The sequence below is a fragment of the Streptomyces sp. NPDC058683 genome (genome assembly GCF_042716195.1).
Taxonomy (GTDB): domain Bacteria; phylum Actinomycetota; class Actinomycetes; order Streptomycetales; family Streptomycetaceae; genus Streptomyces.
Genome location: NZ_JBHXSK010000031.1, coordinates 1 through 57,671, shown reverse-complemented (window position 1 = coordinate 57,671; position 57,671 = coordinate 1). Strand labels below are relative to the sequence as shown.

Sequence of the window (57,671 nt, the reverse complement as noted above, 5' to 3'; positions counted from 1 at the left end):
CTCCGGCATGGCCACCCGGCATCCAGACCACAGTGGGCCTCGGTCCGGCGTCTCCCTCGGCCAGGACATGCATGCGGTAGCTGCCCACGTCGACCATTCGTCCGGGCGGCGGATACCTCACCCGTATCCGGCCCACATGCACCAGATGGCGGAACGACCCGAGACCGAGTGCGAGGGCCACGGCCCACAGCACACCGCCGAGAATCCGCCGGCCGGTCCCCCTGGACACACACCGCGCACCCGCGGCCGCCGGCAGCAGAGCGATGCCCAGCCCGGCCCAGTCCCGGCTGAGCAGCCGGAGTATCGCGTCGGCGGCACGTGTTCCCGGTCGCATGGTCCCTTCTCCGTCCCTGCCTTCGCGGCCGCTGCCGGGGACACCGCACGTCTCAGCGACCGGTAGGACCATCGTCCCCTGGGAACCCCGCGGGCGCCATGCGCGGTGCCGGGCCCCGCCTGTCACGGCCTGGCGGGCGGCCGTCGATGCCGCTCGGCCCCTGCCTGCCAGGAACCGACGACGCACAGTCCGGGACCTGTGGGTGTGCGCAGCGGACCTCCAGGTTCTCGATACGGGCACCAGCCGTCAGGCCTGACCGGCGCCTCACGCGCGCGCAAGGCGTGCTGCCACGTCCGCGACCACTTCGGCCTCCCGGGCTGCGAGGTAGAAGTGATCCCCGGGGAACGGGCACAGCTCGAAGGAGCCCGGGGCGACGAGGCCGGACCAGGCGAGGACCCCGTCGAGCACGCAACTCGGATCGTCCTGGCCGACGTACGCGGTGATCGGCGCCTTGACCGGAGCCGGATTCGGCGGGTGGTAGCCCTCGATCAGCCGGTAGTCCGAACGGAGGGCGGGCAGCAGCAGGTCACGCAGCTCCGGGATGTCGTAGGCCTCCGAGTGCAGGTCTCCGAGGTGCCGGACGTGGGTGATCAGGGTTTCGTCGTCGGCGTCGTGCAGCGCAACGTGTGCGGCCCACTGGGGGGCTTCGTGTGCGGAGACCAGCAAGTGCTCGGGGACGATGCCGCGGGCCTCCAGGCGCAGGGCCACCTCGTAGGCGACGCAGGCTCCCATGCTGTGCCCGAAGAGTGCCAGCGGCCGGTCGAGCCAGGGCCGCAGTGCGTCCTCGATCGTGTCGGCCAGGGTGGCCATGTCCTCGATGCAGGCTTCCGCGAGCCGGTCCTGGCGGCCGGGGTACCGCACGGCGAGCACCTCGACGTCCGCCGGCAGCAGCGCGGGCCAGCCGTGGAACAACTGTGCCGTGCCGCCGGCGTGCGGGAAACACACCAGTCGGAGCCTGGGGTCCGCCGTACGCCGGTGAACACGGAACCACTTCTTCGCGTCGGTCGCCGTCATCGCCGACGGATCCCGCGCAGGTGCAGGGAGTCGAGCTTGGCGAGAAAAGCCGGAAGCTGCTCGGCCGCCCTCGTGGACACGTATGCGGGCTGCACGGTGTGGCGGTGACGATCGGTCACGACGATTTTGCAGGCGCCGCCTTCCTGGATGAATTCCGCGGAGTACAAGGGGGTTCCGGTCGCAGACATCCGACCTGCCTCCATCAGGGTGTCGTGATGGCCGATACGGCGCAGGCCACCATGTCGCCGGTGGCGCGGCGGTCGCATGCGAGAAGCCGGGCTGACGAACAGCCGCCGTGGCCGGGACTTGGCAGTCTCGACCGTTTACGCCGACGAAAACATGGCCGTGACATTGGGACGAGCCAGAATCACACAGAAAGTCGGCGGGCAGACTCAGCGCGCCTTGGCAGCGGCCGAACCGGCGCTACGGGCCTTGCCGACGGGCTTGTCCTGACCGCCGGTCCGTCCCTCGGGGGCCTCCACCGCTGCGGGCGCCGGCTTGGCGGCGTCAGCGGCCCGGCCCGCGGTGCCGTCCTCTGGGGCGCCGACGCTGTGTCGCGCTCCTGGTGTCGTCTGGGCTGCGAGCGCCCCAGCAGTCGCCTCGGCGGCGAGATCATGGATTCCCTCGCCGGCTTCATGGACGGCCCGCTTGACCTCGAGTCCCAGGCCCACCGACGCTTTGACGACCCCTCGCACCAAGGGCTTGCCCAGCCTCTTCACCAGGGATGCGGCGATCAGACCGATCAGGAAAGGAGGTACTACAGGCGGCATGGCACAACATCCTTCTCTTCTGTCGAGGAGATGATGATTAGACGGACGCACTCCGCTTCAGCGGACCCGCACCCTCCATCACAGAGAGTATCCGAGGCCGGGCAAACGGCTACGAATTCCCCGTGGCCTTCACTCATTCGAGTAGAGCGGCCTTCCCTGGAAGCCTGGTCGGCCGTCTGCCCCGTGCAGTTCTCTCTCCACCCGTCGGCGCAGGGCGGGAAACGGCAGTGTGCCGCCGGCCAGCACGGTCTCGTGAAAGGCGCGCACGTCGAACGCGGCACCGGCGCCGCGTTCGCACGCTGCCCGCAATGCCGTGAACTCCGCATGACCCGCCCGGTACGTCAGCGCCTGCCCCGGCAGATCGGTCGCGTAGCGCAACAACTCGGTCGTGATCTGTCCTTCGGACTCGGCTGCCGCGTGGGCGCGCATGAAGGTGCGCGCCTCCTCCAGCGTCATCGTCCCGAGGTTGAGGCCGGTGTCGACGACGAGGCGCTGCGCGGTGAACCGTTCATGGGCCAGTCGTCCGTACGCGTCCCACGGGTCGTCGTACAGCCCCATCTCCCAGGCGAGCCCTGCCGCGTACTCCGCCCAGCCCTCCTCGAACCCGCTGAAGGCCGCCAGTTCGCGTCGCAGGTCGGGCAGCGCGGTGTTCTCGGCCTGGCGGGCGAGGTGGAAGTGATGTCCGGGCGACAGCTCGTGGTAGATGAGCGCGGCTGCGCCGAGCAGTGACCGGTGTGCCAGGTCCGAGGCGTTGTAGCGGTAGCGTCCCACCGGTTGCGTGGCGGTCGGCGGTTCGTAGTAGCCGAACGTCATCGACCCCTCCAGCGCCGGGTCGAGGCGGGCCACACCGTAGGCGGCGCGGGGCAGGACCGCGAACCAGCGCGGCAACAGCGGCGTGAGGCGGTCGAGGTGTCCGCGGTAGCGGGCTTCGACCTCCTCCGGGGTGGCGGCGTACAGGCGGGGCTCGGTCGCGAGCCGTTCGTGGAACTCCGCCTCCGTCCCCGCGAAGCCGAGCGTGTCGCGCATCTCCCGCATCCGTTCACTGAGTTCGCGGCAGTGCTCACGGCCGAGTTCGTGGAGGTGTTCGGGCGGTGTGTCACCGGATGTGTACGTCCTGACGAAGGCCCGGTATGCCGCCTCGCCTTCCGGGTAGCGGGCCCAGCCGACGGCCTGCGGCGCCCGCCGGAGGTAGTCCGGGTCGCCCACGAGGGCGACGAGGCGGTCGAACGCCGGCTCCAGTTCGGTGGCCACGAGCCGCTCCACCGTGTCGCGCAGGTGACCCCGGCCGGCCGCACTGAGCCGGGTGAGCCGCTCGGCGTCCGCCCGGACGTACCGTGCCGCCGACTCCCTCAGACGGGTGAGTGTGGTGTGGACGCCGGTCATGGCCGGAGCGGGGATGTGAAAGCCCCGCTCCGCCTGCCCGGCGACCTTGTCACCGATCGTCGCGACACAGCGGGCCAAGTCCCGCACAAGGGTCACGTATCGGTCCGCGTCGGCTCGGTGCTCGAAGCAAAACGGACGGAAGACGGTGTCACCGTACTGCTGGAGGCGGAAGAGCTGGTACGGCGTGGCGGTGGGGGTGAGCCAGTGGAAACGTCCCGCCTCCGTTTCCTGTTCGGCCAGTGCCCGGAGGAAGCCCGCCGTGTCGGCGGCGGGACCGGACAGTTCCGCCGGTCGCAGCGCACCCAGCCGGTTCAGCACCCCTGCCGCGAACCCGGCGCGCTCGTCGGCCTCCCCCGCGGACACCCCCGGCAGCGACTCGACCGGCAGCCCGCGGCGCGTGCGCAGCGACGGCTCGCGTGCGAGCAGGAAGTCCCAGTACGAGGTCGCGAGTCGGTCGATCTCGCGCGCCGTCGAGTCGTCCGGGGAGCCCCCTGGATTGATGACCATGTCGCCAGTGTGCGCCTTTAGGTGACGCAGCGTCAGCAATTAGGACCATGGACCGCGCGTCGGGCGGGCCTCACTCGGACGGGGGAAATAGTCCCGCATGTTCCCGTCCGTCCCGGGAAGGCCCGGCCGGCGCCGTCGATCGCGATGGCACGATGAGCGTCATGCACCGCCGAACCGTGTCGTCTCCCAGGGCTCGGCCGGTCGTGGCGGCGGCCGCCGCCGTCGTGTCAGCCGTGCTGGCCGGTTGCGGCGGCGACGTGTCGTCGACGCGCACTCCTGTGGTCGTGGGCGGCACCGTCACCATCGCCACCGCCTCGGAGACCCCGAGCTTCAACCCGTACTCACAGTTCGGCCTTTCACTGGCTCCCTATGCCTACGACTCACTGGTCGATGTGGCGCGGGACGGGCGTGTGGTGTCCGGTCTGGCCGAGAGATGGCAGGCGGGGGCCACTGCGGCGAGTTTCACCCTGCGCAAGGGGGTGACCTGCTCCGACGGCACGGCCCTGACGGCGTCCCGGGTGGCCCGGTCGCTGCGGTATGCCGGCGATCCCCGCAACCGGTTCATCGGTGCCCGCACCACCCTGCCGGGTGTGCCGTTCACGGTGTCGGCCGACGACGCGGAGCGGACGGTGTCGGTGCGGACGGCATCGCCGTACAGCTTCATCGTGCGGACGATCGGTCTGCTGCCCGTCGTCTGCCCCGCCGGACTGACGGATCCCGGCGCGCTGGACAAAAGGTCGGAGGGCACCGGACCGTATGTGCTGAGCGGTTACGCCTCGGGGGGTCCCTACCTCTTCACACGGCGCAAGGGTTACGCGTGGGGGCCACGTGGAGCGGGCAACGCGGCTCCGGGGCAGCCGGAGCGGATCGTGGTGACGGTGGTTCCGCAGGAATCCACCGTGGCGAACCTGCTGCTCACGGGCGGAGTGAACATCGCCATGGTGACCGGCCCGGACCGCGCGCGGCTGACCGGCCACGGTCTGGCGACCGACCAGGTGCCGACCGTGGTGGGGCTGACCTTCTTCAACGAGCGCTCCGACCGGCCCTTGAGCGATCCGGTGCTGCGCCAGGCGCTGGTAGGGGCCCTGGACCGCAAGGGCCTCGCCAACGTGGCAATCGGTGGAGACGGTACGCCCGCGCGTGCTCTCACCGCCCCGGACTCCCTCTGCTACTCCGACGTGGCTACGGGGAACCTGCCTTCGCACGGCAGCGCCGTGCGGGCCCTGCGCGCCGCGGGCTGGACGAAGAACGCGCGGGGCAGGCTGGTCAAGCAGGGCCGACCGCTGCGTCTGCGGCTGCTCAGCAGCGCCGACTTCGGCTCCACCCTTCCGTCGGTCGCCGAACTGATGGCCGTGACATGGCAGGCGCTGGGCGTGGACGTCGACCTCGTCGGCGAGAGCCGCAACGCGGTGGTCCAGGCCATGTACGGAAGCGGCGACTTCGACGTCGTGGTCGGCAGTTCGCCGGGGCCGCCGCTGCCCGCGCAGCTCGTCCCGTACTTCTCCGGCCCGCCGTCGTCAGGAGGACTCAACTTCGCGCACGTCACCAACCCCGCCTACGACCGATTCGTCGCCCAGGCCCTGCGTTCGCCGGGCTCGGCCAGTTGCGCGGACTGGAACAGGGCCGCCGCGGCGCTTCTCCGCTCGGCCGACGCGCTGCCCATCGCCGACGGCACGAGCACGGTGTACGGCTACCGGACGACCTTCTCCGTCGCACCCGGCGGCCGGATCGTACCGACCACCATCCGCCTGCACAGCTAGCCGTGGCGGACGCGCCGCGCGGCCGCCCGCCAGTCGAGGAGGTTTCCCATGACGACCGTGTCCGCGCGGCTCGGTGCCCCGGCCCGCCACCATCCGTGGGTGGTGTTCTGCTGCCGGCGCGCGGCACGGCTGGTCGTCTCGCTCTTCATTGTCGTCACCGCTTCCTTCGCGATGATCCGGCTGGTCCCCGGGGACCCGGTGCGGGCCGCGCTGGGCGTGGACGCCCCGCCGGACCTGGTGGCGGCGAAGCGGCACGAACTCGGTCTGGACCGGAGCCTGCCGGAACAGTACTGGCAGCATCTCCCGCGGCTGGCCCACGGCGACCTCGGGGTCTCGCTGGTGAGCGGCGAGCCGGTGGCCGACCTGGTCAGGGCACGACTGCCGGCCACCCTGCTGCTCGCCGTCCTAGCCTTCGCCTGCGTACTCGTCGTCGCCCTCCCAGGGGGGCTGCTCGCCGCGGTGTGGACACACGGAGGGCGACGCCCACGGACAGAACTGGCGTTCACCGCCACCACCTCGGTCCTGGCGGGCGTGCCGGACTTCGTCCTCGCGGCGGGTCTCACCGCGGGGCTGGCGGTCGCCCTGCCCATTCTTCCCGCCGCCGGCGACCTCGGTCCCCGGTCCTATGCGCTGCCCGTCCTCGCGCTGGCGCTCGCTCCGACCGCGATCCTGCTGCGGATCGTGCGGGTGGAGACGCTCAAGGTCCTCGCCACGGACTATGTGCGTGCCGCCCGCGCGAAACGGCTGTCCGCCGTCCCGCTCTACCTGCGCCACGTGGCCCCGAACACGCTGACCGCGTCGCTGACGGTCGCCGGGAACCTGCTGCCGGCCCTGATCGCGGGAACGGTACTGGTCGAGAAGGTGTTCGCCTGGCCGGGCATCGGTTCGGCGATGGCGCAGTCCGTGGTCGCACAGGACTACGCGGTCGTCGAGGCGTCGGTCCTGGTGCTGGGCTCGGCCGTCCTCGTGGTGAACTTCCTCGTCGATCTGGCCCTCGCGCTGCTCGACCCCCGATCCGTCATCCGGGAGACGTGATCCGATGGCGTTGTCCTCCCCTTCCCCGCTCACGCCGCGTGCCACCGCCGACAGGTCTCGTGCGACCCGCTCGGGCTGGTCCACACCGATGGGTGTAATCACCCTGGTGATGCTCGGGTCACTCGTCGTACTGGCCGTCGCGGGGGCGGTGCTGTGGGGGCAGGCCGCCGAACGTCCGGACCCGTCGGCGGTGCTGCGGGCGCCCACTGCAGGCCATTTGCTCGGCACGGACCACCTCGGGCGCGACCTGCTCGCCCGGCTGCTCTCGGCGACCTGGCTCTCCCTGTTGCTGGCTGTCGCGGCCACGCTCCTCGGTGCGACGGCCGGAATCACACTGGGGGCGCTCACCGCCGTCGTCGGCGGACGCGCCCGCCGTCTGCTGGGAGCCCTGATCAACCTCCTGCTGGCCTTCCCCGCACTTCTCGTCGCGATGTTCTTCGCGGCCCTCTTCGGTGCAGGGGCGGGCGGGGCGGTGTGCGCACTCGCCGTCGCCTGTGCGCCCGGCTTCGCGCGGATCACCCAGACCCTCGCCGCCAAAGTGGCCGGAACCGACTTCATGGGGGCGGCGCGCGTGCTCGGCCTGCGCCGTCACCGACTCCTGCTGCGCCATGTCCTGCCCCACATCGCCGAGCCGCTGATGCTCAACACCACGGTCGCCGCGGGCTCGGCACTCGTGGCCCTGTCCGGACTGAGCTTCCTCGGACTGGGGGTGCAGCCCCCCTCGTACGACTGGGGGCTCCTGCTCAGCCAGGGCCTGGACCGCATCTACACCGAACCGCTGCCCGCCGTGGCCCCCGGCATCGCCATCGTGTACGCCGCCGTGGCCTTCCAACTGCTCGGCGAGATGCTGGCCGGAGCCGCCGCGCGCCGCACCCGCCCACGGCCGATGGCAGAATCCGCGCCACACCCGGCACGCACCGACCTTCCGGAAGCCGCGGACCACGTGCTGGAGGTGGACGATCTACGGGTCGCCCTGCCCACGGCAGAGGGAGTGGTCCGGCCCGTCCGCGGTGTCACCCTCGCCCTGCGGCGCGGCGAGATGGTCGGCCTGGTCGGCGAGTCCGGCTCCGGCAAATCGCTGACGGCGCTCGCCATCGCCGACCTGCTGCCGGACGGCGCCTGCGCGACCTGGGGCACCCACCGGTTCCTCGGCGCGGACGCCGAGTCGTTGTCACGGACAGCACGACGCAGGCAGCTGGCGACGGGAATGGCGATGATCTTCCAGAACCCGGCCTCGGCCTTCAACCCGTCGCTCCGCGTCGGAACGCAGATGACGGAGGCCGTGCGCGCACACCACGGCACCCCGCGTGCCGAGGCCGTCGAGCAGGCCCTGGTCCAGCTGCAGCGGGTCGCGCTGCCCGGCGGGCGCCGGTTGCTGCGCTCCCGGCCCTTCCAGCTGTCCGGCGGTCAGCGCCAGCGAGTGGCGATCGCCGCCGCTTCGATGATGCGGCCCGACCTCATCGTCGCGGACGAGCCGACGACAGCCCTGGACGTCACCGTGCAGCGGCAGATCATGGACCTGCTCCGCCGTATCCGGCGCGACGACGGCACCGCGATCCTCTTCATCAGCCACGACATCGCCCTGGTGGCCGACGCCTGCGACCGGGTTCTGGTCATGTACGGGGGAACGATCGTGGAGAACCTTCCCGCCCGTGAGTTGGCGACCGGCGCACGGCATCCGTACACGCGGATGCTCGTCGCCTCGGTCCCGGACCTGGCCGCGGACCGCGACCACCCCCTGCACACCATCGAGGGAGGGCCGCCCGATCCGTGCGGTTCGGCCCCGGGCTGCCCGTTCCATGACCGCTGTCCGCATCAAGTGGACCGGTGTGCCGTGGAGAGCCCCGTGCTGTCTCCGCTCGACCCTGAGCATGAGGTCGCCTGCTGGCAGCCGCTGCCCCCGGCACAGATCTGCGGGCATCGCGAGACCGAAGAGGCGGAGCAGTGAGGGAAGAGGCAGGGCTGGCGCTGTACGACGTCACCGTCCGCCATCACGGGCCGTTCGGACCGGTCACGGCGGTGGACGGGGTGTCACTGGAGGTTCCCCGGGGCACGACGGTCGGCCTGGTCGGCGAGTCCGGTTCGGGAAAGTCCACTCTGGCACGTGCGGTCGTCGGGCTGGACAGCCCGTGCGCAGGGCGGATCACGGTTGGCGGCCGGGAGTACCGAGGCCGCCGGGCGGCGGATCGGCGTCGGCTGGGCCAACAGGTCCAACTGGTGTTCCAGGACCCGGACACGGCACTGGACCCCCGCATGACGGTCCGCCAGTCGCTCGTCGAAGCGGCCGGGGCCTTCGTCCGGCTGGACCGCCGTAGCCGCGAACAGCGCGTCGGCGGACTGCTGGAACTCGTCGGTCTCGACACCGGCTGCGCCGACCGGCTGCCCCGGCAGCTCTCGGGCGGCCAGCGCCAACGCGTCGCCGTCGCCCGCGCGCTCGCCGTCGATCCGGCGGTGCTCATCGCCGACGAGGTCACGTCGGCTCTCGACGTGTCGGTCCGGGCGGCGCTGCTCACCATGCTCCGGGATCTGCAGCGGCGCATGGGCTTCGCCATGCTGTTCATCAGCCATGACCTCGCCGCCGTCCGCCATGTGTCAGACGTTGTCGCCGTGATGTACCTCGGTCGGATCGTGGAGATCGCCTCCACCGAGAACCTGCTGAGCGGCCCACGGCATCCCTACACCCGAACGCTCCTGTCCGCCGTGCCGAGTCTGCACGCCGGGAGACGCCCGGCCGGGGAACCCCTTCTTACCGGTGAGGTGCCCGACCCCGCGTCGCCGCCGACCGGATGCCGCTTCCATCCCCGCTGTCCCGTCGGACCGGACCGACATCCCGGGCGGGACGTCTGCGCCGCTCGGGACCCGCAGCCGGACGCGGCCGGTCAGCCGCATCGCGCCGCCTGTCACTTCCCGTACCGCGCCGACGACCACCCGCCTCAGGCCCGTCACGTCCCCCCGGACGACAACGGTGACCGGACTCCGCGAACCACCCCCGAGGACCGGCCGTCATGACGGCCTGGGAAGCCGACACGCCTCCGTCCGGCGCGAACGCGGTCGTCGTGGGGGCCGGTGTGATCGGTGCCGCGGTGGCACTGGAACTGGCGCGCACCGGCCGGCGGGTCGTGGTCGTCGACAAGTCCGGCGGTGTCGGCCACGGATCCACCAGTGCGTCGAGCGCGATCATCCGTTTCAACTACTCGACCTGGGACGGTGTCGCCACCGCATGGGAGTCCCGGCACTGCTGGACACGATGGGCGGAGCACCTGGGCACCGTGCGCGGCCCTGGTCTGGCGGCGTTCCGGCGGACCGGAGCGGTGCTCCTCGACGCGGCAGGCTCCGGGTCGTCGGAGGTCGTCGCGCTGTTCGAGCGTGCCGGTGTGCCGTACGAGCGCTGGGACGCCGCGACGCTGCGCAGCCGGATCCCCGGTATCGACGCGGGACGCTACGGGCCTCCCAGGTCCCTGCTCGACGATGCCTTCTTCTCCGGCCCCGAAGGTGAACTCGGCGCGCTGTTCACACCCGACGCGGGCTTCGTCGACGATCCACAACTCGCGGCACAGAACCTGGCGGACGCGGCGGCCCGCCTCGGAGCACGCTTCCTCTTCCACCGCACGGTCGTCGGTGTCCTGCGTCGCGAGGACCGGGTGGCCGGCATCCGGCTCGCCGACGGCACCTCGATCACCGCACCGGTGGTGGTCAACGCCGCCGGGCCCTGGTCGGGAGCGTTCAACCGGCTGGCCAGGATCGGGGCCGAGTTCACCGTCGGAGTGCGCCCATTGCGCCAGGAAGTCCACCAGGTGGCCGCACCGGTCGGCCAGGGCGACACCGACTCGTCGGGCCCTGGCGGCGGCGAGACCACGCTCGGCCCGATCGTGGCCGATGTCGACCTCGGAACCTATCTGCGCCCCTCCGGCGGACACCTCCTCATCGGCAGTACGCTGCCCGCCTGCGACCCCAGGGAGTGGCTCGACGATCCCGACGAGTGCGACCCGCACCCGACGCCCGCCCGGTTCGAGACCCAGGTGACCCGGGCCGCACACCGATTCCCGCACCTCGGCGTTCCGAACCGGCCGACCGGCATCGCCGGTGTCTACGACGCCGCCGACGACTGGTCCCCCATCTACGACCGCACCGATCTGGCCGGCTTCTACGTCGCCATGGGCACGAGCGGCAACCAGTTCAAGAACGCTCCCCTGGCGGGCCGGTTCCTCGCCACCCTGGTCGACCGTGTCGAGGCCGGCCACGACCACGACCGCGATCCGCTGCGGTACACAGGGGAACACACCGGCGTCGTCGTCGACCTGGGTGCCTTCTCCCGCAGACGGCCCCTGGCCGAGGGTGCCGCCTCTCGAACCGTCATGGGCTGACGTTCGATCACCAGCGCCCGTTCACAGAGCCGGTGCCGTCCGGCAGTTGAGGTGCGGGACGACACCGGCCTCATTGATCCAGAAGCGGTCTACCAGCGGCCGCGTGCCGACGCCGAGCCGAGCTTGGCACTCAGCACCGACAGGAAGGCCGGAAGCCTGGCCACCGCGGATTCGGGAACCGGGGTGACCTGGACCGTGTCCCGCACCACGTCCTGCACCACGAGCTTGTAGGTGCCGTCTTCCCGGACGAGTTCGGCGGCGTAGAGCAGTTTTTCCACCAGAGGTCCTTCGATCGTGTCGTGCGATGGGTCAGGCGCCGTTGAGCCAGGCGTTCCAGGCCTTGATGGCCTGCTTTTCGTCCGTGTCCTCGGCGAACAGGTGGTGGCCCAGCCAGATCGGCCAGTTCCAGGAACTGCCGTTGAAGAACCGGTACAGCGCGTCCGGGCCTCGCAGGCCGACGAAGTCGGGGCTCAGCCAGTCCACGACCACCTCCGTCGGGCCGCCGTCCGTACCCGGGAGGTCGAGCGACAACCGGTCGCCGACGGCCGCGTCGTCGTCGAGACCGAGGCGCCGGCGCAGGGCGGCGAAGTCGGCGGGATCTTCGGTGCACTCGCCACGGGCGGCCTTGACGTAGACGGCGGGGCGGCCGGCGAAGTGCCTCAGGTACTCGGGGAGGGAGTGCTGGTAGAAGTCGACGTGCTTCTCGGCCGCGTCCGCCTTCGTGTCCCAGTTCCAGTTGTCGTCCACGACGCCCGTGTGCACCCAGTGGATTCCCATCCGCAGGTGGCTCGCGCCGCCGTCGGCCGACTCGATGCGGTAGGTGAGCGTGTTGGAGAACCCGCCGTCCTGGGTGGCCCGAACCGCGAAGTGGTGCGGCGGCTCCCACGCCACGACGGTGCTGTCGCCGCGCGTGGCCTTTCCGCCGACGCGCGGCTCGACTTCCATCGGGTAGAGCCAGCCGAGGTTGCCGGCGCCCGTGGCGACCGCGTCCCAGACCTGTTCGGGCGTGGCGGGCAGGTCCTGTTCCCGGCGGACCTCGAGCTCTCGGGCCATGGTCACTTCTCCTTGGTCGTCGTTCATGGGTCAGTAGGTGAGCGGAAGCGCGGTGAGCCGCCGTTGCAGCGGATTGGGCCGCCAGTCGAGGACCGCGTCGTCGGCCAACCGCAGGTGCGGGAGCCGGCGGACCAGGGTGCCGACGGTCACCTCTGCCTGGAGCTTGGCCAGCGGGCCGCCGAGGCAGAAGTGCGGGCCGTTGCCGAAGCTGAGGTGCCGGTTGCCTGGGCGGGCCAGGTCGAGGCGGTCGGGGTCCTCGAAGCGCTCGGGGTCACGGTTGGTCGCCGCGAGGAACAGGTACACCAGCTCGCCCTCGTGCAGTGTCCGCCCGCCGATCTCCACGTCCTCGGCGACGACCCGGACGATCGCCTGGGTCGGCGTGTCGTAGCGGGCGAGTTCCTCGACGGCGGTGCGGACCAGCGCCGGGTCCTCGCGCAGCCGGGCCAGCTGGTCGGGGTGGCGCAGCAGGGCGAGCATGCCGTTGCCGACCAGGTGGGTGGTGGTCTCGTCGCCGGCGGTGATCAGGACGAAGCAGGTGGACAGCAGCTCGGAGTCGGTGAGCCGGTCGTCCTGCGCCTGGGTGGCGACCAGGGCGCTGATGAGGTCGTCGCCGGGGTCGGCCCGGCGGCGGCGGACGAGCCGGGCGAGGTACTCCTCGTACTGCTCGATCGCCGCCTCGGACTTGTCGATGTCCTCGCTGAGCCGGCCGAAGCGCTGGAACCAGGTCTTGACCTGCGGGAGGTCCTCGGGCGGGATGCCGAAGAGCTCGCAGACGACGGACAGCGGCAGCGGGGAGGCGACCGCCTCGATCAGGTCCATGGTCGGCCCGGCCGCGACCGCCTCGTCGATGAGCCGGTCGACGATCCGCTGGATGCCGTCGCGCAGGGCTTCGACGCGCCGGGCGGTGAAAGCCCGGTTGGCCAGCTTGCGCAGTCTGGCGTGGTCCGGCGGGTCGGTGTTGCTCATCACCCGGCCGAGCCGGTCGGTGAGCCGGCTGAAGGCCTTGAGGTCGCCGCCGAGCGCGCTGTAGGCGCGGGTCATCCGGTCCCGGTCGTTGGACAGCCTGAGGTCGCTCAGGGCCGCGTCGACGTCGGCGTACCGGGTGAGGTACCAGATGCCCTGGGCGCTGCGGTGGACCGGGTCCTCGCGGCGCATGCGGGCGTAGAACGGGTACGGGTTCCGGCGGGCCTCGGGCGTGAGCAGGGCTGCGGCGAGGTCGTCGGACCGGGCGAGGCCCGCGCTGTCGCGGGCCTCGACCGTGCTTTCGGTGGGTTCGGTCAGGTTCACCGCGAGCCGCGCTACCGCTGGGCGTTCATGGCGTCGGCGAGGCTCTTGGGCCGCATGTCGGTCCAGGACCGCTCGACGTACTCCAGGCAGGCGGCGTGGGTGTCGGGTCCGTGGGCGACGCTCCAGCCGTCGGGGACGTCCGCGAACTGCGGCCACAGCGAGTGCTGGTTCTCGTCGTTGACGAGCACGAGGAAGGTGCCGTCCTGGTCCTCGAACGGGTTGGTCATGGGTCAGTCCTCCAGGTGGGAAAGGGTGGTGTCACGGGTGGCCTCGGCGAGGCGGGCGGCCAGGATCGGTCCGATCTGGGCCAGCGAGCCGGCTTCGGTCATCCGGTTGTGCCGGGTGGTGATCTCGTGTGATTCGATCCGGCCCGCGATGTACGGGCGCCAGGTCGCGGGCCCGGCATCGTCCCCGTCGCGGTCGATCGTCGAGTTGAACAGCAGCAGGTCGCCGTCGAACCCGGTGGGGACGAAGTCGACCGCCAGCTTCGCGTTGTTGATCATGATGTGGACGATGACCTCGATCTGCTGCTCCGTCAGGCCCTGCAGCGCGCTGCCGCGCCGGTTCAGGACCTCGGCGACCTCGGCGTAGGTCAGCTCCCGGTCGCCCAGTTCGTCCGGGTCGACGTCGAGCACGCCGACGAGCACGTCCCGCTCGGTGGGCACGGGCATCTCCTCGAACTGCACGTCCTTCACCGGGTAGGCGTCGAGGATGGCAAGCAGCGCGGTCCGCTCGCCGCGCGCCTGCAGCTCGCAGGCGATCGCGTGGGCGATCAGCCCGCCGGCGGACCAGCCGAGCAGCAGGTACGGGCCCTCGGGCTGGATCTTGCGGATCTGGTCGGCGTAGTCGGCCGCCATCTCCTCGAAGGACGTCGGCAGGGGTTCGGGGCGGCCGAGACCGCGCGCCTGGATCGCGTAGACCGGGTGCTGGGGACCGATGTGATTCAGGAGCCCGCTGTACGACCAGCTGATGCCGCCGCCGGGGTGGATGCAGAACAGCGGCGTGCCGGCCCCGGTCGAACGCAGCGGCAGCACCACGTCCAACGCATCGTCGGGGTCGTCCATGACCAGGCGCTCGGTGAGGCCGGCCACGGTCGGTGCCTCGAACAGCATGCGCAGGCCCAGCTCCAGGCCGAGGGTCTCGCGGACGCGGGAGGCCAGGCGGGCGGCCAGCAGCGAGTGCCCGCCCAGATCGAAGAAGTTGTCGTCGATGTGCACCTGTTCCCGGCCGAGGACCTCGGCGAAGAGGCCGCACAGCAGCTGCTCCCGCGGCGTCCGGGGGCCGCGTCCGGTGCCCTGCGCCCCGTACTCGGGGGCGGGCAGGGCGGCCCGGTCCAGCTTGCCGTTGGCGGTCAGCGGCAGCGTGTCCAGGGTGACGAACGCCGACGGCACCATGTAGTCGGGCAGTTCACGGCGCAGTCGCCCGGAGAGCTCGCCCGCCTCGGGCGTGCCCTCGGGGCCGGGTACCAGGTAGGCGACGAGCCGCTTGTCGCCGGGCCTGTCCTCGCGGGCGACGACGGCCGCCTGGGCGACGCCCGGGCAGTTCGCGAGGATCGCCTCGATCTCGCCGGGCTCGATCCGCAGGCCGCGGAGCTTGACCTGATGGTCGGTCCGTCCGGCGAACTCCAGTGTGCCCTGGGCCGGCCACCACGCCAGGTCGCCGGTGCGGTACATCCGGCTCCCGGGCGGCCCGTACGGGTCGGCGGTGAAGCGCTCCGCCGTCAGACCGGGTCGGCCGAGGTAGCCGCGGGCCACGCCCGTCCCCGCGAGGTACAGCTCGCCGACCAGGCCCGTGGGCACCGGCCGCAGGCGTTCGTCGAGGACGTAGGCACGCATGTTCGCCATCGGCCCGCCGATCGGCACGGTCGCGGCGTTCCCGGGGAGGCTGTGCACCGGGTGGCAGGTGGCCAGGGTCGTGGCCTCGGTGGGCCCGTAGCCGTTGACCACCTCGATGCCCGGGCAGACTTCCAGCACCCGGGCGACGGCGGCCGGGGAGACCACGTCACCGCCGGTCCACACCTCGCGCACCCCCGCGAGCAGGGCCGGCCGCTCCTCGGCGACCAGGCGGAACAGGCCGGCCGTCAGCCACAGTCCGGTCACCCCGTGCGTGCTGATCGTGTGCTGCAGCAGGTCGAGATCGAGCCGCTCGGGCGGTGCGACCACGACCCGGCCGCCGTTGAGGAGCGGCACCCACAGCTCGTAGGTCGAGAGGTCGAAGGCGGTCGGGGAGTGCATCAGCACCCGCTCGTGTCCACCCCCGTGGTACTCGGGGGTGAGCGCGAGGCCCACCACATCGCGGTGGGTGACGGCCACGCCCTTCGGCCGGCCGGTCGAGCCCGAGGTGTACATCACGTACGCCAACTGCCGCTGGTCGCAGCGCACTTCGATGCCGGACGAGTCAGGCTCGCCCTCGATCAACGCGGTCAGCACGTCCTCGTTGAGTACCAGGGCGGCCCCGGCCTCCTGGAGGATCAGGTCGATCCGGGACTGCGGGAAGCGCGAGTCGAGGGGCGCATAGGCGCCGCCCGCCTTGATGATCGCCAGGAGCGCCACGACGAGGTCCGCCGAGCGGTCCAGCAGCACCGCGACCGGTGTCTCCGGTCGTACGCCCTGACGGATCAGTGCCCGCGCTAGACGGTTGGACCGCAGGTCGAGTTCCCGGTAGGTCAGCTCGGTGGCGCCGGCCACGACGGCCACCGCGTCCGGGGTGGCGCGCACCTGGTTGGCGAACAGCTCCGGCAGCGCGGCCTCGGGCAGCTCGACCGCGGCGCCGGTGGACTCGGACAGCAGCCGGCGGCGTTCCTCGCCGGACATGATGTCGATCCGGCTGATCGGCCGGCCGGGGTCGGCGACCGCCGCGCGCAGCAGCCGCGCCCAGCGCTCGAACAGCAGCTCCACGGTGGCCGGTTCGAACAGGTCGGTGGCGTACTCCACCGCGCCGACCAGGCCGTCGGGGCCGCCCTCGAGGTTGAACTGCTCGGCCAGGCTGAACGTCAGGTCGACCCGCGAGGTCCCGGTCGACGCCTCCATGTGGCCGGTCGACAGGCCCGGCAGCGCGAACTCGCCCACCGGCGCGTTCTGCAGGGCCAGCATGATCTGGAACAGCGGGTGGTGCGACAGCGACCGGGCCGGGTTGACCACCTCGACCAGGTACTCGAACGGCACGTCCTGGTGGTCGTAGGCGGCGAGCGCCTTCTGCCGCACCCGATCGAGCAGTTCGGCGAAGCCGGGGTCGCCGCTCGTGTCGGTGCGCAGCACCAGCGTGTTGACGAAGAAGCCGACGAGGTCGTCCAGCGCCTGGTCGGTACGGCCGGCGATCGGGCTGCCTACGGGGATGTCGGTGCCGGCGCCGAGCCGGGTGAGCAGCGCGGCGAGGCCGGCCTGGAGCACCATGAACATGCTGGCGCCACGCGCGGCGGCCAAGTCTCGCAGTGCCTGGTGCAGTTCGGGGTCCAGCCGGACCACGACCCGGCTGCCCTGCTGGGAGGCCACCGGCGGCCGGGGCCGGTCGGCGGGCAGCTGCACCTGCTGCGGAATGCCCGCCAACTCATCCTTCCAGTAGGCCAGTTGCCGGGCGAACAGGCTGTCCGGGTCGGCGGTGTCGCCGAGCAGCTCGCGTTGCCAGCAGGTGTAGTCGGCGTACTGCACCGGCAGCGGGGCCCACTGCGGCTCCTCGCCACGGCAGCGCGCCGTGTAGGCGGCCGCGAGGTCGCCGGAGAGCGGCCCCATCGACCAGCCGTCGGCGGCGATGTGGTGGACCACGACCAGCAGCACGTGCCGGTCGGGCGCGAGCGCGTACAGCTCCGCCCGTACCGGTGGCTCCGCCGCCAGGTCGAAGCCTCGCCGGGCCGTCTGGGCCAGCCGCTCGGCCAGCCGGCTCTCGTCGAGCTCGACCACCGGCAGCTCCGGGTGCGCCCGCGAAGCGCTCAGCACCACCTGGTAGGGCACGCCGTCCGTCTCGCGGAAGACCGTCCGCAGGCTCTCGTGCCGGGCGATCACGTCCGCGAGCGCGGCGTGCAGGGCCGGGCGGTCGAGTTCACCGGTCAGGCTCAGCGCGAGCGGCATGTTGTAGGTGGCGCTGGGCCCGTCCATCCGGTGCAGGAACCACAGGCGGCGCTGGGCGAAGGACAGCTCCACGTGTTCGGGTCGCGGCCGGGCGGTCAGCGTGGGCCGCGCCGTGCCAGAGCCGTCGAGGCGGGCCGCCAGTCCGGCCACGGTCGGTGTCTCGAACAATGTCCGGACTTCGAGCTCCGCGCCGAGGGTCGCCCGGACGCGGGAGGCCAGGCGGGTCGCCAGCAGGGAGTGCCCGCCCAGGTCGAAGAAGCTGTCCTCGACGCCGACCTGGGCCAGGCCGAGCACCTCGGCGAACAGCTCGGCGAGGAGCTGTTCCTGCGGGGTTCGCGGCGCCCGCCCGGCTCCGGCCTGGCCGAGGTCGGGCGCGGGCAGCGCGCGGCGGTCGAGCTTGCCGCTGGCCGTCAGCGGCAACGTCTCCAGCGCCACGAACGCCGACGGGATCAGGTAGTCGGGCAGTCGTCCGCGCAGCCATTCGCGGAGTTCACCGATGAGGGCGCCGGCGCCCTGGCTACCGGTCGGGCGGTTGGTCAGCGACGACAGCGGCGTGCCGGCGGTCCGGGCCGACCGGTACGGCTCGACCGGGGAGGCGTGCTGCGCCCGCGGGTCGGCGAAGACGACGTCCAGGGCGTCGGCCACGGTGGCCGACCAGGTGACGCCCGCCCAGCGGTCGAACTCCAGCCCGATGGCACGGAAGTCCTCCGGGTCGGGGAGTTCGCTCTCCTCCGGGCCGTGCAGCCGCTCCAGCAGCTCGGCGAGCGAGCCGTCGCCGTTCTGCACCGCCCGGGAGAGGGCGGCCTCGCGCAGCACCCGACGGTTCGGCACTCCGGTGATCCGCAGTACGTCAGCGGGTGGCTGGGCAAGGAGTTCGCGCAGCTCGGCCAGTCCCGCGAGCCGGCGGCCCCACTCCAGCTCGACCGTCTGGCCCGGGGCCGCCGGAACAACCGGGGCCTTGTGCAACGTCACGTCGTAGCGGTAGCCGGTCAGTTCGTTGTGGTGGCGGCCGCGCTTGACCTCCACGGCCACCGCGCCGATGTCCGTGCCGTGCTCCCGCAGGACGGTGAAGAAGTCCGGGTCGATCAGGAGTTCCTTCTCGACCCTCACTGCCTGCTCCACCGCGCGGCGCACCGCTGCGAGGTCGCCGTCGGCACCGGTGCGGTGCAGTTGGACCGCGGTGGCCAGCGGGCGCAGCAGCCGCAGGTTGCGGACGTCGCCGACGAAGAGCGTGCCGCCGGGGGCGAGCAGCCGCATCAGCTTCCCGATCACGTCAGCGAGGTAGTCGGCGGACGGGAAGTACTGCACCACCGAGTTGATCACGATGGTGTCGAACCACCCGGCCGGCAGGCCCTCGGTGTCGTGCGCCGGGCGGGTCCCCAGCACGACACGCTCGGCCAGGTCGTCCTGCCGGGCGACCTGCGCGGTCAGCGCGTCGACCGCCGTGGCGGAGAAGTCCGTCGCCCAGTAGGTCTCGCAGTGCGGTGCGATCCCCGAGAGCAGCAGTCCGGTGCCGACGCCGACCTCCAGCACCCGGCGGGGGCGCAGGGCCAGGATGCGGGCCACGGTGGCGTCCCGCCACTCCCGCATCTGCTCGCCAGGGATCGGGCTGGCGTCGTAACTGCTGTTCCAGCCGACGAAGTTCTGGCCGAAGCCGGTTTCCTCGGGGGTGATGGGCAGGGCGTCGTAGATGTCCTGCCACTCGCCCACGTGGTCCGCTTCCAGGCCGCTGTCCCGGGCCCCGTCCTGGTGCGGGACGACGTAGCCGACGAGCCGGTCGTCCTGGGCGACGACGGCGGCCCGGGCGACGGCGGGGTGCTCGGCCAGCGCCGCCTCGACCTCGCCGGGCTCGACCCGGAAGCCGCGCACCTTCACCTGGTCGTCGGCACGGCCGACGTACTCCAGCTCGCCGTCGCCCAGCCAGCGCACCAGGTCTCCGGTGCGGTACATGCGCTCACCGGCCCCGAACGGGCAGGCGACGAACCGTCCGGCCGTCAGGTCCGGCCGGTTCAGGTAGCCGCGCGCCAGTCCCGCGCCCGCGACGTACAGCTCCCCCGCCACGCCCGTCGGCACCGGCCGCAGCCGCTCGTCCAGCACATACACCTGGGCGTTGGCGATCGGACGGCCGATCGGCGGCACGCCCGCTCCCGGGGACAGCGGGTCGCTCATGGTCGCGCACACCGTCGTCTCCGTCGGACCGTACGCGTTGATCATCCGCCGGCCCGGCGCCCAGCGGTCCACCAGTTCCGGCGGGCACGCCTCACCCGCCACCACCAGTGTCGACACCTGCACCGAGCCCTCCGGCACGGCGGCGAGGACGGACGGGGGCACGGTCACATGGGTGACCGCGAGGTCCCGGTCGGTCAGCGCCGCGACCGGGTCCGCCGTCGGGGGCAGCACCAGGGCCGCGCCGCGCAGCAGGGCGGTGTAGATCTCCGACACCGAGGCGTCGAAGCTGGGTGAGGCGAACTGGAGCACCCGGCTGCCGGGTTCGATCGCGAAGCGCTCGATCTGTGCGGCGACCAGGCTCGCGACGCCGCCGTGGCCGACCACGACGCCCTTGGGGCGTCCGGTCGAGCCCGAGGTGTAGATCACGTAGGCCGGATGCCGGACGTCGAGCGCGACCACGGGGTCGGTCTCCGGCCACGCGGACACCTCGGTCACCAGCGCCGGGTCGTCGACCATCAGTGCCGGCCGGGCGTCCGCCAGCATGTACGCGATCCGCGCCTGCGGGTACGCCGGATCCACGGGCAGGTAGGCGGCCCCGGCCTTCAGCACGCCCAGGACGGCCACCACGGATTCCACCGAGCGCGGCAGGGCCACGGCCACGGTCTGCTCCGGACCGACGCCCCGGGCGATCAGAGCGTGCGCGAACCGGTTGGCCCGGGCATTCAGCTGCCGATACGTCAACTCGGCCTCGCCACACACCAACGCGACCGCGTCCGGTGTCGCCGTCACCTGCGCCGCGAACGCCTGCGGCACCGGGACGGCATCCACCTCCCGGGCGGTCGCGTTGCCCCGCTCCAGCAAACGGTGCCGCTCGTCGGCATCGAGGAGCTCGATCCGTCCGATCGACCGGTCCGGGTCGGCGGTGACCGCCTCCAACAGGCGCGTCCAGCGCCTGGCGAGGGCTGCGACCGTCGAGCGGTCGAACAGGTCGGTGGCGTACTCCACCGCGCCGACGATCCCCGCCGGGCTGCCGTCCGGACCGAACTGTTCGACGAGGCTCACACCGAGGTCGAACTTGGCGGTTCCGGTGGCCACCGCGTAGGTGGCGACGTCCAGGCCGGGCAGGGAGAACCGGCCCATCGGAGCGTTCTGCACGGCCAGGATGGTCTGGAACAGCGGATGGTGCGACAGCGAGCGGGACGGGTTCAGCGCCTCCACCAGGTGCTCGAACGGCACGTCCTGGTGCGCGTACGCCGACAGCGCCGTCTCCCGCACCCGGTCCAGCAGCTCGGCGAACGTCGGATCACCGCTCGTGTCGGTGCGCAGCACCAGCGTGTTCACGAAGAACCCGACCAGATCGTCCAGCGCCTCGTCGGTACGGCCCGCGATCGGACTCCCGATCGGGATGTCCGTGCCCGCACCCAGCCGCGTGTACAGCGCCGCCAACGCCGCCTGCAGCACCATGAACAGGCTCGCACCCGACCTTCGGGCCAACTCCACCAGGGCGGCGTGCAGTTCGGGGCTCAGCTCCAGGCCGACGTGGTCCCCGCGCCAGCCGGCGACGGCCGGCCTCGGCCGGTCGGCGGGCAGCTGGAGCAGCTCCGGAAGGTCGGACAGCTGACGCTTCCAGTAGTCGAGTTGTCCGGTGAACCGGCTCTCCGGGTCGGCGGCGTCGCCGAGCAGGTCGCGCTGCCAGAGCGTGTAGTCGGCGTACTGCACCGTCAGGGCCGGCCAGTGCGGCGCCCGGCCCTCGCACCGGGCGGCGTACGCCTCGGCCAGGTCGCGGGCCAGCGGGCCGGTGGACCAGCCGTCGCCGGCGATGTGGTGCATCACCAGCAGCAGTACGTGCTCGTCCGGCGCCAGCGCGAACAGCTCCGCCCGCAGTGGTGCTTCGGCCTCCAGGTCGAAGGGCTGCCGTGCGAACTCGGCAAGCCGTGCGAACAGTTCGGCCTCCGACACCTCGGTCAGCCCCGCCCGGGGGCGGGCCTCGGCCGGGTCCAGGACGAGCTGACGGGGTACGCCGTCGACCTCCGGGAAGACCGTCCGCAGGCTCTCGTGCCGGGCCACCACATCGGCCAGCGCCTCGTCCAGCGCCGCCCGGTCGAGCGTCCCGGTCAGCCGGAGCGCCAGCGGGATGTGGTACGTCGCGGCGGTGCCGTCCATGCGGTGCAGGAACCAGAGCCTGCGCTGGGCAAAGGACAGCGGCACCGCGTCCGGCCGCTCGCGCGTGGTCAGCGCCGGGCGGGCGTGACCGGCCCCGGCCAGCGCCTCGGCCAGGCCGGCCACGGTGGGCGCCAGGAACAGCGCGCGCAGCCCCAGCTCCACACCGAGCACCGAGCGCACCCGCGCGGCCAGGCGGGTAGCGAGCAGGGAGTGCCCGCCCAGGTCGAAGAAGTCGTCGTCGACCCCGACCCGCGGCACGCCCAGCACCTCGGCGAACAACTCGCACAGGATCTGCTCCTGCGGCGTACGCGGCGCCCGACCCGTCGCCGTGGCCACCTGCTCGGGCGCGGGCAGCGCCGCCCGGTCCAGCTTCCCGTTCGGCGTCAACGGCAGCACGTCCAGCAGCACGAACGCCGACGGCACCAGATAGTCGGGCAGACGGTCGCGCAGATACGCCGTCAGCTCCGCCGGACGTACGACCGTGTCGGGACGCGCCGCCACGTAGCCGACGAGCCGGTCGTCCTGGGCGAGGACGGCGGCCTGGGCGACCGCGGGGTGCTCGGTCAGGGACGCCTCGATCTCGCCGGGTTCGATGCGGAAGCCGCGGACCTTCACCTGCTGGTCGGCGCGGCCGACGTACTCCAGCTCGCCGTCGGTTCGCCGACGTACCAGGTCGCCCGTGCGGTACATCCGCGCACCCGCCGGGCCGAACGGGCAGGCGACGAACCGCCCGGCCGTCAGCCCGGGCCGGTTCAGGTATTCGCGCGCCAGACCGGGGCCGGCGACGTACAACTCCCCCGCCACCCCCGGCGGCACGATGCGCAGCCGCTCGTCGAGGACGTAGACCCGGAAGCCCGCGACCGATCGGCCGATCGGCGGCACGCCCGCTCCAGGGGACAGCGGGTCGCTCATGGTCGCGCACACCGTCGTCTCCGTCGGACCGTACGCGTTGATCATGCGCCGGCCCGGCGCCCACCGGGCCACCAGCTCCGGCGTGCAGGCCTCACCGGCCACCACCAGCGTGGTGGCCGTGAGGTCGGCGCTCTCCAGCGCGGCCAGGGCCGAGGGCGGAAGCGTCACGTGGGTGACGTCGAGCCGACGGTCCGTCAGGGCCTCCAGCGGGGCCTCGGACGGGGCCAGGACGAGGGCGGCGCCGGTGAGCACGGCACCGCACAGGTCCCAGAAGGACGCGTCGAAGCTGGGCGAGGCGAACTGGAGAACGCGGCTGCCCGGCGCCACGCCGAGCCGGTCGACCTGCGCCGCCACCAGGCCCGACACGCCGGTGTGGCTCACCATGACGCCCTTGGGCCGGCCGGTCGAGCCCGATGTGTAGATCACGTAGGCCGGGTGCCGGGCGTCGAGCGCGGTCTGCGGGTCGGTGTCCGGCCAGTTTCCATCGGTCACTGTCGCCGGGTCGTCGATCACCACCGTGGGCCGCGCGTCGTCCAGCATGAACGCGATCCGTGCCGCCGGGTACGCCGGATCCACCGGCAGGTACGCGGCCCCGGCCTTCAGCACACCCAGGACCGCCACCACCGACCCCACCGACCGCGGCAACGCCACCGCCACGACCTGCTCCGGACCGACGCCCCGGGCGATCAGCGCATGCGCGAACCGGTTCGCCCGGGCATTCAGCTGTCGGTACGTCAACTCGGCCTCGCCACACACCAGCGCGACCGCGTCCGGCGTCGCCGTCACCTGCGCCTCGAACAACTCCGGCAGGCCCACCCCGGCCGCCCCGCCCTCGACGGCGGGCAGCAGCTCGCGGCGCTCCTCGGCGGACAGCAGGTCGATCCTGCCGATCGGCTGGTCGGGCGTGGCGGCGACCGCGGCCAGCAGCCTGGTCCACCGGGCGACCAGGGCCTCGACCGTCGAGCGGTCGAACAGGTCGGTGCTGTACTCGACCGCGCCGCTGAGCCCGGCCGGCGCGCCGTCGGGCCCGTGCTCCTCGGCGAACCCGAAGGTCAGGTCGAGCCGCGCGGTCCCGGTGAGCACGGTCACTCCGGAAACCTGGAGGCCCGGCAGCTCGAAGTCAGCACCCGGCGCGTTCTGCACGACCAGCCCGGTCTGGTACAGCGGGTGGTGGGACAGCGAGCGGGACGGGTTCAGCGCCTCCACCAGGTGCTCGAACGGCACGTCCTGGTGCGCGTACGCCGACAGCGCCGTCTCCCGCACCCGCCCCAGCAGCTCGGTGAAACTCGGGTCACCGCTGGTGTCGGTGCGCAGTACCAGCGTGTTGATGAAGAACCCGACCAGATCGTCCAGCGCCTCGTCGGTACGCCCCGCGATCGGACTCCCGATCGCGATGTCCGTGCCCGCGCCCATCCGCGTGTACAGCGCGGCGAGCGCGGCCTGCAGCACCATGAACAGGGTGGCACCCGACCTTCGGGCCAACCCCACCAGTGCCGCGTGCAGTTCGGCGTCGATCCGGAGTTCCAGCAGGTCGCCGCCGTACGACATGGTGGCCGGGCGCGGTCGGTCGGCAGGCAGCTGCAGTTGCTCGGGCAGCCCGGCCAAGGCCTCGGTCCAGTAGGTGACCTGGCGGGCGAACACGCTGCCCGTGTCGTGCTCGTCGCCGAGGATCTCGTGCTGCCACAGGGTGTAGTCGCCGTACGTCACCGGCAGCGGCGGCCATGCCGGAGCCCCGCCACCCTGCCGGGTGGTGTAGGCCGCGGCGAGGTCACGGGCCAGCGGGCCCATGGACCAGCCGTCCCCGACGATGTGGTGCATCACCAGCAGCAGCACGTGCTCGTCCGGCGCGAGCGCGAACAGCTCCGCCCGCAGCGGTACTTCCGAGGTCAGGTCGAATGCCCGTACCGCCGCCTCGCGCAGCAGAGCGGGCAGCTCCGCCTCGCCGGCCGCGCGTACGGTCAGCGGGACGGCGACCTCGGTGGTGTCCAACACCCGCTGGTACGGGACTCCGGCGGTGTGCGGGAAGACCGTGCGCAGGGTCTCGTGCCGGGCCACCACGTCCGCGAGCGCGGCGCTCAGAGCGGCCCGGTCGAGGTCGCCGGACAGCCGCAGGGCGAGCGGCATGTGGTAGGTCGCACTCGGCGCCCCGAACTGCTGGAGGAACCAGAGCCGGCGCTGGGCGAACGACAGCGGCATCGGTTCGCGGCGAGGTTGAGGTACCAGGGCCTGCCGCGCGGTGCCGGCGTCGTGCAGCCCGGCCGCGAGCGCGGCAGGTGTCGGCGCCCGGAACAAGCTGCGCAGTTCCAGCTCGACCCCGAGGGTCGCCCGGACCCGCGAAACCAGCCGGGTGGCGAGCAGGGAGTGCCCGCCCAGGTCGAAGAAGCCGTCGTCGACCCCGACCCGCGGCACGCCCAGCACCTCGGCGAACAGCTCGCACAGGATCTGCTCCTGCGGCGTGCGCGGCGCCCGGCCACCGGCGGTCGTGCCGGGCTCGGGCGCGGGCAGCGCCGCCCGGTCCAGCTTCCCGTTCGGCGTCAACGGCAGCACGTCCAGCAGCACGAACGCGGACGGGACCATGTAGTCCGGCAGCCGCTCGCGCAGGTACGCCGCCAGCGCCACCGCGGTCGCCCCGGCCAGGGGAACTACGTACGCGACGATTCGGTCCTCCCGGGCGAGCACCGCGACCTGGGCGACACCCGGGTGCGCGGCCAGCTCGGCCTCGATCTCGCCCGGCTCGACCCGGAACCCGCGGATCTTCACCTGGTGGTCCACCCGGCCCGCGAACTCCAGCTCGCCGTCGGAGCGCCAGCGGACCAGGTCACCGGTGCGGTACATCAGCGCGCCGGCCGGACCGTACGGGTTGGCGACGAACCGCGTGGCGGTGAGCCCGGGCCGGTTCAGGTAGCCGCGGGCGAGTCCCGCCCCGGCGAGGTACAGCTCGCCCAGCACGCCGGGGGCGACCGGTCGCAGCGCCGAATCCAGTACGTATGCCTGGCAGTTGGCGATCGGGCGGCCGATCGGTACCGGCAGCGGGCAGTCGGCGGGGTCGGCCGGCAGCGGGTAGGCGGTGATCACGTGGGTTTCGGCGGGCCCGTAGTGGTTGTGCAGCTCCCGGCCCGGTCGGCGGGCCTGGAATCGGCGCACGGCACCGCCGAGGCGCATCGCCTCACCGGCCTGGGCGATCAGCCGTAGGCTGGGTAGTTCCAGCCCGGCTTCCTCGGCGGCCTCGGCCAGTGCCTCGACCACCAGGTTGGGCGCGAACAGCTCCTCGACCCCTTGCCGGTCCAGCCAGCGGGCGAACAGCTCGGCGCTGCGGCGCTGCTCCTCGGTCGGCACCACGAGGGTCTTGCCGTACAGCAGCGCGGAGAGTGTCTCCTGCACCGAGACGTCGAAGCTGATCGCGGTGAACTGCGCGGTACGCGTGCCGGGTTCGCCACCGACGGCCCCGTGGTGCCACGCCAGCAGGTTCAGCAGCCCGGCTGCGGGCATCACCACGGCCTTGGGCCTACCGGTGGAGCCCGAGGTGTAGATGACGTAGGCCGGGTGGCGCGCGTCCACGGCGACGGCAGGGTCGTGCTCCGGCAGGTCCCCGTCCGGTGTGACGGCCGCGAGGTCGTCGAGCACCACGGTCGGCCGCGCGTCCTCCAGCATGTACGCAATACGGGCGGCCGGGTAGTCCGGGTCGACCGGCAGATAGGCCGCGCCCGTCTTGAGCACCGCGACGACGGCGACTACCAGCTCGGCCGAGCGCGGCAGTCGGAGGGCCACGACCTGCTCCGGCCCCACCCCGCGCGCGATCAGCGCGTGCGCCAGGCGGTTGGCCCTGCGGTTCAGCTCCCGGTAGGTCAGCACGGTGTCCTCGAACACCACCGCCGGAGCCTCTGGGGTCGCCCGGACCTGCGCCTCGAACAGAGCGGGCAGGCCGGCATCGGGAGCCGGGCAGGCGGTGTCGTTGCGTACGACCAGCAGCTCGTGCCGCTCCTCGGCGGTGAGGACGTCGATCCGGCTCAGCGGCCGGTCCGGCTCGGCGACCACCGACGCCAGCAGCCGCAGCCACCGGGCGACCAGTGCCTCCACCGTGGCGGGGTCGAAGAGGTCGGTGCTGTACTCGACCCGCCCGACGATGCCCTCGGCCGGCCCGCCGGTGCCGCCGCGCTCCAGCAGGTGGAAGCCGAGGTCGAACATCGCCGTCGGCGTCCGCACCAGGACGATCTCGGCGACCAGGCCGTCCAGCGCGAACTCGGTGCGGGGCACGTTCTGCAGCGCGAGCAGCACCTGGAACAGCGGCTGACGGGCGAGCGACCGGGACGGGTTGAGGGCCTCGACGACGTGCTCGAACGGCAGGTCCTGGTGCGCATACGCGGCCAGCGCGCCCTCGCGGACCCGGCCAAGGAGCTCGGCGAAGGTCGGGTCGCCACCGGTGTCCGTGCGGAGCACCAGGGTGTTGACGAAGAATCCGACGAGGTCGTCCAGGGCCTCGTCGGTCCGGCCCGCGATCAGGCTGCCGACCGGGATGTCCGTCCCCGCGCCGAGCTTGTCCAGCAGCGATGCCAGGGCGGCCTGCAGCACCATGTACACGCTGGCACCGTGCTCCCGGCCCAACTGGACCAGCCCGGCGTGCAGTTCGGCGTCCAGTTCGATCGCGAGGTGGCCGCCGGAGTAGGAGGGGGTCGCGGGGCGAGGGCGGTCGGCGGGGAGCCGGATCTGCTCCGGCAGGTCTGCCAACTGCTCCGTCCAGTAGGCCTGCTGGCGGGCGAACAGACTGTCCTGGTCGGCCGGGTCGCCGAGCAGCTCCTGCTGCCACAGGGTGTAGTCGGCGTACTGCACGGGCGGTGGCGCCCACTGCGGCTCCTGACCCTGGCGGCGTGCCGCGTACGCGGTGGCCAGGTCGGCGGCCAGCGGGCCCAGCGACCAGCCGTCACCGGCGATGTGGTGCATCACCAGGAGCAGCACGTGCTCGTCCGCCGAGACCTCGAACACCTCGGCGCGCAGCGGCGGTTCGGCCGCGAGGTCGAATCCGCGCGCTGCGGCCCCCGTCAGCAGTTCCGGTAGGTCCGTCTCGTCGGCCGTGGTGACCGACAGCCTCGGGCGCGCCACTGCGGTGGCCAGCACCTGCTGGTAGGGCACGCCGTCCGCGGCAGGGAAGATCGTGCGCAGGGTTTCGTGCCGGTCGACGACGTCGCCCAGCGCCGCCTCCAGGGCCGCCAGGTCCAGTGGTCCCGAGAGCCGCCACGCGAGCGGCATGTTGTAGACCGAGTCGGCGCGCTCCAGCTGGCGCAGGAACCACAGCCTCCGCTGGGCGGACGACAGCGGCACCAGATCGGGCCGCTCCGCCCGCCCCAGGGCGAGCCGGGCCCGGTCCGCGCCGCCGAGCCCGGCGGCCAGCCCGGCCACCGTCGGGGTCTGGAACAGGGTGCGCAGCGCCAGTTCCACGCCCAGGGCCGCACGGACCCGGGCCACCAGCCGGGTGGCCAGCAGGGAGTGCCCGCCGAGGTCGAAGAAGTCGTCGTCGACACCGACCTGAGGCAGACCCAGTACCTCGGCGAACAGCTCGGCCAGTACCTGTTCCTGAGGAGTGTGCGGGGCCCGGCCGGCCCGCGACGTTGCGTACTCCGGCTCGGGCAGGGCGCGCCGGTCCAGCTTGCCGCTGGCGTTCAGCGGCAGGACGTCGAGGGAGACGAACGCGGCCGGCACCATGTAGTCGGGCAGCCGCCCGCGCAGGTGCGCCCGCAGGTCCTCCGGCCGGAGCTCCGCCCCGGTGGCGGGCACCGGGTAGGCGACCAGGCGGGTGTCCCCTGCCTGGTCCTGCCGGACGGTCACGGCGGCCTGCGCGACCTGCGGGTGTTCCGCCAACGCCGTCTCGATCTCGCCGAGTTCGATCCGGAAGCCCCGGATCTTGACCTGGTCGTCGGTGCGGCCGAGGAACTCCAGGTTCTCGTCCGACCCCCACCGCACGAGGTCACCGGTGCGGTACATCCGCGACCCGCTGGGACCGAACGGGTCCGCCACGAACCGTCCCGCGGTCAGGCCCGGCCGGTTCAGGTAACCGCGCGCCAGCCCCGCACCGGCGATGTACAGCTCACCCGGTACACCCGCGGGCACCGGCTGCAACGCGGCGTCGAGCACGTGCAGCCGGACACCGCCGAGCGGACGGCCGATCACCTGGCGCGGGCTCGACTCCAGCGGCGCGACGACCGAGTCCACCGTGCACTCGGCCGGCCCGTAGTAGTTCAGGGCGAACACCCCGTCGGCCGCCCGCAACCGTTCCCACAGGTGCTCCGGAACGGTCTCCCCGCCCAGCCCGACCCATGACGGACGCCACCGCGGGTTGTCCAACAGCCCGTGATCGACGAGGACTTGCAGGTAGGACGGGGTGCCGCCGACCGTGTCCAGCCCGGCCCGCGCCGCGTACGCAAGGTAGGCATCCGGGTCGGTCCAGGTCGCCTCGTCCAGGACGTGCAGCTCGTGGCCGGCGTACAGGGCGAACAGCTGGTCGCAGGAGGCGTCGAACGACACGGACGTGGTCAGCCCCACCCGCACCCGCTCCCCCGTCCGGAAGATCAGCGGACACTGGTCGGCGAACAGGTTGGACAGGCCGCCGTGCGTCGCCACCACGCCCTTGGGCTTGCCGGTGGAACCGGAGGTGTAGATGACGTAGGCCGGATGGGCCGGGTCGATGGCCACCGCGGGGTCCGTCGCCGGGCGACCCGCCACCAGCCCGGCCGCCTCCGGGTCGTCGGTCACCAGCCACCCGGCCGAGCCGTCCGGCAGCCGGCCCCGGGTTCGGGAGTCGGTCACCATCAGGACCGGCCGGGCGTCGTCGAGCATGTAGGCGATCCGCGCGGCCGGGTACTCCGGGTCGACCGGGAGGTACGCGGCGCCGCTCTTCAGTACCGCGAGGATGGCCACCACCAGCTCGGCCGACCTCGGCAGCGCCACTGCCACCAGCCGCTCCGGCCCCGCGCCCCGCGCGATCAGCGCGTGCGCCAGCCGGTTCGCCCGCGCGTCCAACTCCGCGTAGGTCAGCGACGCTTCCGGCCCTACCAGCGCGACGGCATCCGGAGTCGCGCGCACCTGAGCCCGGAACAGCTCCGGCAGGCTCTCGGTGAAGGCCTGGGCCGCCGGTCCGGTACCCAGCGCCGTCAGCTCACCGTGCTCCTCGGCGGTGAGCAGACCGAACCGGCTGAGCCGCCGCTGCGGGTCGGCGACCACGGCGCGGAGCAGCCGCTCCCACCGCTCGATCATCGTCTCGACGGTGGCCGGGTCGTACAGGTCGCCGGTGTACTCGACGGACCCGTCGATCCCCTCCGGGGTGCCGTCCTGTGCGTGCCGCTCGGACATGGTGAAGATCAGGTCGAGCTTGGCGGTGGTCGACGTCGACGGCATGTCGCCGACGCGCAGCCCGGGCGGCGCGAAGTCGGCCCGGGGTGCGTTCTGCAGCACCAGCATGACCTGGAACAGCGGGTGGTGCGCGAGCGACCGGACCGGGTTGAGTGCCTCGACCAGGTACTCGAACGGCAGGTCCTGGTGCGCGTACCCGGCCAGGGCGGTCTCCCGGACCCGGCCAAGCAGTTCGGCGAACGTCGGATCGCCCGAGGTGTCGTTCCGGAACACCAGGGTGTTGACGAAGTAGCCGACCAGTTCGTCCTGCGCCTGGTCGGTCCGGCCCGCGACCGGGCTGCCGACCGGGATGTCGTCGCCCGCGCCTAGCTTGCTCAGCAGCACCGCGAGACCGGCCTGGAGCACCATGAACAGACTGGTGCCGTGGGCGCGGGCGAGTTCGCGCAGCCCGCGGTGCAGCTCGGCGTCCAGCCCGGCACGTACGGAACCGCCGCGGTGCGAGGCGACCGCCGGGCGGGGCCGGTCGCCGGGCAGCTGGAGCTGCTCGGGCAGATCGGCCAGCTGTCGGGTCCAGTAGGCCGCCTGGCGGGCGAACAGGCTGTCCCCGTCGGCCGCGTCCCCGAGCAGCTCGTGCTGCCACAGGGTGTAGTCGGCGTACTGGACCGGCAGCTCCTCCCACTGCGGCTCCTCGCCGCGGCAGCGCGCCGTGTAGGCGGTGGTCAGGCCCTGTGCGAGCGGGCCCAGCGACCAGCCGTCACCCGCGATGTGGTGGAGCACCACCTGGAACACGTGCTCGTCCGCCGCCAGCTCGAACAGACCGGCACGCAGGGGCACATCGACCGCCAGGTCGAACCGACGGGCCTTCGCTTCCGCCATGACGGCCGGCAGCTCGGACTCGGGGGTCCGGCTGACGAGCAGCCGCGGGCGGGCTGCCTCGACATCCAGCACCTGCTGGTACGGCACGCCGTCGACCGCCGGGAAGACGGTGCGCAGGCTCTCGTGCCGGGCCACCACGTCCGCCACCGCGGACTCCAGGGCTCGCCGGTCCAGATCCCCGGACAGCCGCCAGGCCAGGGAGATGTGGTAGTTCGCGCCGGCGCCCTCCAGCTGGTGCAGGAACCACAGCCGCCGCTGCGCGAACGACAGCGGGATCGCTTCGGGGCGTTCACGCCGTGCCAGGGCGGTCTGCGCCGGTCCGGCCGCCACCAGGGCGGCGGCCAGGCCGGCCGGGGTCGGCGCCTCGAACAGGGTGCGCAGCGGCATTTCCACGCCGAGCGTCGCGCGGATCCGGGCCGCCAGGCGGGTGGCGAGCAGGGAATGCCCGCCCAGGTCGAAGAAGCCGTCCTCGACACCGACCGACGCCACGCCCAGGACCTCGGCGAACAGCTCGCAGAGGACCTGCTCCTGCGGGGTGCGCGGCGCGCGGGCGGTGGCCGCCGGGGCGAGGTCGGGGGCGGGCAGGGCCCGGTGGTCCAGCTTGCCGTTGGCGGTCAGCGGCAGCGCGTCCAGCACGACGAACGCCGACGGAACCATGTACTCCGGCAGCCGCTCGCGCAGGTGCGCGCGCAGTTCGGCCGAACTCGCTGCGGTACCCACGGCCGGCACCAGGTACGCGACCAGCCGGGTGTCGTCGGCCCGCTCCTGCCGGGCCAGGACAGCGACCTGGGCGACGCCGGGGTGCGCGGCCAGCGCCGCCTCGATCTCGCCGAGCTCGATCCGGAAGCCACGCACCTTCACCTGCTGGTCGGCCCGGCCGACGTAGCGCAGACCACTGCCTCCCCCAGCCTCCGGCCGGGGGGACCCCCAGGCGGCGCGGCGCACCACGTCGCCGCTGCGGTACATCCGCGATCCCGGCGGTCCGAACGGGTCGGCCACGAAGCGCCCGGCGGTCAGGCCGGGCCGGTTCAGGTAACCGCGCGCCAGCCCTGAACCCGCGACGTACAGCTCGCCGGGCACGCCCGGGGCCACCGGCCGCAGGTGGGCGTCCAGCACGTACGTCCGCAGGTCCGCAATGGCCGCGCCGATCTCGCCGGCGGCGGTTCCGGCCCGGTCGAGCGCCGCGTACGTGACGTGCACCGTGGTCTCGGTGATGCCGTACATGTTCACCAGCCGCGGCGCGTCGTCCGGGTGTCGCTCGTACCAGCTCGCCAGCCGGGCGTGCTCCAGCGCCTCGCCGCCGAACACGACGGTCCGCAGAGCGAGTTCGCGGGGGTGCTCGGCGTCCGCCTGCATCAGCTGGTAGAACGCGGAGGGCGTCTGGTTGAGCACGGTCACCCGTTCGCGGGCAAGGAGTTCCAGGAAGCGGCCGGGCGAGCGGCTGGTCTCGTGGTCCACGACCACCAGACGGCCGCCGTGCAGCAGCGGACCCCACAGCTCCCACACCGAAAAGTCGAAGGCGTAGGAGTGGAAGAGCGTCCAGACGTCCTCGGCGGAGAAGCCGAACAGGTTCTCGGTGGTGCCGAACAGCCGCACCACGTTCCGGTGCGAGACCACCACACCCTTGGGGTTGCCGGTGGAGCCGGAGGTGTAGATGACGTAGGCGGCGTGGCCCGGGTCGAGGGGAACCTCCGGGTCCGTGTCCGGCAGCCCGTCCAGGTCGTCCGCGTCCAGCAGCAGCCGGTCCACCGGGTCCGCGCCCGGCAGGTCGCCGATCCGGCTCGTGGTCACGAGGAGCGCGGGCCGGGCGTCCTGGAGCAGGTAGGCGATCCGGGCGGCCGGGTACTGCGGGTCCACCGGCAGGTAGGCGCCGCCCGCCTTCAGCACGGCGAGCACCGCCACGACCTGCTCCGCCGAGCGCGGCAGGGCCAGCGCCACACGCTGCTCCGGGCGCACCCCCCGGTCGATCAGGGCGTGCGCGAGCCGGTTCGCGCGGGCGTTCAACTCGCCGTACGTCAGGGTGACTTCGCCGTCCGTGAGGGCGACGGCGGCCGGGTTCGCCCGTACCTGTCGCTCGAACAGCGCGGTCAGGCTGCTCTCCGACGGTGCCTCGCTCCGGTCGGTACGCGCCGGGAGCAGCGCGCGGAGCTCGTCGGCGGACAGCACGTCCACCTGGCCGATCCGCCGGCCGGGGTCGGCGGCGACGGCGCGCAGCAGCCGCTGCCACCGCTCGACGATCCCGGCCACGGTGGCCTCGTCGAACAGGTCGGTGCTGTACTCCACCACGCCCGACAGGCCGTCCTCGCCTGGCTGTTCGGCCAGGATGAAGGTCAGGTCGCACTTGGCCGTCCCGGTGTGGACCAGGTCGGTCGCCACCCGCAGCCGGGGCAGGTCGAACGTGCCGAGGGGCGCGTTCTGCAACGCGAGCATGGTCTGGAACAGCGGGTGGTGCGCCAGCGACCGGGCCGGGTTCAGCGCCTCCACCAGGTGCTCGAACGGCACGTCCTGGTGCGCGTACGCGGCCAGCGCGCCGGTGCGCACCCTGCCCAGCAGTTCGGTGAACGACGGGTCGCCGGAGAGGTCGGTGCGCAGCACCAGGGTGTTGACGAAGAGGCCGACCAGGTCGTCCGCGGCCTCGTCGGTGCGTCCGGCGATAGGCGTGCCTACGGGTACGTCGGTGCCCGCGCCCAACTTGCCCAGCAGGGCGGCCAGTCCGGCCTGGAGCACCATGAAGAGGCTCGCCCCGCCGTCCCGGGCGAGCGCACGCAGGCCCTGGTGCAGTTCGGCGTCGATCCGCACCGGCAGGTGGGCGCCCCGGTAGGACATCGCGGCCGGCCGGGGCCGGTCGAACGGCAGCTCGACCTGTTCGGGCAGGTCGACCAACTGGTCCTGCCAATAAGCTAGTTGGCTGTTCAGCAGGCCGTCCTGGTCCGAGCCGTCGCCGAGCAGCTCCCGCTGCCAGAGGGCGTAGTCGGCGTACTGGACCGGCAGCGGTGACCACTCCGGCTTCGCGCCCTCGGCGCGGGCAGCGTAGGCGGCCGTGAGGTCCCGTGAGAGTGGCCCCATCGACCAGCCGTCGCCGGCGATGTGGTGCACCACCAGCAGCAGTACGTGCTCCTCGTCCGCCAGCTGGAAGAGTTCGGCGTGCAGCGGCGGTTCCTCGGCGAGGTCGAAGCCGTATCGGGCCGCCTGCGCCAGCTGCTCCGGCAGTTCTCGTTCGCCGAGCTCGGTCATCCGCAGCCGGGGCCGGGCCTCCTCCGGGTCCAGCACCCGCTGGCAGGGCTCGTCGTCGACCGTCGGGAAGACGGTGCGCAGGCTCTCGTGCCGCTCGACCACGTCCGCCAGGGCGGCTTCCAGGGCCCGTCGGTCCAGACTCCCGGACAGCCGCAGGGTCAGCGGGATGTTGTAAGTGGCGCTCGGGCCCTCCATGCGGTGCAGGAACCACAACCGGCGCTGCGCGAAGGACAGCGGGACGGCCTCCGGCCGCTCGCGCCGCCCCAGCGCCGGACGGGCCCGGCCCGCGACATCCACGGCCGCCGCCAGTTCCGCCACCGTCGGTGCGTCGAAGAGGTCGCCGAGCCGCAGCTCCACGCCGAGGATCGAGCGGGCCTTGGCGACCAGCCGGGTGGCCAGCAGGGAGTGTCCGCCGAGGTCGAAGAAGCTGTCGTCGAGGCCGGGCTCGGCCACCCCGAGCACCTCGGCGAACAACCCGACGAGCAGGTGCTCGGTCGCGGTGCGCGGTGCGCGGCCGGGCGCGGCAAACTGTCGCTCGGGCGCCGGGAGAGCCCGCCGGTCGAGCTTGCCGTTCGGGGTCATCGGCAGCGCGTCCAGCAGCACGTACGCGGCCGGCACGAGCTGCCGGGGCAGTCGGTCACGCAGGTGGTCGCGCAGGGCGGGGCCGGTCACGGTGGCGCCGGGCTCGGGCACCGCGTAGGCGACCAGCCGGGATTCCTCCTCGGTGCGCACCATCACGGCGGCCCGGGCGACCTGTGGGTGCTCGGCGAGAACGGCCTCGATCTCACCGAGCTCGACCCGGAAGCCGCGGATCTTGACCTGGTCGTCGGTGCGGCCCAGGAACTCCAGGTTCCCGTCCGAGCCCCACCGCACCAGGTCCCCGGTGCGGTACATCCGCGACCCGCTCGGCCCGAACGGGTCCGCGACGAACCGCCCGGCGGTCAGCCCCGGCCGGTCGAGGTAGCCCCGGGCCAGTCCCGCGCCCGCGATGTACAGCTCACCCGCCGCACCGGTCGGCAGCGGCCGCAGGGCGCCGTCGAGCACGTACAGCCGGGCGTTGGTGACCGGCCGGCCGATCACCGGGCGTGGGCTCGACTCCAGCGGCGCGACCACCGAGTTGACGGTGCATTCGGACGGTCCGTAGAGGTTGAGGCAGGACACTCCCTCCGCCGCCCGCAGCTGCTCCCACAGCCGCTCCGGGACGGCCTCGCCGCCCGCCGCGACCAGTGCCGGTCGCCGCTGCGGGTCACTCAGCAGCCCGTGGGAGACGAGCACTTGGAGGTAGGACGGGGTGGCTTCGATGTAGTCCAGTCCGCAGCGCGCCGCGTAGTCGACGAAGGCGTCGGGGTCGGTCCAGGTCGCGTGCTCCAGGACGTGCAGCTCGTGGCCCCCGAACAGGGCGGACAGCTGGTTCCAGGAGGCGTCGAAGGACACCGAGGTGGTCAGCGCCACCCGCAGCCGCTGCCGCTCCTTCAGTAGCGGCGCGAAGTGCACCTGCCGGAGGTCGGTGAGCAGGTCGAGCAGGCCGCCGTGGGTCGGCAGCACGCCCTTGGGCCGTCCGGTGGAACCGGAGGTGTAGATGACGTACGCCGGGAGGCCCGGGTCGACGGCCACCATCGGGTCGGCCGCCGGGCAGTCGGTCACCAGGGCGGCCGTCTCCGGGGCGTCGAGTACCAGCCGGTCGACGGGCCCGGCCTCGGGCAGCCGCCCCTCGCTGCGGGAGTCCGTGACCAGCAGGGCCGGCCGGGCGTCGTCGAGCAGGTACGCGATCCGGGCGGCCGGGTACTCGGGGTCGACCGGCACGTACGCCGCCCCGGTCTTCAGCACCGCGAGGATCGCGACCACCAGCTCCGCCGAGCGCGGCAGGGCCACCGCCACCCGCCGCTCCGGGCCCGCTCCCCGGGCGATCAGGGCGTGTGCCAGCCGGTTGGCCCGCGCGTCCAGTTCCGCGTACGTCAGCGAGACGTCGCCGCACACCAGCGCGACCAAGTCCGGAGTCGCCCGGACGTGCTCCCGGAACAGCGCCGGCAGGCTCGTGGCCGGGGTCTGCGCCACCGGTCCGGAGCCGAGCTCCGCCAGCTCGCGGCGCTCCTCGGCGGTGAGCAGTTCGATCCGGCCCACCGGCTCGTCCTGGTCGCAGTCCGCGAGGGTGTCCAGCAGGGCGAGCAGCCGCTGCTGGTGGCCGGCGAGGTCGTCGGGGCCGTACGCCTCCGGCGAGCCGTGCAGCCGGAGCAGCGGCGGGTTGCCGTCCCGGTAGTCGAAGACCCAGACGGCGAGGTCGGTGGTCGACCCGGACACGAAGTGGTGCACGGAGGCCGGGTGCCCGGCGAAGCTCGGCCTGGAGTTGAAGGCCATGATGTTGACGATCAGCGGGAACGCCGTCCCGATGCTGCCGGGGGCGCCAAGGTCCCGCAGCAGGTCCTCGCTGCGGTAGCGCTCGTGCGCGACGGCCGTCTCGACCTCCCGCGCCGCCTGGGCGACGAGTTCGCGCCACGGCATGTCCGGCCGGACCGTCAGCCGCAGCGGCACCACGTTGGACGTCGTGCCCGGCACCGCCGTCAGGTCGCGGTCGGCGCCCCGGCGGGCGGTGACGGGCAGGGCGAGCACCACGTCCTGGTTTCCGGTCAGGCGGTGGGCGTAGAGCGCCGTCGCCGCGACCACCAGGCGGGACCACCGGACGCCGGAACGTCCCGCCGCTGCCCGCAGGGCGTCCGGGCGGCGCAGTTCCCGCTCCTCGGCCAGCCGGAGGGCACGGTGCGGGTCGGTCGCGGAGGTGTCGGTGAGCCGGGTCGGGGCGGGCAGGTCGGCGAAGCGCTCGGTCCAGTAGGCGCGGTCGGCGGCGAAGTCGGCGGAGGCGCGGTAGGCGGCGTCGCTGTCGACCAGATCCCTCAGCGAGCCGAACGGGCAGGGCGGCACGGCGCCGCCCTCGGCCAGTGCCGAGTACACCTCGCCGACCCGCTGCCGGAGCATGGAGCTGCTGATCGCGTCCAGCACCACGTGGTGGTAGTTCAGGTACCAGAGGTACTCCGTCGGCGAGGCCTTGATCAGCGCGTGGCCGAACAGCGGGTCACGGGCTAGGTCCAGCGGGCGCAGCAGGTCCCGCTCCATCCATGCCACGGCCGCCGCCCGGGGGTCGGGCTCCCCGCTGAGGTCGAGATGGGCCGGAGCCCAGTTCCAGCTCTCCCGGAGGACCTGGCGCGGACCCTCGCCGTCATCGACGAAGGTCACGTGCAGGGCGTCGACCTCGTCGACCACCCGGCGCAGCGCGGTCTCGAACAGCTCCCGGTCCACCGGCCCGTGGATCTCCAGGCACTCGCCGACGCGATAGCCGGGAATCGGCGTCCGGGAGCGCTGCTCGGCCAGCCAGATCTCGCGCTGGGCCGCTGTCAGGGGAAGGGCGTCACCATCGCGACGGGACATGGGGGACCTCCGAAGGTGTGGGCAGGCGTGGTGGGGCACGCAGGACCGCGCCGACCGTGGTGTCGTCACACGGTCGGCCGGCCGGGGGGACGGCTGCTGCGGTCAGGCGGCGGGTTCGCCGGCCTGGAGTTGCCACAGGGATGCGTAGAGTCCGTGCTGGGCGAGGAGTTCGTCGTGGGTGCCCTGCTCGGCGACGACGCCGCCCTTGTCCATGACGTAGATGCGGTCGGCGTGGCGGACCGTGGAGAGCCGGTGGGCGATGACCAGCACCGTCCGGTCGGCCGCGAAGACGCGGAGCGCGCGCTGGATGGCGGCCTCGGTCTCGTTGTCCACGGCGGAAGTGGCTTCGTCGAGGATCACGACCGGCGCGTCCTTGAGGATCGCGCGGGCCAGCGCGATCCGCTGTCGCTGGCCGCCGGAGAGTGCGGCACCGCGTTCGCCGATCACCGTGTCGTAGCCGTCCGGCAGCGTCGCGACGAAGGTGTGCGCCTCGGCCTTCATGGCCGCCTCGGTCACGGCCTCGTCCGAGGCTCCGAAGCTGCCGTAACGGATGTTGTCGGCGACGGTGCCGTCGAAGAGGAAGGGGTCCTGGGCGACGAACCCGATCGCGTGGCGCAGGTCGTGCCGCGACAGCTCGCGCACGTCCCGCCCGTCGAGCAGCACGCTGCCGATGTCCGCGTTCTGGAATCGCATCAGCAGCTTGGCAATCGTGGTCTTGCCGGAGCCGGTGGCACCGACGAGGGCGGTGACCCGCCCGGCGGGGATGGTCAGCGAGAGGTCCTCCAGCGCCGGTGGCCGATCGGGGTAGGCGAAGGTCACCTTGTCGAGGACGATCTCCCCGCGCGCCTTCTCGGCGTCGAGCGGTCCGCCGGTGCCGTCGGTCTCGACGGGCAGGGCGCGCAGCCGCTGGACCCGATCGTAGGCTGCGATCGTGCGTTGGTACTGGTCGACGATGCCGCCGAGCCGGTTCATCCGCAGCATGACCATCTGGGGCAGCCCGATCAGCGGGCTGAACACCTCGAACGGCAGGCTGCCGTCGAGCACCGCCCGGCCGCCGATCAGCAGGGTTCCGGCCATCGAGCTGGTCGTGCAGACCCGGACGATCTCGGCGTGGCGGATCGTGCTCCGGTCGGTGTGCCGGCTGCTGTCCTGGACCTCCGCGCTCAGCCGGTCGATGCGCTCGGCCTCGTAATCCTCGGTGCAGAAGCTCTTGACGGTGGCACCGGCCTCCAGCGTGTTCACCAACTGGCTGTGCAGCTTGGCCCGGTGCTCGCCGGAGACGGCGTAGTCGGCCGCGACTTTGTCCTGGTAGTGGAACGACAGCCAGGCGATGACGGGGATGGGCAGGAACGCGATCCAGGCGATCTGCGGTGCCAGCAAGAGGAACAGCGGCACCAAGAGCGCCAGACTGGTGCCGAGTTGCAGCAGGTCGTTGGCCGAGGTGGCGAAGAAGGTGCCCAGCTGACGGACGTCGTCGGTGAGCGCGCCGGCGATCCGGGTGGTCCGCTCGCCTTCCAGATGCCGTAGTTCGAGGTGCTGGACGTGGGCGTACGTCCGGTTGCGCCAGTCGTGCTCGATGTCCTGGCCGAGTCGGCGCCATTGGAGGTTCGAGGCGTACGAGAGGCCCGCCACGGCGCCGCAGGCGGCGGTCATCAGCCCCGCCAGCCCGAGGAGTTGGGCGGACGCGGTGGTCAGGCCGAGACGGACCAGCGGAGCTGCCTGCCCCTTGATGAGGACCAGTCCGGTCCAGCCGAGGAAGGTACCGAGCGCCATCTCCGAGGCCTGGCAGGCGACGGACAGGGCAACGGCCCCGTAGAGACGGCGTCGGTGCGGTCCGACGATCTCCACCAGGGGGTGGCGTTCGACGCCGGGCCCGACCGCTTCCTGGGACGCGTCGACCGATCTGCGCCAGGCCTTGCGAAGGACAGCCGTGGTCAGCGCGGCCACCCCGCCCACTGCCACCAGTTGCCTGCTCAGCGCCGACCCCTTGATCAGTGCGATCCCGGCCGCGACCCCGCCGCCGACGGCGAGCACCGGTCGCACGACCAGGCCGCGGTCCGCCCTCGGGGCCGCTGCGGCGACGGGTCGGGCTGGTGCCGGGCGTCCCGCTCCGGTCGGATCCTCCGCGACCAGGGTGACGGCTCTGCGGACGATCCGGCCGACGTCCGTGGCGCGCAGCCGTGCATCGTGCCGGACGAGCACCCCGCCGGTGACCGGGTTGGCCCGGGCCTCGGTGATCCCGGGAATGCGGCGCAGCGCGGCGGCGAGGATCTCGGCCGTCCGTGGCCGTCCGAGCACCAGCTTGATGTCCCAACGCTGACGGCCCGGAGTGACCGAGCGCGGGCTCACGTCCCATTCCGCGGACCGGAATCCGGCCGCGGCACCCAGTAGCGATGACATGCGTACGATCACCTGTTTACGGAGGTCACGGGTAATCCGTCAACGGGCGCGGAGAATTTCGCGCACGGTGGATTACTGCGACGGAGCGGAAAGTCCGAAAGAGGGCGGAGGCGCGGCCGAAAGGCCCACGGCCGACCGCCGCGAGGACCCGTTTTCCTGGGGCGGCAGGAAGACGCGCTCAGGCGGCGGGCCGGACCGCACATCAGGGCGTCACTGCGCCTTCGCGGCGCTGGCGGTCGCACGGATCTTCGGAGTCCTGGCCTCGTCCTTCTCGCCGCTCGAGGCTGCACCCTCGGTGGGCCGGTCTCCCTCACCAGCGGCGATCTGCGCCGCCACCATCTCGGCGGCCACCTCGACCGCGAGGTCGTGGATGTTCTCTCCGGCCTCTTGGGCCGCTTTCTTCACCTCCATGACAAGACCGACGGACGTCGTGACGACACCGCGCACCAGCGGCTTGAGGACACGCTTGGCCAGTGGCGCGATGATGAGACCGATCAGAAACGGCGGAACGACGGGCGGCATGATGCTCCAACTTCTCTACGCAGATGTATGACGGGGGACCCAGGGCACTGCGCACCCCGGAGCACGCACAGCGGGGAAGGCGGAGGCACCCATTTCCGGAATTCTCGATATCCAGTGCCGGACTCCCCGACGGGTTGAATTCCTTGTCGATGGGGTAATCCGTCCGCTCATCGATCACGGTAGCCCAGTCATGACCGTCGAGGCCAAACGGTCTCGGCGGGTTTCACTCATGCGAGTGCTATCCATGTTCGGACCGCTACGGATTGCAGTAGGTGCATCCACCAAGCGAAGTACTTTTCTCATTTACCTATTACTAGTGTCGGCTGCACGGTGACTGCCGAGTTCGCGCGCCGCCCTCCGGCACAGGGCGGGAAATTGCAGCGCGTCTCCTCCCAGCACCGCCTCGTGGAAGGCCCGCACGTCCCGAACCCGGCACTCACCGCGGTCCGGCCACCGCCGTACGCGCCCGATCTGAACCCGGTCGAGGCCGCCGGCTGGTCACTCGTGCGCAGAGCAATGGTCCACACCGCCTCCGACACATCCGACGGCCTCGACCGCACGCTCCGCCGCGAGTTACGCAAGATCCAGCTCCGGCCCACCTGATCGGCGGCTGCCTCACCGCCACCGGCCAGTTCCGACCTTTCACGGACGAGTGAACTCCCCGCCGACCACTGGCGAACCGGCTGCTGCGAACACCAGCATGGCCGACATGGCCACCACGCACCCCCGAGCTGAGCGGGCCGCCCAGGCCCGGGCGGCCGAAGCCCAGCTCGCCGCCGACGGAATCGACGGGGTGGTGTTCGGCTGGGTCGACAACGCCGGCCTGACCCGGGTGAAGTCCGTCCCGCTCGCCCAGCTCGAACACGCCGCCGAGTACGGCGTCGGCGCCGTACCCTGCTTCGACGTCTCCCTGGTGGACGACTCCTTCACCGTTGCGCCTTCGAGTACCGGCCCGGTGGGCGACCTGCGGCTCGTCCCCGACCTCGACCGGCTCACCCCGCTCGCCGCCCAGCCCGGCTGGGCCTGGGCCCCGGCCGACCGCTACACCCAGGACGGCACCCCGCACCCTGGCTGCCAGCGCCGATTCGCCCGCCAGGTCACCGAGGCCGTCGAGCGGCGCGGGCTTTCGGTGCGAGCCGGGATCGAGGTCGAGTGGGTGGTGGCCGACGCCGCCGGGGCCCCCACGACGGTCGGGCCCGGGTACGGGATGACCCGCTTCGTCGAGCACTCCGACTACCTGCGGGAGGTGCTGCGCGCCCTCACCGCCCAGGGGTTGGCCGTGCTCCAGCTCCACCCCGAGTACGCCGCCGGGCAGTTCGAGGTCTCGGTCGCCGCCGAGGGGCCGGTCGAGGCGGCCGACAGCACGATGCTGGTGCGCCACACCATCCGGGCCGTCTCCGCCCGGCACGGCTTGCGGGTCTCGTACGCGCCCGTCTTCACCGAAGGCTCGGTCGGCAACGGCGCCCACCTGCACCTCAGCCTCTGGCGACAGGGCCAGAACCTTGGGCACGGCGGCCTCGGCCCCCACGGGCTGCACCCCGACGCCGAGCAGTTCTTCGCGGGCGTACTGGCCGAGCTGCCCGCCCTGCTCGCCCTCGGCGCGCCCAGCGTCGCCTCCTACCTGCGGCTGGTCCCCTCTCGCTTCGCCGGGGCCTACCGCTGCTGGGGCCTGGAGAACCGTGAGGCGGCGCTGCGCCTGATCACCGGCTCCGCCGCCGGGCAGGCCAACGCCGAGCTCAAGTGCTTCGACGCCGCCGCCAACCCGTACCTGGAGATCGGCGGCGTGCTGGCCGCCGGACTCGCCGGCCTGGACGCCGGCCTGCCCCTCCCGCCCGAGACCCCGAGCGATCCGGCCGCCCTCGGCGCGGCGGAGCGACTCCCGGCGAGCCTGCCGGAGGCGATCGACGCGTACGAGAAGTCCGCACTGCTGCGGCAGGCGCTCGGTCCCGAGTTGTACGAGGCCGTGCTGGCCGTCCGGCGGGCGGAGGCGGAGCTGTTCGGGATGCACACAGATGCGGACGTCATCGAGGCCGTCCGCTGGCGCTACTGACGAGCATCGGCTCTGGTCCGCCGGCTCCCCATCCATAAGTTGGTCGAGGACCCGCTGGTCGCCGTCAAGCTTCACAGAGCTCAGCAGGATGCGGCCCCAGAAGGTGCGGAGCAGATCCTTGGCCACGCCCGTGCCTGAGGCCGAAGCGGTCGCAGGCACGGCGTCGTCCGAGGTGAGGGGAGCGGGCCAGGCGCCCATGCCATCGAGCGCCACGCCTGCCCACATAGGCTGCGGGGACCTGCGCGAGCCGGGCATCGTAGGTGTGCACCAGAATCCGACTCCGGGCAACACACCAGGCCTTCTGCGGCGGCAGCCCCGCACCCACCACCCGCGGCGCCCACGCTCCGGACCGTGTGAGCGGCGGTCGTTCCACATGGCGAAATTCATTTCATACGGCAGTCGCCACGGCCGTGCCCGCGGCGACTGCCGGTGCGCTCGGCGGAACTGCCGGCGTAGGTAGCGGTGTGCCAGCCCCACCGAGAGGGGAGTCAGCTCCTTCGAGGTACCAAGTCTCACCGTCCCAGCAGGGATGGTCGCGGTGGCGTCGGCGGTACTGCTGCCGAGACTGGCGATTACCCCGGCGTTTAATCAGCTGTGCTGCTGCGGCTGGCCTGTCCGGGCAAGAAGAACGCGTTCGCGACTTTGCAGCGAGTATCTGGAGACCCAGGTTGCGTACTGGAATCCGAAGACGAAGAGCAGTGCCTGGATGGCCAGTTGAGAGCGGTGGAAGTGGTCGGGTACGGAGGACATCTGCATCAGCCCACTTCGGCTCTGCGAGAGGATCCGGGAGTCAAACCGGTAACAGCGGGTTCCAGTGGCTTCGCCATGTAGACCGCCTCGGCGCCGTAGCTCGCGGGCAGCCCGATCTCGGGTCGGGCGCGGTAGCCCAGCCGGGACCACAGCACTTCGGAGCCGCGCACGGCGACCAGCGAGAGGGTCCGGTAGCGGGCCGCCCGCCCGGTCTCCTCCAGATGCCGCTGCATCCGGCGGGCCAGGCCCCGGCCGCGCGCCCGCTCGGCAATCACCAGGTCGTGGGTGTGCAGGTTGCTCCCTCGGTTGCTCTCCTGTACCGCGCCGCCCTCGGCCAGGCTCAGGTCCGGGCAGCGGAACAGCGGGTACGGCAATGCGAGCAAGTAGCCTCCGAAGCCGCCCGCGTGCTCCAGCACGAAGCAGGTCGAGGGCGAGGCGCGGTGCCTGGAGCGCAGTGCCTCCCGCCCCTCGGACAGACCGCTCGCGGCGTAGGCGCGTTCCTCCAACTCGACCACCTCGTCCCAGTCCTCCTCCCGGAACCGCCGGATCCGAGTGTCGGTCATGCGTCTCCTCCGTCCAGAGCCGGGCCTCCGACGCAGGTGTACGGCAGCGGCGCGAAGCCGTTGAACCCCCGGGTGGCGTAGGCGGCGGCGTACGCGCCGCAGGAGTGGACCCACACCGGGTCGCCGGAGGTGATCGCGCGCGGGACCCGTACCAGGCCGTCCTCCTGGGCGTACGCGTCGTCGCTGTCGCAGGTCGGGCCGGCCACCCTGGCGTCGACGAACTGCCCGCCGGAATGGGTGGGGAACTCCAGGCGGTACTGCAACTGGTCCATCTCGTAGAGGCCGTTGAACTTGCCGCAGCTCAGGTAGAGCCAGTCCTCGCGAGTGCCGTCGAGCCGATGGCGGGAAGAGAGCCGGGCGACGTGGGCGCGGATCGCACCGTGGTCGGCGACCAGGTAGCGGCCGGGCTCCAGCAGGAAGTCCAGCGGGGCGGCGTTGACGGCACGCAGTCGTTCCATGCCCTCGCGGATCACCACGAACATCTTGTCCAGCGGCGGTTCCAGCGGCCGGCCGTGCCGGTCGAGGACGCCGAGGGCGGGCAGTCCGCCGCCGAGGTTGATCCGGTCCGGGGTGATGCCGCGCCGGCTGAGCGTCTCCAGGACCGCCGCCAGCGAGTCGATCGCCGCGACCCAGGCCTCGGCGGTCATCTGCTGGGAGCCGACGTGCACCGACAGGCCGGAGGGCACCAGGCCTGCGCTCCGGGCGGCGCCGAGCACCCGCAGGGCGTCCTCGGGCGAGCAGCCGAACTTGCGGCTGAGGCCCCACAGCGCGCCCTCGCCGGTGGTCGCGAGCCGGCAGAACACCCGGGATCCGGGGGCGTGTTCCGCAATCGCGCCGACGTCCTCCAGGCAGTCGGTGGCGAAGTCACGCACACCCAGCCGGTAGGCCTCGGCGATGTTGCGGTCGGACTTGACGGTGTTGCCGTAGTGGATCAGCCCGGGGGCCACCCCGGTGCGCAGCGCCTGAGCGATCTCCTGCGGGCTCGCCGCGTCGAAGCCGGAGCCGAGCCGGGCGAGGTGGCCGAGCACCTCGTCCACCGGGCAGGCCTTCATCGCGAACCGGACGGCGACGCCGGGCAGTTCGGCGCACAGGGCGGCGTACTGGCGGCCGATGCCGTCCAGGTCGTAGATGATGGTGTCCTCGATGGCAGCGGCGAGCGCGGCGCGCAGGGCGGGGCGGTCGTGCTGGTCAGGGATGGGCGCGATGGATGCGTGCACGGTGGCCGGCGCGGTCGGGGCGCGGTGGCCGAATCTGCCATGGTCGGCCGTCCGACGCGGTTCGGCGATCTGGCGCACGTCGGTGGTCTGAGGCCTCACGTGTGAACTCCCGGTCCGACTGGATGAATGATGCCAAGGGTTTGCTGGCCCGCATGAGATGAAGCGAGGGAGTCCAAAGGTCGGCTGTGACGCCTGACCTGGACTCCCTCCACGCCGCACTCTATGCACTTCCGGGACCCGTGCCTGCACCTGCTGCGCACCCTGCGCGGGCCGCCCGCCACCTTCGCGCTGACCGGCGCAAAAGCCGACGATCGTGAGATCTTGCCAGCCCGCCACGAACGGGTTTCATCCGGTGGGCGAATCCCGCGAAGGAAAGGCCGATCTGGCGATGCAGCCTCCGCGTGCGAACAGACCCACCGATCTTTCTTCTGGGCGACCTTGCCGGTCTAGGGCGATGAGGCGCGCCGCCCGTCGTCCCCGTCGTCCTGGCAGCACACGATCTCGGCCCTGTCGGGATACTGCCGCAGCCGGACCTCATCCCCCCTGTCTCCCAGCACGGCCGGCCCATGTCCGGCCTGCCGCTCGCTGACGCAGTGCACCACCGCGTCATCGGTACAGCGCTCGAACTGGGCGGTGGGGAACGCCCCGGCCCAACCAGGTATCGAACACGTGGCGCACGAACATGTTTGCTGGCACTGGCAAGACAGCGGACCCATGAGGAGTCCCCCGCTCCCGCTCCCGCTCCCGCTCCCGCTCCCGCTCCCGCTCCCGCTCCCGCTCCCGCTCCCGCTCCCGCAAGGTACCGCCGGGCAGTTGCAGCGCACCTTGAGCCACCGCCCGGCATACAGAACCACCCGAACGGCGTCGGTGTAAGCATCCACGACCTTGACGATCATGTGCCACCGGATGCTGCGGGCTGGTCGGCCCCTCGACCTGCCCGGCGAACGCCGTCGCCGGACACGGCGGATTGAGCCACTTCGATCGCGCACCCCGAGTTCGACCCCTCCGGGACTCCTTAGGACGTACGCGTCAGCGAGCCGGCGCGCGCACCGGCCGTACACACGCCACGACACCACTCCGCATCTTGGGCACGTCGCCGTCGACACTGCGGGGTACACGCAGAACGTGACCGTCCCAGCCGCACGCTCGATCGACTCGACCGCCGCACTGGGCAAATGTCGCAGCAATCGTCCCAAATCCTCTGAAACACACAGCATGTAGGGCCCAGTCCATGCTGGGTACGGCACAAGATCCCGGCTGAGCCCGTAGTCGCCCACCGCCGCGATCATGGCTCCTCCTGGCAGAGCGAATCCGTCGGTGTGGGCTCAGCAGGCCGTGACCGTCCACAGGCGACCGTGGTGCTCGTCGAACTGCCCGGTCAGAACCTCGATCAGCGCCTAGCTTTTGACAGCCGGACCCCACTCGATACACCGAAGAGGTCCAAACACCCTGGGCAGTTTGATCTGCGCATCCTGAAGAAAGGGACGAACGAGGCCCGGAAGATGCCCCGTTCAGCGACCTTGGCCAGCCAGACCGCATCCAGCTTGTTGGTCTCGGGCCAACCCTGGACGTTCATCACCTCGGGCGCGTTTCCCCGTTGGGTGAGGTTAGCGGGGTCGCCCGTGTCCGGCGCGATGCCCGTCTCGTTGCGGTAAGCAGGTTGATCAGCTGGCGCGAGAGGTGGGTCGGATGAGCTGTGATGAGGTGCTGCGGCTGCTTCGGGAGCGGGAGGCCACCTGTCACAGCGAAGCGCAACGGCTTGGGGCCGAGGCTGAACGGTTCATGGTTCGACCGGTGATGTGTGAGCAGGAGCCGGCCCGTATCTCAACGGCGTGCGAAGTCGTCGGTGAACTGCCGCGAATCGAGCCGGTGCCGGTACCCCCTACTGGCTCCACTGCCATGATCCCCGATCCCGGGTCGGGGTGGACATCCACCGGACACCGAGGCTCTGGAACATGTGCTTGCGTTACTGGCCCGGTATGCCGGTCCGGTGTGCTGTCGGCAGGTAGTGGAGGGTCTTGGTCCGGAGGTGGTGCCCCGGCGGACGGGAGTGATCCGGCACCGTTTGAAGAAGGCCGTTGCGGCGAAGCTGATGGTGCAGACTCCGGGCGGGTTGTTCACCGTGACGCGTGGCACGGTCGCGGCGAGCGGGTGAACGTGCGGCAGGAGGATGACCTTCTCCTCGATGGCCGGGTTGATCCGCCTGACCGCGCAGGAGAGAAGACCTGTTGGCACCTTATGTGTCCGAGCCCCGCCGATGCCTTCACCGCGGGCTGTATCCGGATGGAGGAGATACTCGCACATCTGTACGACCTTGTGATGATGCCCTGCGCCCAGGATGCATCGGAGGACTACGTCACGGTCGCGGGGCGGGCGCTGGTGCAGGACCAGCTCGATATCCGTGCCGCTGCGCCGCCGCCGCGCCGCCGAGATGTGACCGGCGCGGACGGGTGGGTGCGCACGCGCGCGGAGCGTGGGTACATGGGGCAGTTGGCCACCACCGTCGGGCGCGTGGGCATCTCTCGGGTCGCGTACCGCTCGCCGGCGCCGAACCTGCACGTACCCGGCAGTTCATATCGACGCCGCCGAGCTGCTGGTGCTCACCTGTGACGCCACCGGCGTGAACATGATCTCGTCCGGGTTGGGGCACACCACCCGCGCCACCGCCGAGGCCGACGCGGCGGCCGGCCTCCCCCGAGCGTGTCGATGCCTGTCCAGAGAGCGCTTTGCGGTGCCTTGACTCGCAGATGTCTCCGAACGATGTTTCACCCCGACAGCTGGAAGGTGCCATGAGCGCGCGTCGTCTGTTACCGAACGACGAGTCCCTTGACCTCATCAGGCTGGTCCGGAAGCTGGCGGCCGATGAACTCGCGTCGCGAGTGGATGCCGATGAGGCGAACGGGGCATTCCCCCGTGACGTCTTCAGGCTCCTCGGACGCGCCGGCCTGCTCGGTTTGCCGTACTCCGAGGCGTACGGCGGCAGCGGCCTGTCCTACGAGGTGTACCTGCAGGTTGTCGAAGAGATCGCGTCCGTGTGGGCTTCAGTCGGCGTTGGTGTCTCCGTGCACGTGCTGTCGTGCTTCGGCCTGGCGACGACGGGCACCGCGGAGCAGAAGCAGGAGTGGCTGCCCGCGATGCTCGGTGGCGAGCTGCTGGGTGCCTACTGCCTCTCGGAGCCGCACGCCGGCTCGGACCCGGCCGCGCTGCGGACCCGGGCCCGTCTGGACGGCGATCACTATGTCCTGAACGGTGCGAAAGCCTGGACGACCCATGGCGGCCACGCGGACTACTACAAGGTCATGGCCCGCACGTCGGAAGACCGCACGGGTATCTCGTGCTTCATGATCCCCGCTGACTCCGAAGGCCTCACCGCTGATATGCCCGAACGGAAGATGGGCCTGACCGGGTCCACGACGGCGACCATGGTCCTCCAAGATGTCCGCGTCCCGGTCGAGCGGCGTATCGGCGCTGAGGGCGACGGCCTGCGTATTGCTTTCGCGAGCCTGGATTCCGGCCGTCTCGGTATCGCGGCCGTCGCGGTCGGTCTCGCCCAGGGCGCTCTCGACCACGCGATCACCTATGCACGCGATCGGAAGACGTTCGGATCACGCATCATCGACCACCAGGGAGTCGCGTTCCTGCTCGCCGACATGGAGGCCGCGGTCTTTTCAGCGCGTGCTGCAACCCTCCATGCCGCCCGGTTGAAGGACGCGGGACTGCCGTTCAGCCGTGAGGCGTCGGTCGCGAAGCTCGTCGCGACCGACAACGCGATGCGTGTCACCACTGATGCGGTGCAGGTCCTCGGCGGGGTCGGCTACACGCGCGAGTTCCCGGTCGAGCGGTACATGCGTGAGGCCAAGTTGACTCAGATCTTCGAAGGCACGAACCAGATTCAGCGCATGGTCATCGGGCGATCGCTCGCCAAGTCCAACAATGGTGACCTCACCCTGGCCCCTTGAGCCTTGGCTCTGAAACTGATCGGAAAATCGATGTCCTGGCGGCCGACGGCCTGGAGTTGGCGGACGAGATCGCGGATCGTGGGGTCCAGGTGGCGACGGTGCCCGGCGATGAGAGTATCGAGGGGGTGACGGCGACCAGGGCGCTGACCCACCGCGCCCGTTTAGGCGCTACGGGCGATTGGCCCAGCTCAGCACAAGATCCGGACCACAGACGGGCCAACGGCCCGCACTCCGCTCCGGCTCCTGCCGCCGAGGACGGTGCCGGCCGGCTCGCCTTCCTGCGCTCGCTCATCGCCCGCGGCCTGTCCGGCGTCCAACTGGTCGTCTCCGACGCCCACGCCGGCCTCGTCGACGCCATCGGCGCCGTTCTGCCCGGCGCTTCCTGGCAGCGATGCCGCACCCTCCCCCACGCCCTGAACGGGCGCGGGGCACCCCCATCGCACGCAACCTGCTCAGCCAGGTCCCGAAATCGGCCCGGCCCTGGGTCGCCACGCTGCTGCGGACCCTCTTCGAACAGCCCGGCACGACGGCTGTCCAGGCTCAGACGCGGCACGTCCTGGACGCATTGGAAGCCAAGTTCCCCAAGGCCGCAGCCCACCTGGACGCAGCCCAGCACGACCTGCCGGCCTTCACCGCCTTCCCGCGCGAGATCTGGCGGCAGATCTGGTCCGAAAACCCGCAGGAACGGCTCGACAAGGAGATCCGCCGCCGCACCGGCGTGGTCGGCGTCTTCCCCGACCGCACCGCCCTGATCCGCCTGGTCGGCGCCGTGCCGGCCGAGCGGAACGACGAATGGACCGAAGCCCGCCGCTACATGGGACTCGACGTGTTGGCCAAGGGCCGCCTCCACCCGATCGAGTCAGAGACCGACGGCATCGCCCTGCCCACCGAACTCACCGCACAGCCTCAAAACGAGATCACCGAGTGGCCGTCGATACACCACTCCAGCGGACGTGCCCCCGGTACGTCCGCCGACCTCGAACAGCACAACCGTGTCCGCTCACCCACCACGTGAAAAACGACAGCCACCGGCGGAGCGCGCGGTTTGCTGCGGCGGCTGAGCCCTCATACGCCTGTCGTCGAGCCGGGGCGGACGATCATCAGGGCCACCCACGACCACCCAGATGCGGGCGAACATGCCGGTAATCATCGGCAGGCGAGGCAGCCGGCCGATCAGGGGCTCAGCGGCGGTCGACGCCTGTTCGGGCTTGCCAAGCCCGGTGACCACGTCGTCCCTGGTGCCGAGCACCGCGATGCCCAGCAGGGCAGCGGCCACCGCCTTCAGGCCATGGAGGCCTGGAAGGCACGCCCTGCGCGCCCCTTTCCAGGGCTGGATCCGCAGGTCTTGAGCATCGCTCTCGTCCACCGGACGTGGAAGCAGAACCGCACACGTAATGACGCCCTCTGGACACCCGCGCCAACAAGTCTCAACATGAGTAAGTAGTACATCCGCCGCAACGTGACCACACCGTGTCCTCGGCGGTGGGGGAGGTGCTGAGGGTTCCACCCATGGCTCGGGGCTGTTCCACCTCATCCCAAGAGCCCTTGGCGGCTACGACGCGCACCACCGGTTCCGAGGGGAGCGGCCGGTCGTGCTGCGCGGCGATGACCGCCACTGTCCCCCTCCGTCGCCGCTCCCCAGAGAACTGTGTCCTGAATATTGCTTTCACGGGGGTGAAGTAACTTGAACCAGTCATCTGGCAGTCCCCTTGGCCTGACAAACAACAGAGGGGCAAGCTATCGGCTCGAGACTGTGGCACAGGGCGCATCACGTGGGCCAAGGTTCGAGACGGTTCCCATATCCGCCCTCATACCCGGTGATTCTCCGCGCTCCGAGGGACAGGACCAGGGGCATATCGCCCGACTCGCCGAGATCGAGGAGCCGTTGCCACCGATTCTCGTCGAACGCCGCAGCATGAGGGTGATAGACGGGATTCACCGTCTTTTCGCCATGTTGCTGAAAGGGCGGGAGACGATCGAGGTCGAGTTCTTCGACGGCAGCACGGAGGACGCCTTCCTCCGCGGTGTCACGGCCAATGTGACGCATGGACTTCCGCTGTCGCATGCCGACCGGAAGGCAGCGGCCGCGCGGATCGTCGCCTCACACCCGCACATGTCCGATCGGGCCATCGCGCGGGCCTCGGGCCTCGGGGCCAAGACCGTCGCAACCATCCGGCACAGTACCGACGACGGTCTGGCATCTGTGACCGTGCGAGTCGGGAGCGACGGCAAGGTGCGTCCGCTCAACAGTGCGGAAGGCCGCCTCAGAGCCGCCGAAGTGCTGGCCGAACGCCCGGAGGCCTCGTTACGAGAGGTGGCGCGGATCGCCGGGATCTCCCCGGCGACGGTGAGCGACGTACGCAAACGCATCACCATGGGCGAACTGCCGGTGACCGTACGGACCGGCACGGCCGACCCGGACCTCGGCGTCAGGAACAACCGGACTCCGAAGCGGATCGAACAGGTGGATCCCGCGCCGGTGCTCAAGAAACTCCTGCGGGATCCTTCACTGCGTCACAACGAAGAGGGACGGAACCTGCTGCGGCTGCTCCAGCAGAACGCGATCGCCATGTCCGCCGAACTGACCGTCGTCGTACCACCCCATTGCAGGGAACTCGTGGTGAAGCTGGCACGGCAGTACGCCGAGACCTGGAACGAGTTCGCGAGGGAGCTGGAAGGCATCTGATCTGGACAGTTGTGGTTGAGGATGTTTTGTGACCGATGACGTTGCCGGTCGTCGGTCGTCGGACGCCATGCGAGTGCTCGTCGTCCGTAGTGGCTCATGACAAGACCCGCCGACCCCACGGCCGCGGCTCGGAACCGAGCGCGGCCGTGGTGGACGCGCAAGGGCGTGAAGACCTCCGGCGGCCTCGTCGATGCGGTTCAGGGCAGTACGAACCCCCGCCACAGAGCCCAGGGCGCCGCGAGTTCGGCGCCATGGTGCGCCGAGCCGACGCCGCCTCCCACTGCCGTTCCTCCGACACACCCCGAGTCGGAGGTCACCCCTGGCCACCAGGCAGAAATCGGACAGTGGCGGGAGCGGGTGGGGCCTCGGTTGACTCCTGTGACAGATAACCGCTATTCATGAGCTAGCGGTTAGGGGGACGCATGCAAGATGTGGTGCTGGCGATGCTCGCGAAGGAGCCATCGCACGGCTATCACCTGCGCGCGTGGCTGCGCCGGACACTCGGTCCTCTCGGGGAGTCGATGAACGCGGGCCAGATCTATGTGACGTTGGCCCGTCTGGAACGAGCGGGACTGGTCGTCCGCGAACGAACCGAAGGCCCCCCGGACCGGAAGGTGTACGCGCTGACACCGGCCGGACAGCAGCGGGTGGCCACCTGGCTGACCGAGGTGAGCTGGCCGAAGCTGGATCTGGCCGAGCTCCACCTCAAACTCGCGGCGGCAAGAGCGGCCCGGCTGGCCGATCCGGCGGAGCTGGTTGCCGTACACCGCCGGGAGTTACTCCGACGCCTGCGGCAGGCGCAGCGCGCGCTGCTGGCCGAGCCGGACGGCTCGACCGCCGGCCTGCTGCTGGAGGGTGTCGCTCTGCGGTTGCAGGCGGACCTGCGCTGGTTGGGGGCGTGCGAGCAATTTTGGTCGAGAGTCGAGAACAAAGCTGAGGACGGATGAACCAGTTCGACGCGGTGCTGCAGACCCGCGACCTGTTAAGGACACATGGCCGGGGAGACAGCCTGGTTCACGCGGTGGACGGCGTCGACCTGGACGTGCAGGCCGGACAGATGCTGGCCGTCATGGGCCCCAGCGGCTGTGGGAAGTCCACCCTGCTGCACCTGTTGGGCGGCCTGGAGCGGCCCACCGACGGAGAGGTGTGGCTGGCCGGCCGCCGTATCGACGACCTCAGCGAACGGGCCTTGGCCCAAATGCGACGCCGGTCGGTGGGCTTCGTCTTCCAGGCCTTCCATCTGGTCGAGGAACTCTCGGCGGCGGAGAACGTCGAACTGCCTGTCCTGCTGGCCGGACGCTCACTGCGTGCGGCCCGGCGTCGCGCGGACCAGTTGCTGGAGCAGGTCGGGCTGGACGATCGCGCCCGCCATCTGCCCTGGCAGCTGTCGGGCGGACAGCGCCAGCGGGTGGCGATCGCCCGCGCGCTGGCCAACGAGCCACTGGTGCTGCTGGCGGACGAGCCGACCGGCAACCTGGACACCGCGGCCACTCTCGACGTGCTGCGGCTCTTCGAGGATCTGCGGGCCGCGGGGCAGACCCTCGTGATCGTCACGCACGACGACCGGGTCGCGGCCGTCGCGGACCGGCTGGTGTCGATGCGTGACGGCAGGCTTGTCGACGACACCTGGATGGCGGACCGCAGGCAGCCGGCGGACGACATCCACGGGTGGGAGGGCTGACGTCATGGGCCGTTTCCTGCTCGTCTTCCGCCTTGTCTGGTCGGACGTACGCCGCCATCCCGGCCAGGCCGCGATGCTTCTCCTCTCCCTCACGGTCGCCACCGGCATGCTGGCCCTGGGCGCGTCGTTGGGCGGGGCGACCGAGACGCTCTACCGTCACACCCGCGCCGTCACGGACGGCCCGGACGTGGTGGCCGTCTCTCCCGACAACTCCGCCCACACGACCGCGACCCAGGACGCGTTGACCAGCGACCCCGCGGTCGCCGCCCACAGCGGTCCGTATCTCCAGTACTACTCGAAGCTCTCGGCGAAGGGTTCCACCTCGCATGTGGTGGTGACGGCCGCCGCCGCGAAACCGGGTCCGGTGGACCGGCCCCTGGTGACCTCCGGCAGCTGGGTACGCACCGGGGGCGTCGTGGTCGAACGCGGCTTCGCCACCGCGCTGGGCGTCCGGGTCGGGGACCACGTCACCGTCGCCGGCCGCTCCCTGCCGGTGGTCGGGACAGCCGTGAGCGCGGCCACCACCGTCTATCCGTTCGCGCAGCTGACGGGTCCCGACGGCGGGCCGAGCGACTACAGCGGCCTGGTCTGGATGACCGAACAGGACACCCGGCCGCTCGCCTCCAAGCATCTTTCGGTGTCCTCGCTCCTCTACCTCAAGCTGCGCAACCCGGACGCGACCGAGGCGTTCGTGAACGCGCACCGCGGCCCCTCGGTCTACGCGAACTTCCAGAGCTGGCAGTTCATGATCGGCCAGGACGCCACGATCATCGAGTCCAGCCAGCCCATCCTGGTCATCGGCAGTTGGCTGCTGAGTTTCCTCGCCATCGCGGGCGTGGCCACCCTCGCCGCGGGACGCGCCGCCAAGCAGACCCGCCGGGTGGGACTGCTCAAGGCCGTCGGTGCCACGCCCGGCCTGATCGCGACCGTCCTGCTCACCGAATACGTGACCCTGGCGCTGCTCGCCGACGCACTCGGCCTGCTGGCCGCCCGGTTCACCCAACCCGCCATCGCCAACCCCACCGCCAGCCTGCTGACCACCTCGGACGGGCCGAGCGGCGGCACCATCGTCTTCACCACCGTCGTCGCCCTGGCCGTGGCCATCCTCACCACGCTCGGCCCGACCCTGCGGGCCCTGCGCACCGAGACCGTCGCGGCACTCGCGGACACCGCCCGGCGACCCGACCACCGGGCCCGTCTGACACGGCTGTCCGCGATGCTGCCGGTACCGGTCCTGCTCGGGATGCGCCTGATCGCCCGGCGGCCCGGCCGCGCGTTCCTGCAGGCATGCAGCATCACAGCCACCGTCATCACGCTCACGGCACTGCTGATCATCTACGTGCAGCGCCAGGTGAGTTACGGGATCAGCTCGCCCCACCTGGGCAATCTGAAGGATGCGCAGAGCCGGCACATGATCGTCGCCGTCGCCGCCGCGCTGGTGGTACTCGCCGCCGTGAACACCCTCACGACCACGTGGACGACGGCACTGGAGGCCCGGCACACGATGGCCGTCGCACGCACGCTCGGCGCCACTCCCGGACAGGTCACGGCCGGTCTGTCCGCCGCGCAACTCCTGCCCACCGTGCCCGGCGCTCTCGTCGGCATCCCGCTGGGCATCGCGTTCTGCTGGCCCTTCAGCGCCGCGAACACGATCTATCCGCCGGCGTGGTGGCTGTTCGCCGCCGCACTCGCGGTCGTGGTGGCCACTGCCGCACTCACCGCCCTGCCCGCCCGCGTCGCGGCCCGCCGATCCGTCGCACAGACCCTCAGCGCCGAAACGACGTGATCGTGCCTCGGGTCTGTCCGGTGGGTTCACCGGACAGACCCGTGCGACACCGGGGTCCTGACGCCAGGGCCGCCGACGTCATGGGGCACCGCTGTGCCGTGCGGTGCTGACAGCCCTGGCTCCGGAACCCGCGTTTCAGAGCGCCGTCCGGCGGATGGTGGCCAGCCAGGCGTGGCCCTTCCTGCCGAACTGCGGGGCGACCGCGAAGGTCTCCGGGGCGATGTCGACCACCTCCCACCCGTCGGCGAACGCCTCGCGCAGTTCGGCCTGCGTGATCCGCCGAGGGCCGAGTGCACCGGGCTGACGGTCGCTGAAGCACATCAGATGGCAGGTGCCGCCCGGCTCCGTCACGGACATGAGGCTGCTGACGTACCGTCGGCGCTCCTCGTCGTCGAGCACATGGAACATCCCCACATCGACCACCGTGTCGAAGGTCGTTCCGAGCTGGGCGAGATCGAGCACGTCACCGGTCTCGAGCCGGACCTTCAGTCCGCGTTCGGCCGCTTTCCGGCGTGCCCTGCCGATGGCGGTCGCCGAGCAGTCGATTCCCGTGACGTCGCCGCCGTGCTCGGCCGCCAGCAGTGCATGATCCCCGGTGCCGCAGCCCGCGTCCAGCACGCGTCCGGAGAGCAGACCGCTTTCGGCGAGGCGGACGAACGCCTCCTGTGGGCGCCCGGCCTCCCAGGGTGCCTGTTCGGTGGCCCGGTATATCGAGTCCCAGTCCGCAGACCGTGTCGCCATGTCATGACCCCCTTCGCTAGCGGCCCGGTTCTTCTGTGCCGACGGCGTCGGCCAGGCCGAGCCAGTCCGAAACGCCGGCCCAGACCTGCGCCAGCACTTCAGGACGAGCCATATCGGTGTGCTTGCAGGCGAGGAAGGACTCCGCCACCTCGCCGGAGACATGCGGCTTCCACGCGGCCGCGCTCGAAGCGTCCCCCGCCTTGTCCTCGGTAGCGGTCACGAGCAGCATGTTTCCGTCGAAAGTGCCGATCTCGTGCTCGAAGCTCAGCGTCGCGGCGTTGCGGAGCATGCGCAGGGCGCCGGGCCGGTGCCGGCCTTCCTCCCTGTCGAAGTCAGCCTCAGCCCGATCGGGTTCCTGTCGCTCCTCGGGCGCCTCGCCATCGGTTTCCGGGTCCGCCTTCTTGAACGGCACCGCGTCCATGGAGATCAGCGCACCGACCTCGTGGCCCGCCGCCCGCAACTGCACGGCGATCTCGTGAGCGATGATGCCGCCGAACGACCACCCCAGCAGGTGGTAGGGGCCGGATTCCTGGACCGACCGCATCTGCTTGATGTAGTCGGCGGCCATCTCCCGCACGGAGCCCGCCAGGTCGCCCGTGTCGTTCACTCCACGGGCCTGCAGCCCGTAGAGCGGGATTTCCTCCGGTACGTAGTGGGTCAGCGGTATGTAGCACCAGCTGAGGCCGCCGGCCGGGTGCACGCAGAAGATCGGGGGCTTGCTTCCGGAAGGCCGGATCGGGAAAAGGACGTCGAATTCGTTGCCTTCGTACGGCAGATCGAGCCGGGTGACGAGCTCGGCGGGGGTCGGGGCCTCGAACACCGCTCGCACCGAGAGGTCGAGTCCGTGGATGCGCAGACGCTGCGTCAGCGCCACCGCCAGGAGTGAGTGCCCGCCGAGGTCGAAGAAGCTGTCGTCCGGGTTGACGCGGTCGACACCGAGGACCTCGGCGAAGGCCTCGCACATGGCCTCCTCGGCCGCTGTCCCCGGCGCACGACCGCTGTCGGCGGTCCCGTATTCCGGTGCGGGCAGTGCGGTGCGGTCGGTCTTGCCGTTGGGGGTCAGGGGAAGTTCGTCGAGGACCACGACCGCCGTGGGCACCATGTACTCCGGCAACCGGCCCGCGGCAGCCGCCCGCACCTCGCCCGGCAGATCACCACCCCCCTGCCCGGACGCCACCACATACGCCACCAACCGCTTCTCACCCGGCACGTCCTCACGCACCACCACCACCGCCCGCGCCACCCCCGGATGAGCACCCACCACCGCCTCCACCTCACCCGGCTCGATCCGACGCCCCCGCACCTTCACCTGATCATCCGCCCGCCCCACAAACACCAACTGACCCTCGGCCGTCCACCGCACCAGATCCCCCGTCCGGTACATCCGCTCACCCACACCCCCGAACGGACACGCCACAAACCGCTCCGCCGACAACCCCCCACGACCGTGATACCCACGAGCCAACCCCACACCCGCCACATACAACTCACCCACCACACCCGGAGCCACCAACCCCAACCCACCATCCAAAACGAACACCCGCGTCCCCACCACCGGACCACCCACCAACACCCGCCCGGCAGACCCGTCACACCGCCACAACGACACATCCACCGTCGTCTCCGCAGG

General features: G+C 71.6%; 29 protein-coding genes and 1 pseudogene (1 of these 30 running past the window's edge). 14 read left to right on the top strand and 16 right to left on the bottom strand.

Features of this window, described 5'->3' with window-relative positions; translation table 11 throughout:
- From ACFWXC_RS30845 to ACFWXC_RS30830, 4 genes are all read right to left on the bottom strand, one after another.
- Positions 1 to 334 carry the 5' portion of an alpha/beta fold hydrolase gene (locus tag ACFWXC_RS30845; RefSeq protein WP_384483549.1) on the bottom strand. Its footprint begins 809 nt before the window's first position, so 334 of the gene's 1,143 nt are visible here — the first part of the coding sequence; its start codon is at positions 332 to 334; its stop codon lies beyond the left edge, outside the window.
- 264 nt (positions 335 to 598) lie between these two features.
- Positions 599 to 1,348 carry a thioesterase II family protein gene (locus ACFWXC_RS30840; RefSeq protein ID WP_384483548.1) on the bottom strand — a complete coding sequence of 250 codons (750 nt, stop codon included), beginning with the start codon at positions 1,346 to 1,348 and terminating at the stop codon, positions 599 to 601.
- Between the two features lie 392 nt (positions 1,349 to 1,740).
- Positions 1,741 to 2,118 (bottom strand): DUF5132 domain-containing protein, encoded by a 378-nt coding sequence (locus ACFWXC_RS30835; RefSeq protein WP_384483547.1) that lies wholly within the window; start codon positions 2,116 to 2,118, stop codon positions 1,741 to 1,743.
- Between the two features lie 129 nt (positions 2,119 to 2,247).
- The gene (locus tag ACFWXC_RS30830; protein WP_384483546.1) at positions 2,248 to 4,008 is read right to left on the bottom strand and encodes a DUF885 domain-containing protein; all 1,761 of its coding nucleotides are present in this window, start codon (positions 4,006 to 4,008) and stop codon (positions 2,248 to 2,250) included.
- Positions 4,009 to 4,169: 161 nt separating this feature from the next.
- On the opposite strand from ACFWXC_RS30830, the gene ACFWXC_RS30825 reads away from it, so the two are divergent.
- The 5 genes from ACFWXC_RS30825 (at position 4,170) to ACFWXC_RS30805 (ending at position 11,167) form a co-directional block, all read left to right on the top strand.
- Positions 4,170 to 5,768: an ABC transporter substrate-binding protein gene (locus tag ACFWXC_RS30825; RefSeq protein ID WP_384483545.1), complete on the top strand. Its 1,599-nt coding sequence runs from the start codon at positions 4,170 to 4,172 to the stop codon at positions 5,766 to 5,768.
- Positions 5,769 to 5,816: 48 nt separating this feature from the next.
- On the top strand, positions 5,817 to 6,803 hold the full coding sequence (locus tag ACFWXC_RS30820) for an ABC transporter permease (RefSeq protein WP_384483544.1): 987 nt from the start codon (positions 5,817 to 5,819) through the stop codon (positions 6,801 to 6,803).
- A gap of 88 nt (positions 6,804 to 6,891) precedes the next feature.
- The gene (locus ACFWXC_RS30815) at positions 6,892 to 8,751 is read left to right on the top strand and encodes a dipeptide/oligopeptide/nickel ABC transporter permease/ATP-binding protein (protein WP_384483543.1); all 1,860 of its coding nucleotides are present in this window, start codon (positions 6,892 to 6,894) and stop codon (positions 8,749 to 8,751) included.
- Positions 8,748 to 9,812: an oligopeptide/dipeptide ABC transporter ATP-binding protein gene (locus ACFWXC_RS30810; RefSeq protein ID WP_384483542.1), complete on the top strand. Its 1,065-nt coding sequence runs from the start codon at positions 8,748 to 8,750 to the stop codon at positions 9,810 to 9,812. Before ACFWXC_RS30815 ends, ACFWXC_RS30810 begins: the two co-directional genes overlap by 4 nt.
- A complete protein-coding gene (locus ACFWXC_RS30805) occupies positions 9,809 to 11,167 on the top strand; it encodes an NAD(P)/FAD-dependent oxidoreductase (RefSeq protein WP_384483541.1) in 1,359 nt (452 codons plus the stop codon). The genes ACFWXC_RS30810 and ACFWXC_RS30805 overlap by 4 nt, the downstream gene beginning before the upstream one ends.
- 89 nt (positions 11,168 to 11,256) lie before the next feature.
- Here the strand turns inward: ACFWXC_RS30805 and ACFWXC_RS30800 are convergent, their stop codons facing one another.
- The 7 genes from ACFWXC_RS30800 to ACFWXC_RS30770 all read right to left on the bottom strand — a co-directional run bounded on the left by ACFWXC_RS30800 (position 11,257) and on the right by ACFWXC_RS30770 (position 40,608).
- Positions 11,257 to 11,445: a hypothetical protein gene (locus tag ACFWXC_RS30800; protein WP_384483540.1), complete on the bottom strand. Its 189-nt coding sequence runs from the start codon at positions 11,443 to 11,445 to the stop codon at positions 11,257 to 11,259.
- A gap of 31 nt (positions 11,446 to 11,476) precedes the next feature.
- Complete coding sequence (locus tag ACFWXC_RS30795) at positions 11,477 to 12,220, bottom strand: SRPBCC domain-containing protein (RefSeq protein WP_384483539.1); 744 nt, start codon at positions 12,218 to 12,220, stop codon at positions 11,477 to 11,479.
- Between the two features lie 30 nt (positions 12,221 to 12,250).
- On the bottom strand, positions 12,251 to 13,507 hold the full coding sequence (locus ACFWXC_RS30790) for a cytochrome P450 (RefSeq protein ID WP_384483538.1): 1,257 nt from the start codon (positions 13,505 to 13,507) through the stop codon (positions 12,251 to 12,253).
- Between the two features lie 11 nt (positions 13,508 to 13,518).
- Entirely contained in the window at positions 13,519 to 13,734 is a 216-nt protein-coding gene (locus ACFWXC_RS30785; RefSeq protein ID WP_345034096.1) for an MbtH family protein, read from the bottom strand.
- Positions 13,735 to 13,737: 3 nt separating this feature from the next.
- Positions 13,738 to 37,686, bottom strand: coding sequence for a non-ribosomal peptide synthase/polyketide synthase (locus ACFWXC_RS30780; protein WP_384483537.1), 23,949 nt, complete (start codon positions 37,684 to 37,686; stop codon positions 13,738 to 13,740).
- Between the two features lie 102 nt (positions 37,687 to 37,788).
- The gene (locus tag ACFWXC_RS30775; RefSeq protein ID WP_384483536.1) at positions 37,789 to 40,086 is read right to left on the bottom strand and encodes an ATP-binding cassette domain-containing protein; all 2,298 of its coding nucleotides are present in this window, start codon (positions 40,084 to 40,086) and stop codon (positions 37,789 to 37,791) included.
- A 210-nt stretch (positions 40,087 to 40,296) separates the two neighbouring features.
- Positions 40,297 to 40,608: a DUF5132 domain-containing protein gene (locus ACFWXC_RS30770; protein WP_384483535.1), complete on the bottom strand. Its 312-nt coding sequence runs from the start codon at positions 40,606 to 40,608 to the stop codon at positions 40,297 to 40,299.
- A 330-nt stretch (positions 40,609 to 40,938) separates the two neighbouring features.
- Here ACFWXC_RS30770 and ACFWXC_RS30765 point away from each other — a divergent pair, with 330 nt between their 5' ends.
- Both ACFWXC_RS30765 and ACFWXC_RS30760 read left to right on the top strand, forming a co-directional pair.
- On the top strand, positions 40,939 to 41,211 hold the full coding sequence (locus ACFWXC_RS30765; protein WP_384483534.1) for a hypothetical protein: 273 nt from the start codon (positions 40,939 to 40,941) through the stop codon (positions 41,209 to 41,211).
- Positions 41,212 to 41,317: 106 nt separating this feature from the next.
- Entirely contained in the window at positions 41,318 to 42,658 is a 1,341-nt protein-coding gene (locus ACFWXC_RS30760) for a glutamine synthetase (RefSeq protein WP_384483533.1), read from the top strand.
- 755 nt (positions 42,659 to 43,413) lie between these two features.
- Here the strand turns inward: ACFWXC_RS30760 and ACFWXC_RS30755 are convergent.
- Both ACFWXC_RS30755 and ACFWXC_RS30750 read right to left on the bottom strand, forming a co-directional pair.
- Positions 43,414 to 43,971 carry a GNAT family N-acetyltransferase gene (locus tag ACFWXC_RS30755; protein WP_384483532.1) on the bottom strand — a complete coding sequence of 186 codons (558 nt, stop codon included), beginning with the start codon at positions 43,969 to 43,971 and terminating at the stop codon, positions 43,414 to 43,416.
- Positions 43,968 to 45,167: a type III PLP-dependent enzyme gene (locus ACFWXC_RS30750; RefSeq protein WP_384483677.1), complete on the bottom strand. Its 1,200-nt coding sequence runs from the start codon at positions 45,165 to 45,167 to the stop codon at positions 43,968 to 43,970. The genes ACFWXC_RS30755 and ACFWXC_RS30750 overlap by 4 nt, the downstream gene beginning before the upstream one ends.
- Before the next feature lie 2,172 nt (positions 45,168 to 47,339).
- Here ACFWXC_RS30750 and ACFWXC_RS30745 point away from each other — a divergent pair.
- The 3 genes and pseudogenes from ACFWXC_RS30745 to ACFWXC_RS30735 form a co-directional block, all read left to right on the top strand.
- Complete coding sequence (locus ACFWXC_RS30745) at positions 47,340 to 47,798, top strand: hypothetical protein (protein ID WP_384483531.1); 459 nt, start codon at positions 47,340 to 47,342, stop codon at positions 47,796 to 47,798.
- Between the two features lie 179 nt (positions 47,799 to 47,977).
- The gene (locus ACFWXC_RS30740) at positions 47,978 to 49,147 is read left to right on the top strand and encodes an acyl-CoA dehydrogenase family protein (protein WP_384483530.1); all 1,170 of its coding nucleotides are present in this window, start codon (positions 47,978 to 47,980) and stop codon (positions 49,145 to 49,147) included.
- A gap of 245 nt (positions 49,148 to 49,392) precedes the next feature.
- Positions 49,393 to 49,991: pseudogene (locus ACFWXC_RS30735) on the top strand (transposase); the annotation flags it as partial.
- Positions 49,992 to 50,147: 156 nt separating this feature from the next.
- Here the strand turns inward: ACFWXC_RS30735 and ACFWXC_RS30730 are convergent.
- Entirely contained in the window at positions 50,148 to 50,513 is a 366-nt protein-coding gene (locus tag ACFWXC_RS30730) for a hypothetical protein (protein WP_384483529.1), read from the bottom strand.
- A 318-nt stretch (positions 50,514 to 50,831) separates the two neighbouring features.
- Here ACFWXC_RS30730 and ACFWXC_RS30725 point away from each other — a divergent pair, with 318 nt between their 5' ends.
- The 4 genes from ACFWXC_RS30725 to ACFWXC_RS30710 all read left to right on the top strand — a co-directional run bounded on the left by ACFWXC_RS30725 (position 50,832) and on the right by ACFWXC_RS30710 (position 55,300).
- On the top strand, positions 50,832 to 51,833 hold the full coding sequence (locus tag ACFWXC_RS30725; protein WP_384483528.1) for a transcriptional regulator: 1,002 nt from the start codon (positions 50,832 to 50,834) through the stop codon (positions 51,831 to 51,833).
- A gap of 422 nt (positions 51,834 to 52,255) precedes the next feature.
- Positions 52,256 to 52,780 (top strand): PadR family transcriptional regulator, encoded by a 525-nt coding sequence (locus ACFWXC_RS30720; protein ID WP_384483527.1) that lies wholly within the window; start codon positions 52,256 to 52,258, stop codon positions 52,778 to 52,780.
- Positions 52,777 to 53,514, top strand: a complete 738-nt coding sequence (locus tag ACFWXC_RS30715; protein WP_384483526.1) for an ABC transporter ATP-binding protein — start codon at positions 52,777 to 52,779, stop codon at positions 53,512 to 53,514. Before ACFWXC_RS30720 ends, ACFWXC_RS30715 begins: the two co-directional genes overlap by 4 nt.
- 4 nt (positions 53,515 to 53,518) lie before the next feature.
- On the top strand, positions 53,519 to 55,300 hold the full coding sequence (locus tag ACFWXC_RS30710) for an ABC transporter permease (RefSeq protein ID WP_384483525.1): 1,782 nt from the start codon (positions 53,519 to 53,521) through the stop codon (positions 55,298 to 55,300).
- A 135-nt stretch (positions 55,301 to 55,435) separates the two neighbouring features.
- Here the strand turns inward: ACFWXC_RS30710 and ACFWXC_RS30705 are convergent, their stop codons facing one another.
- Both ACFWXC_RS30705 and ACFWXC_RS30700 read right to left on the bottom strand, forming a co-directional pair.
- The gene (locus ACFWXC_RS30705; RefSeq protein WP_384483524.1) at positions 55,436 to 56,041 is read right to left on the bottom strand and encodes a class I SAM-dependent methyltransferase; all 606 of its coding nucleotides are present in this window, start codon (positions 56,039 to 56,041) and stop codon (positions 55,436 to 55,438) included.
- Between the two features lie 16 nt (positions 56,042 to 56,057).
- A partial coding sequence (locus ACFWXC_RS30700) for an alpha/beta fold hydrolase (protein WP_384483523.1) occupies positions 56,058 to 57,671 on the bottom strand: 1,614 nt, incomplete at its 5' end.

Bases quoted from the DNA above. Each gene is read 5' to 3' on its own strand.
- ACFWXC_RS30710 (WP_384483525.1), top strand. From the start codon at position 53,519: ATGGGCCGTTTCCTGCTCGTCTTCCGCCTTGTCTGGTCGGACGTACGC.
- ACFWXC_RS30775 (WP_384483536.1), bottom strand. From the start codon at position 40,086: ATGTCATCGCTACTGGGTGCCGCGGCCGGATTCCGGTCCGCGGAATGG.
- ACFWXC_RS30770 (WP_384483535.1), bottom strand. From the start codon at position 40,608: ATGCCGCCCGTCGTTCCGCCGTTTCTGATCGGTCTCATCATCGCGCCA.
- ACFWXC_RS30780 (WP_384483537.1), bottom strand. From the start codon at position 37,686: ATGTCCCGTCGCGATGGTGACGCCCTTCCCCTGACAGCGGCCCAGCGC.
- ACFWXC_RS30785 (WP_345034096.1), bottom strand. From the start codon at position 13,734: ATGACCAACCCGTTCGAGGACCAGGACGGCACCTTCCTCGTGCTCGTC.
- ACFWXC_RS30840 (WP_384483548.1), bottom strand. From the start codon at position 1,348: ATGACGGCGACCGACGCGAAGAAGTGGTTCCGTGTTCACCGGCGTACG.
- ACFWXC_RS30815 (WP_384483543.1), top strand. From the start codon at position 6,892: ATGGGTGTAATCACCCTGGTGATGCTCGGGTCACTCGTCGTACTGGCC.
- ACFWXC_RS30830 (WP_384483546.1), bottom strand. From the start codon at position 4,008: ATGGTCATCAATCCAGGGGGCTCCCCGGACGACTCGACGGCGCGCGAG.
- ACFWXC_RS30760 (WP_384483533.1), top strand. From the start codon at position 41,318: ATGGCCACCACGCACCCCCGAGCTGAGCGGGCCGCCCAGGCCCGGGCG.
- ACFWXC_RS30820 (WP_384483544.1), top strand. From the start codon at position 5,817: ATGACGACCGTGTCCGCGCGGCTCGGTGCCCCGGCCCGCCACCATCCG.
- ACFWXC_RS30705 (WP_384483524.1), bottom strand. From the start codon at position 56,041: ATGGCGACACGGTCTGCGGACTGGGACTCGATATACCGGGCCACCGAA.
- ACFWXC_RS30795 (WP_384483539.1), bottom strand. From the start codon at position 12,220: ATGGCCCGAGAGCTCGAGGTCCGCCGGGAACAGGACCTGCCCGCCACG.
- ACFWXC_RS30720 (WP_384483527.1), top strand. From the start codon at position 52,256: ATGCAAGATGTGGTGCTGGCGATGCTCGCGAAGGAGCCATCGCACGGC.
- ACFWXC_RS30805 (WP_384483541.1), top strand. From the start codon at position 9,809: ATGACGGCCTGGGAAGCCGACACGCCTCCGTCCGGCGCGAACGCGGTC.
- ACFWXC_RS30740 (WP_384483530.1), top strand. From the start codon at position 47,978: ATGAGCGCGCGTCGTCTGTTACCGAACGACGAGTCCCTTGACCTCATC.
- ACFWXC_RS30755 (WP_384483532.1), bottom strand. From the start codon at position 43,971: ATGACCGACACTCGGATCCGGCGGTTCCGGGAGGAGGACTGGGACGAG.
- ACFWXC_RS30825 (WP_384483545.1), top strand. From the start codon at position 4,170: ATGCACCGCCGAACCGTGTCGTCTCCCAGGGCTCGGCCGGTCGTGGCG.
- ACFWXC_RS30715 (WP_384483526.1), top strand. From the start codon at position 52,777: ATGAACCAGTTCGACGCGGTGCTGCAGACCCGCGACCTGTTAAGGACA.
- ACFWXC_RS30835 (WP_384483547.1), bottom strand. From the start codon at position 2,118: ATGCCGCCTGTAGTACCTCCTTTCCTGATCGGTCTGATCGCCGCATCC.